The 54516-nt window shown below is 71.3% G+C and carries 67 protein-coding genes (1 of these 67 only partly in view); 33 read left to right on the plus strand and 34 right to left on the minus strand.

Features of this window, described 5'->3' with window-relative positions:
• A partial coding sequence (locus LX83_RS30225; RefSeq protein ID WP_253777533.1) for an IS110 family transposase occupies nt 1-334 on the plus strand: 334 nt, incomplete at its 5' end.
• A 33-nt stretch (nt 335-367) separates the two neighbouring features.
• Here LX83_RS30225 and LX83_RS38545 read toward each other — a convergent pair.
• On the minus strand, nt 368-916 hold the full coding sequence (locus LX83_RS38545) for a HEAT repeat domain-containing protein (protein WP_253777535.1): 549 nt from the start codon (nt 914-916) through the stop codon (nt 368-370).
• On the opposite strand from LX83_RS38545, the gene LX83_RS30235 reads away from it, so the two are divergent.
• Nucleotides 909-1283, plus strand: a complete 375-nt coding sequence (locus tag LX83_RS30235; protein WP_253777537.1) for an acyl-CoA-like ligand-binding transcription factor — start codon at nt 909-911, stop codon at nt 1281-1283. The genes LX83_RS38545 and LX83_RS30235 overlap by 8 nt on opposite strands.
• Nucleotides 1284-1340: 57 nt before the next feature.
• Here the strand turns inward: LX83_RS30235 and LX83_RS30240 are convergent, their stop codons facing one another.
• The 8 genes from LX83_RS30240 to LX83_RS30275 form a co-directional block, all read right to left on the minus strand.
• The gene (locus LX83_RS30240) at nt 1341-1904 is read right to left on the minus strand and encodes a DinB family protein (protein ID WP_253777539.1); all 564 of its coding nucleotides are present in this window, start codon (nt 1902-1904) and stop codon (nt 1341-1343) included.
• 67 nt (nt 1905-1971) lie between these two features.
• Entirely contained in the window at nt 1972-2418 is a 447-nt protein-coding gene (locus LX83_RS30245; RefSeq protein ID WP_253777541.1) for an SRPBCC family protein, read from the minus strand.
• 10 nt (nt 2419-2428) lie between these two features.
• A complete protein-coding gene (locus LX83_RS30250; protein ID WP_253777543.1) occupies nt 2429-3778 on the minus strand; it encodes a carotenoid oxygenase family protein in 1350 nt (449 codons plus the stop codon).
• Between the two features lie 266 nt (nt 3779-4044).
• The gene (locus LX83_RS30255) at nt 4045-6159 is read right to left on the minus strand and encodes a xanthine dehydrogenase family protein molybdopterin-binding subunit (protein ID WP_253777544.1); all 2115 of its coding nucleotides are present in this window, start codon (nt 6157-6159) and stop codon (nt 4045-4047) included.
• A complete protein-coding gene (locus LX83_RS38550) occupies nt 6156-7151 on the minus strand; it encodes an FAD binding domain-containing protein (protein WP_253777545.1) in 996 nt (331 codons plus the stop codon). Before LX83_RS38550 ends, LX83_RS30255 begins: the two co-directional genes overlap by 4 nt.
• The gene (locus LX83_RS30265; protein ID WP_253777546.1) at nt 7148-7732 is read right to left on the minus strand and encodes a (2Fe-2S)-binding protein; all 585 of its coding nucleotides are present in this window, start codon (nt 7730-7732) and stop codon (nt 7148-7150) included. The genes LX83_RS38550 and LX83_RS30265 overlap by 4 nt, the downstream gene beginning before the upstream one ends.
• A gap of 289 nt (nt 7733-8021) precedes the next feature.
• Nucleotides 8022-8216, minus strand: coding sequence for a DUF397 domain-containing protein (locus tag LX83_RS30270; RefSeq protein ID WP_253777547.1), 195 nt, complete (start codon nt 8214-8216; stop codon nt 8022-8024).
• Between the two features lie 16 nt (nt 8217-8232).
• Nucleotides 8233-9093 carry a helix-turn-helix domain-containing protein gene (locus tag LX83_RS30275; RefSeq protein WP_253777548.1) on the minus strand — a complete coding sequence of 287 codons (861 nt, stop codon included), beginning with the start codon at nt 9091-9093 and terminating at the stop codon, nt 8233-8235.
• A 529-nt stretch (nt 9094-9622) separates the two neighbouring features.
• Between LX83_RS30275 and LX83_RS30280 the strand changes: the two genes are divergently transcribed.
• From LX83_RS30280 to LX83_RS30290, 3 genes are read left to right on the plus strand one after another with little or no spacing between them, the layout of a single operon-like run.
• Nucleotides 9623-9943 carry a hypothetical protein gene (locus LX83_RS30280; protein ID WP_253777549.1) on the plus strand — a complete coding sequence of 107 codons (321 nt, stop codon included), beginning with the start codon at nt 9623-9625 and terminating at the stop codon, nt 9941-9943.
• Nucleotides 9940-10353 (plus strand): hypothetical protein, encoded by a 414-nt coding sequence (locus LX83_RS30285; RefSeq protein WP_253777551.1) that lies wholly within the window; start codon nt 9940-9942, stop codon nt 10351-10353. Before LX83_RS30280 ends, LX83_RS30285 begins: the two co-directional genes overlap by 4 nt.
• On the plus strand, nt 10350-10526 hold the full coding sequence (locus tag LX83_RS30290; protein ID WP_253777553.1) for a hypothetical protein: 177 nt from the start codon (nt 10350-10352) through the stop codon (nt 10524-10526). The genes LX83_RS30285 and LX83_RS30290 overlap by 4 nt, the downstream gene beginning before the upstream one ends.
• Nucleotides 10527-10539: 13 nt before the next feature.
• On the opposite strand, the gene LX83_RS30295 is transcribed toward LX83_RS30290, so the two are convergent.
• Nucleotides 10540-11580 (minus strand): SDR family NAD(P)-dependent oxidoreductase, encoded by a 1041-nt coding sequence (locus LX83_RS30295; RefSeq protein WP_253777555.1) that lies wholly within the window; start codon nt 11578-11580, stop codon nt 10540-10542.
• Between the two features lie 90 nt (nt 11581-11670).
• On the opposite strand from LX83_RS30295, the gene LX83_RS30300 reads away from it, so the two are divergent.
• Nucleotides 11671-12054, plus strand: coding sequence for a MerR family transcriptional regulator (locus tag LX83_RS30300; protein WP_253777557.1), 384 nt, complete (start codon nt 11671-11673; stop codon nt 12052-12054).
• 18 nt (nt 12055-12072) lie between these two features.
• On the opposite strand, the gene LX83_RS30305 is transcribed toward LX83_RS30300, so the two are convergent.
• Together LX83_RS30305 and LX83_RS30310 are read right to left on the minus strand one after the other, a co-directional pair.
• Complete coding sequence (locus tag LX83_RS30305) at nt 12073-12792, minus strand: TetR/AcrR family transcriptional regulator (protein WP_253777559.1); 720 nt, start codon at nt 12790-12792, stop codon at nt 12073-12075.
• Nucleotides 12793-12848: 56 nt separating this feature from the next.
• Nucleotides 12849-14072, minus strand: a complete 1224-nt coding sequence (locus LX83_RS30310) for an FAD-dependent monooxygenase (protein ID WP_253777561.1) — start codon at nt 14070-14072, stop codon at nt 12849-12851.
• Between the two features lie 168 nt (nt 14073-14240).
• Between LX83_RS30310 and LX83_RS38555 the strand changes: the two genes are divergently transcribed.
• On the plus strand, nt 14241-15224 hold the full coding sequence (locus tag LX83_RS38555; protein ID WP_253777563.1) for a Gfo/Idh/MocA family protein: 984 nt from the start codon (nt 14241-14243) through the stop codon (nt 15222-15224).
• A 174-nt stretch (nt 15225-15398) separates the two neighbouring features.
• Here LX83_RS38555 and LX83_RS30320 read toward each other — a convergent pair whose 3' ends face one another.
• Nucleotides 15399-15698: a hypothetical protein gene (locus LX83_RS30320; RefSeq protein WP_253777566.1), complete on the minus strand. Its 300-nt coding sequence runs from the start codon at nt 15696-15698 to the stop codon at nt 15399-15401.
• A gap of 204 nt (nt 15699-15902) precedes the next feature.
• Entirely contained in the window at nt 15903-16880 is a 978-nt protein-coding gene (locus tag LX83_RS30325) for a helix-turn-helix domain-containing protein (RefSeq protein ID WP_253777569.1), read from the minus strand.
• A 70-nt stretch (nt 16881-16950) separates the two neighbouring features.
• On the opposite strand from LX83_RS30325, the gene LX83_RS30330 reads away from it, so the two are divergent.
• The gene (locus tag LX83_RS30330) at nt 16951-18192 is read left to right on the plus strand and encodes an MFS transporter (RefSeq protein WP_253777572.1); all 1242 of its coding nucleotides are present in this window, start codon (nt 16951-16953) and stop codon (nt 18190-18192) included.
• A gap of 15 nt (nt 18193-18207) precedes the next feature.
• On the opposite strand, the gene LX83_RS30335 is transcribed toward LX83_RS30330, so the two are convergent.
• From LX83_RS30335 to LX83_RS30360, 6 genes are all read right to left on the minus strand, one after another.
• Nucleotides 18208-18852 (minus strand): response regulator transcription factor, encoded by a 645-nt coding sequence (locus LX83_RS30335; RefSeq protein ID WP_253777575.1) that lies wholly within the window; start codon nt 18850-18852, stop codon nt 18208-18210.
• Between the two features lie 12 nt (nt 18853-18864).
• Nucleotides 18865-20115: a sensor histidine kinase gene (locus LX83_RS30340; protein ID WP_253777577.1), complete on the minus strand. Its 1251-nt coding sequence runs from the start codon at nt 20113-20115 to the stop codon at nt 18865-18867.
• Between the two features lie 9 nt (nt 20116-20124).
• Nucleotides 20125-22665, minus strand: a complete 2541-nt coding sequence (locus tag LX83_RS30345; RefSeq protein ID WP_253777599.1) for an FtsX-like permease family protein — start codon at nt 22663-22665, stop codon at nt 20125-20127.
• On the minus strand, nt 22662-23411 hold the full coding sequence (locus LX83_RS30350) for an ABC transporter ATP-binding protein (RefSeq protein ID WP_253777601.1): 750 nt from the start codon (nt 23409-23411) through the stop codon (nt 22662-22664). The genes LX83_RS30345 and LX83_RS30350 overlap by 4 nt, the downstream gene beginning before the upstream one ends.
• 139 nt (nt 23412-23550) lie before the next feature.
• A complete protein-coding gene (locus tag LX83_RS30355; protein WP_253777603.1) occupies nt 23551-24561 on the minus strand; it encodes a hypothetical protein in 1011 nt (336 codons plus the stop codon).
• 73 nt (nt 24562-24634) lie between these two features.
• Entirely contained in the window at nt 24635-25117 is a 483-nt protein-coding gene (locus LX83_RS30360; protein ID WP_253777605.1) for a MarR family winged helix-turn-helix transcriptional regulator, read from the minus strand.
• 100 nt (nt 25118-25217) lie between these two features.
• Between LX83_RS30360 and LX83_RS30365 the strand changes: the two genes are divergently transcribed.
• Together LX83_RS30365 and LX83_RS30370 are read left to right on the plus strand one after the other, a co-directional pair.
• Nucleotides 25218-27104: a DEAD/DEAH box helicase gene (locus LX83_RS30365; protein ID WP_253777607.1), complete on the plus strand. Its 1887-nt coding sequence runs from the start codon at nt 25218-25220 to the stop codon at nt 27102-27104.
• Complete coding sequence (locus tag LX83_RS30370) at nt 27104-27664, plus strand: SWIM zinc finger family protein (RefSeq protein WP_253777609.1); 561 nt, start codon at nt 27104-27106, stop codon at nt 27662-27664. Before LX83_RS30365 ends, LX83_RS30370 begins: the two co-directional genes overlap by 1 nt.
• Nucleotides 27665-28621: 957 nt before the next feature.
• Here LX83_RS30370 and LX83_RS30375 read toward each other — a convergent pair.
• Nucleotides 28622-29170: a hypothetical protein gene (locus LX83_RS30375; RefSeq protein ID WP_253777611.1), complete on the minus strand. Its 549-nt coding sequence runs from the start codon at nt 29168-29170 to the stop codon at nt 28622-28624.
• Between the two features lie 340 nt (nt 29171-29510).
• Here LX83_RS30375 and LX83_RS30380 point away from each other — a divergent pair, with 340 nt between their 5' ends.
• A complete protein-coding gene (locus LX83_RS30380) occupies nt 29511-30623 on the plus strand; it encodes a hypothetical protein (RefSeq protein WP_253777613.1) in 1113 nt (370 codons plus the stop codon).
• Between the two features lie 105 nt (nt 30624-30728).
• Here the strand turns inward: LX83_RS30380 and LX83_RS30385 are convergent, their stop codons facing one another.
• From LX83_RS30385 to LX83_RS30395, 3 genes are all read right to left on the minus strand, one after another.
• Entirely contained in the window at nt 30729-31307 is a 579-nt protein-coding gene (locus LX83_RS30385; RefSeq protein WP_253777615.1) for a TetR/AcrR family transcriptional regulator, read from the minus strand.
• Between the two features lie 23 nt (nt 31308-31330).
• A complete protein-coding gene (locus tag LX83_RS30390; RefSeq protein WP_253777617.1) occupies nt 31331-32530 on the minus strand; it encodes an MFS transporter in 1200 nt (399 codons plus the stop codon).
• 194 nt (nt 32531-32724) lie between these two features.
• A complete protein-coding gene (locus tag LX83_RS30395; RefSeq protein ID WP_253777619.1) occupies nt 32725-33093 on the minus strand; it encodes a MerR family transcriptional regulator in 369 nt (122 codons plus the stop codon).
• A 65-nt stretch (nt 33094-33158) separates the two neighbouring features.
• Here LX83_RS30395 and LX83_RS30400 point away from each other — a divergent pair, with 65 nt between their 5' ends.
• Nucleotides 33159-34376: an MFS transporter gene (locus tag LX83_RS30400; protein ID WP_253777621.1), complete on the plus strand. Its 1218-nt coding sequence runs from the start codon at nt 33159-33161 to the stop codon at nt 34374-34376.
• A gap of 153 nt (nt 34377-34529) precedes the next feature.
• On the plus strand, nt 34530-34973 hold the full coding sequence (locus LX83_RS30405; RefSeq protein WP_253777622.1) for a hypothetical protein: 444 nt from the start codon (nt 34530-34532) through the stop codon (nt 34971-34973).
• A gap of 449 nt (nt 34974-35422) precedes the next feature.
• On the opposite strand, the gene LX83_RS30410 is transcribed toward LX83_RS30405, so the two are convergent.
• Nucleotides 35423-36448 carry an NADP-dependent oxidoreductase gene (locus LX83_RS30410; RefSeq protein WP_253777623.1) on the minus strand — a complete coding sequence of 342 codons (1026 nt, stop codon included), beginning with the start codon at nt 36446-36448 and terminating at the stop codon, nt 35423-35425.
• 208 nt (nt 36449-36656) lie between these two features.
• Here LX83_RS30410 and LX83_RS30415 point away from each other — a divergent pair, with 208 nt between their 5' ends.
• Complete coding sequence (locus tag LX83_RS30415) at nt 36657-37124, plus strand: hypothetical protein (protein ID WP_253777624.1); 468 nt, start codon at nt 36657-36659, stop codon at nt 37122-37124.
• Between the two features lie 622 nt (nt 37125-37746).
• Here LX83_RS30415 and LX83_RS30420 read toward each other — a convergent pair.
• Nucleotides 37747-37926, minus strand: a complete 180-nt coding sequence (locus tag LX83_RS30420; protein WP_253777977.1) for a DUF397 domain-containing protein — start codon at nt 37924-37926, stop codon at nt 37747-37749.
• A 5-nt stretch (nt 37927-37931) separates the two neighbouring features.
• Nucleotides 37932-38780, minus strand: coding sequence for a helix-turn-helix domain-containing protein (locus LX83_RS30425; RefSeq protein WP_253777625.1), 849 nt, complete (start codon nt 38778-38780; stop codon nt 37932-37934).
• A 402-nt stretch (nt 38781-39182) separates the two neighbouring features.
• Here LX83_RS30425 and LX83_RS30430 point away from each other — a divergent pair, with 402 nt between their 5' ends.
• The 8 genes from LX83_RS30430 to LX83_RS30460 all read left to right on the plus strand — a co-directional run bounded on the left by LX83_RS30430 (nt 39183) and on the right by LX83_RS30460 (nt 41688).
• A complete protein-coding gene (locus LX83_RS30430; protein WP_253777626.1) occupies nt 39183-39437 on the plus strand; it encodes a hypothetical protein in 255 nt (84 codons plus the stop codon).
• A complete protein-coding gene (locus LX83_RS30435; protein WP_253777627.1) occupies nt 39434-39661 on the plus strand; it encodes a hypothetical protein in 228 nt (75 codons plus the stop codon). The genes LX83_RS30430 and LX83_RS30435 overlap by 4 nt, the downstream gene beginning before the upstream one ends.
• Complete coding sequence (locus LX83_RS30440; RefSeq protein ID WP_253777628.1) at nt 39658-40113, plus strand: hypothetical protein; 456 nt, start codon at nt 39658-39660, stop codon at nt 40111-40113. Before LX83_RS30435 ends, LX83_RS30440 begins: the two co-directional genes overlap by 4 nt.
• 36 nt (nt 40114-40149) lie before the next feature.
• Nucleotides 40150-40350, plus strand: coding sequence for a hypothetical protein (locus LX83_RS30445; protein WP_253777629.1), 201 nt, complete (start codon nt 40150-40152; stop codon nt 40348-40350).
• Entirely contained in the window at nt 40347-40574 is a 228-nt protein-coding gene (locus LX83_RS30450; RefSeq protein WP_253777631.1) for a hypothetical protein, read from the plus strand. Before LX83_RS30445 ends, LX83_RS30450 begins: the two co-directional genes overlap by 4 nt.
• Entirely contained in the window at nt 40562-40762 is a 201-nt protein-coding gene (locus tag LX83_RS30455; RefSeq protein ID WP_253777633.1) for a hypothetical protein, read from the plus strand. Before LX83_RS30450 ends, LX83_RS30455 begins: the two co-directional genes overlap by 13 nt.
• Complete coding sequence (locus LX83_RS38135; RefSeq protein WP_301329178.1) at nt 40756-40890, plus strand: hypothetical protein; 135 nt, start codon at nt 40756-40758, stop codon at nt 40888-40890. The genes LX83_RS30455 and LX83_RS38135 overlap by 7 nt, the downstream gene beginning before the upstream one ends.
• A gap of 87 nt (nt 40891-40977) precedes the next feature.
• Nucleotides 40978-41688 (plus strand): PP2C family protein-serine/threonine phosphatase, encoded by a 711-nt coding sequence (locus tag LX83_RS30460; protein ID WP_253777635.1) that lies wholly within the window; start codon nt 40978-40980, stop codon nt 41686-41688.
• A 636-nt stretch (nt 41689-42324) separates the two neighbouring features.
• On the opposite strand, the gene LX83_RS30465 is transcribed toward LX83_RS30460, so the two are convergent.
• Nucleotides 42325-43251, minus strand: a complete 927-nt coding sequence (locus tag LX83_RS30465) for an NADP-dependent oxidoreductase (RefSeq protein ID WP_253777636.1) — start codon at nt 43249-43251, stop codon at nt 42325-42327.
• 74 nt (nt 43252-43325) lie between these two features.
• On the opposite strand from LX83_RS30465, the gene LX83_RS30470 reads away from it, so the two are divergent.
• On the plus strand, nt 43326-43709 hold the full coding sequence (locus LX83_RS30470) for a winged helix-turn-helix transcriptional regulator (RefSeq protein ID WP_253777638.1): 384 nt from the start codon (nt 43326-43328) through the stop codon (nt 43707-43709).
• A 48-nt stretch (nt 43710-43757) separates the two neighbouring features.
• On the opposite strand, the gene LX83_RS30475 is transcribed toward LX83_RS30470, so the two are convergent.
• Entirely contained in the window at nt 43758-44477 is a 720-nt protein-coding gene (locus LX83_RS30475) for an SDR family oxidoreductase (protein ID WP_253777640.1), read from the minus strand.
• 98 nt (nt 44478-44575) lie between these two features.
• Between LX83_RS30475 and LX83_RS30480 the strand changes: the two genes are divergently transcribed.
• Complete coding sequence (locus tag LX83_RS30480; RefSeq protein ID WP_253777642.1) at nt 44576-45172, plus strand: TetR family transcriptional regulator; 597 nt, start codon at nt 44576-44578, stop codon at nt 45170-45172.
• Between the two features lie 174 nt (nt 45173-45346).
• Nucleotides 45347-45901 (plus strand): hypothetical protein, encoded by a 555-nt coding sequence (locus tag LX83_RS30485; RefSeq protein ID WP_253777644.1) that lies wholly within the window; start codon nt 45347-45349, stop codon nt 45899-45901.
• Between the two features lie 45 nt (nt 45902-45946).
• Here the strand turns inward: LX83_RS30485 and LX83_RS30490 are convergent, their stop codons facing one another.
• On the minus strand, nt 45947-46297 hold the full coding sequence (locus tag LX83_RS30490) for an AtaL-like protein (RefSeq protein ID WP_407649697.1): 351 nt from the start codon (nt 46295-46297) through the stop codon (nt 45947-45949).
• Between the two features lie 113 nt (nt 46298-46410).
• Here LX83_RS30490 and LX83_RS30495 point away from each other — a divergent pair, with 113 nt between their 5' ends.
• On the plus strand, nt 46411-46782 hold the full coding sequence (locus tag LX83_RS30495) for a MarR family winged helix-turn-helix transcriptional regulator (RefSeq protein WP_407649702.1): 372 nt from the start codon (nt 46411-46413) through the stop codon (nt 46780-46782).
• 57 nt (nt 46783-46839) lie between these two features.
• Here the strand turns inward: LX83_RS30495 and LX83_RS30500 are convergent, their stop codons facing one another.
• Complete coding sequence (locus LX83_RS30500) at nt 46840-47781, minus strand: NADP-dependent oxidoreductase (RefSeq protein ID WP_253777979.1); 942 nt, start codon at nt 47779-47781, stop codon at nt 46840-46842.
• Between the two features lie 173 nt (nt 47782-47954).
• On the opposite strand from LX83_RS30500, the gene LX83_RS30505 reads away from it, so the two are divergent.
• Nucleotides 47955-48311: a winged helix-turn-helix transcriptional regulator gene (locus LX83_RS30505; RefSeq protein ID WP_253777650.1), complete on the plus strand. Its 357-nt coding sequence runs from the start codon at nt 47955-47957 to the stop codon at nt 48309-48311.
• A gap of 218 nt (nt 48312-48529) precedes the next feature.
• On the plus strand, nt 48530-50137 hold the full coding sequence (locus LX83_RS30510; RefSeq protein ID WP_253777652.1) for a CocE/NonD family hydrolase: 1608 nt from the start codon (nt 48530-48532) through the stop codon (nt 50135-50137).
• 38 nt (nt 50138-50175) lie between these two features.
• On the opposite strand, the gene LX83_RS30515 is transcribed toward LX83_RS30510, so the two are convergent.
• On the minus strand, nt 50176-50580 hold the full coding sequence (locus LX83_RS30515) for a hypothetical protein (RefSeq protein ID WP_253777653.1): 405 nt from the start codon (nt 50578-50580) through the stop codon (nt 50176-50178).
• A 128-nt stretch (nt 50581-50708) separates the two neighbouring features.
• On the opposite strand from LX83_RS30515, the gene LX83_RS30520 reads away from it, so the two are divergent.
• The 3 genes from LX83_RS30520 (at nt 50709) to rpmB (ending at nt 52422) form a co-directional block, all read left to right on the plus strand.
• Complete coding sequence (locus LX83_RS30520; protein ID WP_253777655.1) at nt 50709-50858, plus strand: hypothetical protein; 150 nt, start codon at nt 50709-50711, stop codon at nt 50856-50858.
• Nucleotides 50859-50936: 78 nt separating this feature from the next.
• Nucleotides 50937-52004: an SAM-dependent methyltransferase gene (locus tag LX83_RS30525; protein WP_253777657.1), complete on the plus strand. Its 1068-nt coding sequence runs from the start codon at nt 50937-50939 to the stop codon at nt 52002-52004.
• Nucleotides 52005-52191: 187 nt separating this feature from the next.
• Entirely contained in the window at nt 52192-52422 is a 231-nt protein-coding gene (rpmB, locus tag LX83_RS30530; RefSeq protein ID WP_253777659.1) for a 50S ribosomal protein L28, read from the plus strand.
• 268 nt (nt 52423-52690) lie between these two features.
• Here the strand turns inward: rpmB and LX83_RS30535 are convergent, their stop codons facing one another.
• Complete coding sequence (locus tag LX83_RS30535) at nt 52691-52924, minus strand: hypothetical protein (protein ID WP_253777661.1); 234 nt, start codon at nt 52922-52924, stop codon at nt 52691-52693.
• A 14-nt stretch (nt 52925-52938) separates the two neighbouring features.
• On the opposite strand from LX83_RS30535, the gene LX83_RS38140 reads away from it, so the two are divergent.
• On the plus strand, nt 52939-53073 hold the full coding sequence (locus LX83_RS38140; protein WP_301329179.1) for a hypothetical protein: 135 nt from the start codon (nt 52939-52941) through the stop codon (nt 53071-53073).
• Between the two features lie 127 nt (nt 53074-53200).
• Here LX83_RS38140 and LX83_RS30540 read toward each other — a convergent pair whose 3' ends face one another.
• Nucleotides 53201-54211 (minus strand): AraC family transcriptional regulator, encoded by a 1011-nt coding sequence (locus LX83_RS30540; protein WP_253777663.1) that lies wholly within the window; start codon nt 54209-54211, stop codon nt 53201-53203.
• Here LX83_RS30540 and LX83_RS30545 point away from each other — a divergent pair.
• Nucleotides 54198-54516 carry the start of an NAD(P)H-binding protein gene (locus LX83_RS30545; RefSeq protein ID WP_308204078.1) on the plus strand. It continues 488 nt past the right edge of the window, so 319 of the gene's 807 nt are visible here — the first part of the coding sequence; it begins with the start codon at nt 54198-54200; its stop codon lies off the right edge, out of view. The two genes, LX83_RS30540 and LX83_RS30545, sit on opposite strands and share 14 nt — an antisense overlap.

Below are 54516 nucleotides of genomic sequence, written 5' to 3' on the forward strand. Positions count from 1 at the left end.
CGTCGGCGAGCACCCCGACCGGCTACACTCCCAGGCCGCGTTCGCCTGCCTGACCGGAGTCGCCCCCGTGGACGCCAGCAGCGGCAAACACGAGCACCACCGACTCTCCCGCGCCGGCGACCGCCAAGCCAACGCCGCGCTCTACCGCGTGGTCATCGTCCGCCTGGCCCACCACCAACCCACCCGTGCTTATCTGGCCGCACGCCTGCGACCAGGCACCAAGATGACCAAGAAACACCTCATCCGCTGCCTCAAACGCTACCTGGCACGAGAGATCTATCCCCGCCTCATGGCCGACCTCGCCGCCCTTCACGACCCCCAACCCACGACTTGACAGCTATAGGAGCATCTCGCGGGGTTTGCAAAGTCAACTCGCGTGTTTGTGCAGGCCGTCGAGCAGGACGCTGGCGTTGTGCCGCACGTGGTCCACGGGATCGTGCTCACCCAGTTCCCGCACCAGCTCAACAAGCTCGGGCCAGGGCAGGTACCCGGTGGCCACCACTACGGCCTGGCGCACACCGGGATCACCGTCATGTCGGGCAATGGTCCGAAAGGCGTCGACCAGTGACGGATCAGGCGCACCCGAAGCTGACAGGGCCGCGGCGTAGAGCGCCCTGAGCCGGTCGTTGCGATCCGTTGCCGTTCGAAGCTCTGCGAGCGCCTCTCCCGAAGACCACAGCTCGCACATCGACTCGACCTGTTGACGCACTGGCCGCACCTCGTCCCCGTGCAGCGTGACGTAGCTCAGCCCCACCACGCCGTCCTCGACGTAGCGGATCTCCACCGAGCCGTTCTCCGCCAGCCACACGTCCACATATGGATCCTCGCCGATCCGCCCGACGTCGACGAGGTCCCAGTCGAAGTCCCACGTGACCTGGCTGAGCACCGTCCGGTCCATCGGCCGTTGCTTGAACACGAGCCGTTCCCTGAACTGCGCCATCGTGCTCCCCCTGCTGTGCCGAGTCGTTGACCAGGCCCCGAACGCACATTATCCGGTCACGGCCGTCGCACCCGACCCCGACCCGGAGTTCCGCCGCACGGCCGAACTCGTGGTCGCCACGCCCGCGCTGCGCGCCTACGCCAGGGCGCTGTGGACCGACTGCGAGGCCGCGCTCACCCGGGTGATCGCCGAGGAGACCGGCCGGGACGCGGACGACCTCTCGCTGCGCCTGCTGGCCCGCTACGTGTTGGAGATCCCGGACCTGGCTGGCACGCCACCCGACCCGCGCGCCGCCATGGACACCGCCTTCGCGCACCTGCGGCACGGCTGGCCCGGGCTGTGAGCGCCCAGGCCGAGGCCGGGGCGGCTGCGCGGCGCCACCCCGTGAGCGGCCCCGCCGTCACACCCCGGTGCGGCCGTCGATGCGCTCGCGCAGCAGGTCGGCGTGGCCGTTGTGCCTGGCGTAGTCGGCCAGCACGTGCAGCATGACCCAGCGCAGCGAGATCGGCCCGCCGGTGGCGAACCCGGTGGCTGTGTCGTCCAGGGAGGTCGCCTCGGCCACGATCTCCCTGGACCGCTGGCACTCGGCCCGCCACACGGCCACCTCCTCGGCGAAGTCGCCGTCGAGCCGGTCGAAGTCCTGGTCCGGGTCGTCGTCGGAGTAGTACAGCATCGGCACCTGCTCGCCGGCGAACTGCATGCGGAACCACCACCGCTCCACCCCGGACAGGTGCCGCACCAGCCCGCGCAGGCTGAGCGCGGAGGGCGGCACGGCCCGGTCGGACAACTGCTCGGCGGTCAGCCCGGCGCACTTGAGTTCCAGTGTCCGTCGGTGCCAGTCGAGGAAGGCGGCCAGTGTCTCGCGCTCGCCGGCCACCCGGGGTGCGGCCACGCGCGGGTCGGCCGCGCCGATGTCGCTGCCCCACACGGCGGGGTAGCTGGTGGGGGTGGGTGAGCTGGTCATGGTCGCTCCCGCGGTGCCGGAACTGGTCGACGCGCACAGGCTGCCACCCACCCCTGACAGTTTCCGCTCATCCGGCCTCGGCCGCGGCCCCGAGGTGGCGCAGCCAGCAGCGCAGCGACTCGTCCAGGGCCGCCCGCAGGGCCGGGACGTCGGCCCGAGTCGGGTCGAGGTCCCAGGATTCCGCGGTGCGCACCAGCACGGCGTCCCCGTCAGCGGCGAACGTCCAGACGTGGACGCCGGTGATGCCCGAGGCCGGCCCGCCCCACACGGTCCGCCGCTGGTCCCGCACGTCGTAGACGGTCGAGATGATGTCCATGCCGTGGGTGAGCCACCGGAAGCTGGTGCCCGGCGTGAACGGCCCGGCGATGCTGGCCCGCTGGATCTCCGGCTGCCAGGCCGGCCAGTTGGCCACGTCGGTGTGCAGCCGCCAGATCCTCGCGAGTGGCGCGTTGATCCGCAGGGCGTGCCTGGACACGATCGGGGCGGTCGGGTCGATGTCGAGTGGCGTGGGCACGGGGACCTCCTCAGGACTGGTCGGTGTCGGGGATCCAGGAGCCGTGGATACCCGCGGGCACCCGCCGGGGCAGCTCCACCACGGCCACCGGGTCGCGGCGGATGTCCTCGGCGTCCAGCACGAGCAGTTGGGACGCGTCGGCCGCCAGGTCGCTGACGATGGTGAGCAGGTAGCCGTCGTCCTCCCGGGTCGCGCCGGCCGAGGGCACGAACACGGCCTCGCCGGCCAGCCGCGCCGGGCCGGTGCGCGCGAGCTGCTGGGCGCCGGTCTGGTTGTCGTACTTGACGACCGCGTACTCGTCGAGCCCGCCGCCGGGGAAGGCCACGGCGTAGCTGTAGCGGTTGGGCCGACCGGTGCGTTCGTCGTTGATGGTGGGAAACTCGGTCACCAGCCCGTCCAGGGTCTGCTCGCTGACCCGCCCGCTGGTCGGGTCGAGCACCCACCGGTGGTGGACCGAGCCGACCAGCGCGTGCGCCGGGTGGCCGGGCGCGCCGACCCACCACTTCCACGACGTGGCCCAGGCGGCCCGGTCGTAGCGCGGCCCGTCGACCACGATCCGGCCGGCGGCGTCCTCGTGCGCGTTGGTCACGTGCAGCAGCGCGCCCGGCGCCACCTCGAACCAGGTGACCGCGGCGGCGCCGTGGCGGGGCATCACGCCGATGCGCGGCCGGTAGTCGTCGCTCCACCGGTAGGGGATGCCCGAGGTCTCCGCCGGGTTGAACACCACCGGCAGGTCCAGCCACACCACGTGGTTCTCGGTGATGGCGAAGTCGTGCATGAGCGAGGGGCCGGCGCCGTCGACCACGTCGGCGCGGACGATCTCGCCCCGGGCGGTGGCCACGTAGTAGACCAGGTGCGGCGGGAACGGCGAGTAGCTGAAGAAGTGCAGCTCGCCGGTGACCGGGTCCTCCTTGGGGTGCGCGGTCATCGCGGTGGTCAGCTTGCCGTTGAAGTCGAACGGGCCGACGGTGTCCAGTTCGCGGGTGATCTCGAAGGGCAGGTTGGCCTCCTGCAGCGCGAGGATGTGCCCGGCGTGCTCGATGACGTGCGTGCCAGCCACGCTGGCGGTGAGGTCGGCGGTGCCGTCCGGGTGGTGGCCGGGCGCGCCGTCCAGCGCCGGGGTGCGCACCCACCGGTTGCGGTACCACTCGGCGCGGCCCTGGTGCAGCCGCACGCCGTGGATCATGCCGCTGCCCTTGAACCAGTGCGTGGGCGTGTTGCCCGGCTTGGGGTTGTGGCCGTTGCGGAAGTACCGGCCGGACAACTCGGGCGGCAGGCTGCCGTGCACGGTCAGACCGGTGGCGGTGGTCTCGTCCGGCACGGGTGCGTAGTGGCCGCTGAGGTAGGGCTTGGTGGGCACGGGGACGCTCCTCCGGTCGTGGTGGGTGGATCAGCGGTCGACCAGTTCAATGAGTGGTTGACCACTCACTTAACTGACCCAAAAAAAGGCCTCGGCGCGGCAGTGCCCGCGACAGGCTCGCCAGGTACGCACTTCGAGTACAGCAACCGGACCACAGCTGCCCCACGCGGAAGCGGCACTTCACCGCGTCGCTCCCGCGTGATGGCGAGCTATCGTCCGGTCATGTGAGTAATAAATCACTCACACATCCCGCTGTCAACCGGTGGCTACCCCACCGGCTCGCCCCGCAACCCCGGGCGCAGGCGCTCCAGGGTGATCGGCAGGTCGCGCACGCGGTGGCCGGTGGCGTGGAACACCGCGTTGGCGATCGCCGCGGCCGTGCCGGTGTTGCTGAGTTCACCGATGCCCTTGACGCCCACCGGGTTCAGCTCGTCGTCGTGCTCCTCGATCCAGTGCGCGCGCAGGTCGGCCACGTCCGCGTTGGCCGCGATGTGGTAGCCGGCGAAGTCGTGGTTGGCGAAGTCGCCGAACACCGGGTCCAGCACACCGTCCTCGTGCAACGCCATGGACAGCCCGAAGATCATGCCGCCGAGCAGCTGCGAGCGCGCGGTCCTCGGGTTGAGGATGCGCCCCGCCGCGAACACCCCGTACAGCCGGGGCACCCGCAGTTCCCCGGTGTGGACGTGCACCCGGACCTCGGCGAACTGCGCGCCGTAGGAGTGCCGCGAGTACGCGCTCAGCTCGGCCAGGTCGGCCGTGGTGTCCACGGTGACCTCAAGGCCCTCGGCCGGCACCACACCGCCGTGCTGGTCCAACCGCTCGCGCAGCGCGCGCACCGCCTTGACCACGGCCCAGCCCCACGACGCCGTGCCCGCCGAGCCACCGGCGAACGGCGCCATGCCGTAGTCGCTGTGCGCCACCCGCAGCGTGACCTGGTCCAGCTCCACGCCGAGTTCGTCGGCGGCGACCTGGGCCAGCACCGTGCGCGCGCCCGTGCCGATGTCCACCGCGGTCACCCGCACCTCGAACCCACCGTCCACAGTGGCCAGTGCGGTGGCCGTGGACGGCGCCATGTGCACGGGGAACGTGGACACGGCCATGCCCGTGCCCACCAGCCAGTCACCCTGCCGGCCGGAGCGCGGCGCGGGGTCGCGGCCCGCCCAACCGAACCGCTCCGCGCCCTCGCGCAGGCACTCGACCAGTCCCCGGCTGCTGAACGGCCGCCCGGTGCTCGGGTCGACGTCGGTGTCGTTGCGCACCCGCAGCTCCACCGGGTCGATGCCCAGTTGGTGGGCCAGTTCGTCCATCGCGGACTCCAGCGCGAACAGCCCTGGGGCGATGCCCGGCGCGCGCATCGGGCCCGGCGTGGGCACGTCCAGCCGGACGGCCCGGTGGCCGGTGCGCAGGTTCGGCGTGGCGTACAGGCTCCGGCTCACCGCGGCGGCGGCCTCGACGAAGTCGGCGTGCCGCGAGGTGTGCGAGATGGCCTGGTGGTCGATGGCGACCAGCCGGCCGGACGGGTCGGCGGCCAGCCGGACCCGCTGCACGGTCGGTCCCCGGTGGCCGGCCAGGGAGAACATCTGCTGCCGGGTGGCCATCACCTTCACCGGCCGGTCAACGGCCTTGGCGGCCATGGCGGCCAGCACCGGCACCGACCGGACGAACGCCTTGGCACCGAACCCGCCGCCGATGTAGTCGGCGACGATCCGCACCGCGCCGGCCGGCAGCCCGAACAGCGCGCTGATCGTGCCGGCCGTGATGGCCGGGCCCTGGTCGGAGTTGTAGAGGGTCAGCTCCCGCTCGCCGTCCCACACCGCCGTGCACGCGTAGGGCTCCATCGAGCTGGTGTGCTGGGGCGGGGTGGTGTAGGTGGCGTCCAGCACGTGCGGCGCGGCCAGCAGTGCCGCGTCCACGTCGCCCTTGTCGCTGGCCGGCGGGTTGCCCACGGCCGTGGTCGGGGTGAACAGCTCGTCGCTGTCCGGGTCGATCAGCACCTCGTGCGGCTCGACGGTGTAGTCGACGCGCACCAGGGAGCTGGCGTACCTGGCCACCTCCAGCGAGGTGGCCACCACGGCGGCCACGACCTGCCCCCGGTAGTCCACCCGGGAGTGCTGGAGGATCAGCATCTCGGGGTCGTCGGCCGGTTGCAGTTCGGGCGCGGCGCCCGGCCGCAGCACGGCCAGCACCCCGGGCACGGCCAGCGCGGCGCTGTCGTCCACCGCGCGCACCGCACCACGGGCCACTGTGGACAGCACGGGCCAGGCGTAGGCGGGGTTCTGCAGGGGCCACTCGGTCGAGTAGGTGGCCGCACCGGTGACCTTGGCGTACCCGTCGGCCCGCTGCACCGACGCGCCGGTCGCCCGGGACGTGGTCATGGTCATCGCGGTAACCCTCCCAGGTCGGCGATGGTGGCCGTGATCAGATCAATGGCGAGGTCGACCTTGAACGCGTTGTCCGGCAGGGGCCGGGCGGCGGCGAACTCGGCCTGGGCCGCCGCGCGCAGCACCGCCGGCTCGGGGCGCTGACCGCGCAGGGCCGCCTCGGCCACGCGGGCCCGCCACGGCATCGGGGCCACGCCGCCGAGGGCGATGCGCACGTCGGCCAGGGTGCCGTCAGCCGCCCGCACCACCACGGCCGCGACCGACACCACGGCGAACGCGAACGAGGCCCGGTCGCGCACCTTGTGGTAGCGCATCCGCGCGCCGGCCGGTGCCGGCGGCAGCTCGACGCCGGTGACCAGGTCGCCTCTGTCCACAATGGTCTCGCGCTCCGGGGTGTCCCCCGGTGCCAGGTAGAACTCGGACAGCGGCACGCCGACCTGCTCGCCGTCGGCCCGGCGCAGGTGCACCACGGCGTCCAGCGCGGCCAGTGCCACGGCCATGTCCGAGGGGTGGGTGGCCACGCACTTGTCCGACGTGCCGATCACGCCGAGGTCGCGGTGCTGGCCGGTGATCGCGGCGCAGCCGCTGCCCGGCTCCCGCTTGTTGCACGGCTTGCTGACGTCCTGGAAGTAGGCGCACCGGGTGCGCTGCAACAGGTTGCCGCCGGTGGTGGCCATCGACCGCAGCTGTCCGGACGCGCCGGCCAGCAGGGCCTCGGCCAGCACCGGGAACCGTTGCCGGACACCGAGGTCACCGGCCAGGTCGGCGTTGCGCACGCCCGCGCCGATCAGCACGCCGCCGTCGGCGCGGTGCTCGATGCGGTCCGAGGTGAACCCGCTGACGTCGACCAGCGAACCCGGTTGCAGCACCCCGAGTTTCATCAGGTCGACCAGGTTGGTGCCGCCGGCGAGGACCACGGCGTCCGGCTGGGCCAGCAGCAGTTCGGCGGCGTCGGCCGGGTCGGCCGGCCGCTGGTAGGTGAACGGCTTCACCGGCCGCTCCTGGGTGTCGGGGCGGCCGGCTCGGCCGGCAGCTGCTCGGCGGCGTCCAGCACGGCCTGCACGATGCCCACGTAGGCGCCGCACCGGCACAGGTTGCCGCTCATCCGCTCGCGCACCTCGGCCGCGTCCAGCGCCTTGGCGCTGCCGACCTGGGCGACGTCCGCGGTGGCGTGGCTGGGCCAGCCCCGCTCGGCCTCGGCGAGCATGCCGATCGCCGAGCAGATCTGGCCGGGCGTGCAGTAGCCGCACTGCAACGCGTCGCGGTCCAGGAACGCCTGCTGCACCGGGTGCAGCTCGCCGGGCGCGCCGTCGGCCAGATCGGCGACGCCCTCGATGGTGACCACCGGGCGGTCGGCAACGGCCACGGCCAGTTGCAGACAGCTGGCCACCCGCCGGCCGTCCACCAGCACCGTGCACGCGCCGCACTGGCCGTGGTCACAGCCCTTCTTCGCCCCGGTCAGCCCCAGGTGCTCCCGCAGGGCGTCCAACAGTGTGGTCCGGTTGTCGAGGAACACCCGCCGTTCCTCGCCGTTGACCCGCAGCACCACTTCGCTGGCGTGCTCATCGGGCATTGTCAGCGCCAACTCCTCAAGATGGGGGGCGGCCGGAGAACCACGGCCGCACATCAAACGCGAACACGATTCATTCACAGCCACCCTGCCACGATCAAGGCCAATTCGGCCAGGCTCCGCGGGCTGCTCTTGATGGCGGCGCCCGTTCTGCCTAATGGCGCGGATATGGAGTGCGCTCCAGGTGCAACTCCACGTGCCGGCCCGCCGAATGGCCCCGAAGACGCCGATGCCCCGCCCCGAGGTGTCCGGGGCGGGGCACAGGGCAACCAGCGGTCAGCCCGTCAACCGATCAGCCGTCGAGCCGGCCGGCCTTGACGGCGTGGAGGAAGCGGGCCAGCTCGCCCTGCCCGAAGGCCAACACGGGGCCAGCGGGGTTCTTCGAGTCGCGCACGGCAAAGGCCACAGCGGACCAGCCCAGCGCGACGCATTCCCCGTTCCCCTCGGAATACGACGATGTCTTGAAGCGGAAGCGGTTCTCGCTCATCGGTCTGTCCTTCTGCTCACTCGTATTCCTGAGCGGCGCTCAGGATCATCCGTCGGGAGTCCTCCGGACCAAGGGCAGCCGCTGAGAGGTAGCTCCAGAGGCTGTCGTAGTCCTGGACGGATGGCATGTCGTCCAGGTAGTCGCTGTTGTGGAGGGTCTCGACGTACACCAGGTCCAGCGGATCCCGCTGCGACGGCGCCGGCGCCGGAATCCGCATGATCTTGAAGCCGAACGTCGTTCCGGGGACGCGGAACGGCAGGATCTGGATGACGATGTTGGGCCGGAGTGCCATTTCGGCCAGGTGAAGCATCTGCTCGTGCATCACCCGGTTCGTGCCGTAGTGGCGGCGCAGGCAGGACTCGGACAGCACGAAGTGGGCTTCTGCCGGGGAATCGCCGAACAGGGTCTGCTGTCGGTCGATTCGGGTCTGCACCACCCGGTCGATGTCCTCCGGGGCGACCTTCGCGGGTCCGGGTCGGAGCAACATCACGCGCGTGTAGTTGGGGGTCTGGAGCAGACCGGGAACGAGTTCCATGCCATAGCTGCGGTGCCGGCTGGCGTCCTGTTCGAACTCGATGTACGGCCGCAGTCCCAAGGGGATGGTGGAGCGGTGGCCCGCCCAGTGCCCGCGCCGCCTGCTGGTCCGTGCCAGATCAAGCACCTCGGCAACCTGAGCTTCGTCCGTGACCTGGTACAGCCGCAGCAGCTTCTCCGCCTCCGCGACGGTCAGCCCGTTCTGACCCTTCTCCAGCCTGGTGATCTTGGAGACCGCGCGGCCCAGTGTCTTCGCGGCCTGTTGGGGTGTCACGTCGGTCTGCTCGCGGAACTCGCGCATGGCTATCCCGAGGAACTTCAGTCGGACGGTCTGCGTCGACATCAACCCCAACCCTTCTGCCACCTGGAGCGATAGGAAATCACCCAAATGGACCAGCCATCAATATGAAATTGCGGTCTATGGTTAGCCCTGCGCCTAAGTCGCAATTTCAGTCTAGGGGGCAACGGTGATCAACCTCCGAGCACGGTGGGCCAGCCGCTCACGCCACGCCTCGGCGCGCCAGACACCTCGCCCCCGCCTGGCCTTACGTCCCCGCCGGGGTACATCAGCACGCTGACGACTCCCGCGCGATCCGCTGCGTCACGAGTCGTCCCAGAGCCAGGTTCGCAGCCGATGGCATGCGTGGCTGGCTGCGAAGTTGGGGGTTCCCAAGGGAATCCTGCGGTCTCGCCGGCGCATGTGGTCTGTCCGGCGTCGGCGAGACCGCCCCACATGTCTCTGTCGCCCCGACCCGCATCGGGGCGGTTCCCCGGGTGACGCCTGACCTCGTCACCCATGTCGGGCGGCGGGACGGTTGAGACGGCTTCGGCTCCCGTCTCGCTGCCCGGCCCCAACAGAAGTGGTGGTGGACGTGACGACCGGACTGCTCGTGTTCCTCGCGCTGGGCCTGGCCGCCTTCCTCTCCCTCGGCGGCCTGTGGCTCCACCTGATCACGGCGTTCCCGCTCGACGACCACGCCCACCCCACCCACCAGCAGCCGTGGCGGACGGTGACCCCGACCCCGCCCGCCACGGCCCCCAGCTCGGCCGCCCACCCGCCCTCGACCAGCACCCCGGGCGGCCGATGGGTGGTGGCGTGGCCGGGACTTCGCACTCCCGACGGTCACGCCACCACCCCCACCATTCCCATCACCGTCCACATCGGACACCCTGACCACAGGGAGGCGGCGTGACCAGCACGCTGACATACGGCCACTCACCCTTCGCCACCCCACAGGTGCACGCCTGGCTCGCCGACCCCGACAAGCCCGACTTCTCCCGCGCCCTGTGCGGAATCCGCCTCGCCGACACGCTCATCACCACCTACGCCCGCCCCACCCGGGACAACGCCACCTGGTGCGGCGCCTGCTGCCTGCTCACCGAACACGCCCCCGACGACCACCCCACCCACGTGATGCGACGGTCCGCAGTGGACGGTGGCAACCACGTCATCCCGGCCGACGCCCTCGGCGGCGACCGCACCTACCGCGCGCTGTGCGGGCAGTACCTGACCGACGCCGTGGCCACACCCGCCTCGGCGTGGCCGTGTGACGACTGCCTGGACGCGGCCACCGCACTGCTCCGCCAGGAGGTGCCGGGATGACCATGTTCCGGATGGTCACGTTCTGGCTGGTGGGCGTGATCCTGTGCACCCTGCTGGCCAACGTCCTCGCCACCGGTTCGATCACGCGGCCGGCGAGTCGGATGACCGCGCCGACGGCGGGTGCGCCGACAGTGTCCACGCTGCCAGTCAGTTCGCCACTGCCGGCGCCCTGAACGGGCTGTCCGGTCAGGGGCGTGGCGCCGCGTGGTACTGGCGGATGCGCCAGGTGCCCTCGATCCGCTGGGCGACAACGGACAAGCGGATCGAGCGGGGCTCCCCGGTCGCAGGGGTGAAGGTCACGTCGGCGAACCCGCCCACCAGTCCCTCGGCCAGCCGGTTCGCGCGCAGCACCTCCATCGCGGCTCGGGGTTGGTCGGTGACGGCGGCGTAGTACCCGACCGTCTCGGTGGGACCGACGCGCAGCGCTGGGTCGATGCCCTGGAAGAGCGCGTCCTCGGTGAACAGCGCGGCGAGGTCGTGCCACCGCTGCTCGTCGAACGCGCTCTGCCAGGCACCCAGCAGTCCGATCAGGACACCGTGCGCCCAGTCGTGGGCGTCCCCACTCCGGCGGTGCGCGTGTTCACTGTGGACGATCTCCCGGTCCCACTGGTGCCGTGGCTGGGTGTGCAGGTACCAGTAGTGCTCGGCGATGTCGTCCGGGTCGAAGTCGGTGCCCGGCGCGACCGGGCCGTCCACGGTCACGGACGCCACGTGCAGGCCGGCCGGCCCGTACTGCTTGTCCAGCAGCGCCACCAGGGCCCGCACCCCAGCCTTGCCGAGGGACAGGCTCACGTACTCCGGTTTCGGCTCGGGCATGCCGCCGGTGATGAGGAACGAGCCGCTGCCGCGCCGGGCCATCGCGGGGGCGACGTGCGCGGCGGTGTTGATCGCGCCGACCACGTTGACGGCCCAGGCGTCCTGGTGGGCGCGCACGGACAGCTCGCCGGCCAGGTCGGGCTGGATGATCGCGGCGTTGTACACCACGACGTCCGGCACGCCGAACTCCTCGCTGGCGGTGTCGAGGGCCGCACGCAGTGCTGTCGCGTCGGTGCTGTCCGCGGTCAGGCTGAGCACGCGCACCCCGGTGGGTGCGAGCGCGTCGGCCACCGCCGCCACCGTGTCGGCGGATCGGGCGACGAGGGTGACCGGCAGCCCCTCCCGCGCGAACCGACGGGCAACCGACCGACCGATACCCGGTCCCGCTCCGATGATCACCACGCCCGGCATGCCTGCTCCTTCGTCTGCTCCGGTGATGGACGAGCGGAGGTTAAGGTCTGACACCAGTTGGAAGGTCAACCTCGGACGAGAGGGGGTCACGTGCGGATCAGCGCGCTGGCTCGCCGGACCGGAGTGAGTGACCGGCTGCTGCGGTACTACGAGGCGCAGGGTCTGCTCCGGCCGACCCGGCTGCCCAACGGCTACCGCGAGTACGACGAGTCGCACATCGCCACGGTCGGCCACATCCGCACCCTGCTCGCGGCCGGCCTGCCCACCGCGGTCATCGCCCAGATCCTGCACTGCGTGCACGGCGACGGTGACCAGCTGTTCCCGGCGCCGTGCCCGGGTGTGCTCGCCCACCTGCGCCGCGAGCACACCCGGATCGACGCGGCCATCGCGCAGCTCCAGTCCTCCCGACAGGCACTCGACGGGCTGGTCGGCGGCGTGCCGGGGCAGTCGCCCGACAGGTCCCCGGCGGGATAGCTACCTGGCCCGGGTGGGTCAGCTCTCGCTCGCGGTGATCGAGGCGAGCGCGGCGTCCCGGGCCTCGGTCATCAGGCGCAGGCCCTCCTCGGCGGTGGCGCGCACCTCGGCCGGACTGGCCTGCTCCGGGCCGAGCAGCGCGGTCACCGCGGCGCCCATCACCCGGTCCGGCTCGTCGACCTTGGTGCTGGGCACGATCTGGTCGGTGGCGGTGGCGGTGATCGCCTGGAAGAACCCGGTCATCAGCAGGCGCAGCGCGTACGCCTGCTCGTGCAACGGCCAGTCGGTGCGGGCCAGTCGGTTCTGCCGCCAGGCCGGGAGCGCCCGGTTCATCAGCGCGCTCGGCCCCAGCGTGCCGAGCAGTTGCTGGCTGCGCGGGTGTTCCGCGAGCACCCCGAGCACGTCGGCGTCCTCGGTGAGCAGCGCGCGGACGAACGGGTGGCTCTCGGCGGTGCGGACCGTGCGGGGGATCAACCGGTGGGGCCGGACCAGGTCCGGATCGGAGGACAGCGCCGCGATCTCCTCGTCCACCGCGGCCAGGAAGTCCCTGGCGAACAGCCCGAAGAACAGGTCCTCCTTGGTGGCCCAGTACAGGTACACCGTGCCCTTGCCGACGTGCGCCTTCTCCGCGATCTCGGCCACGGTCACGCCCTTGACACCGCGCCGCAGCAGCAGGTCCCTGGCGACGGCCAGGATCCGGGCGGCCTTGTCCGAGTCCTGTTCGACCAGCGCCGCCATCGTCCACTCCCGTCCACGCCGTGCCGGCACCCGCGCTCGCGAGCACCCGACCCCCATCATGCTCGGGCGATGTCGGCTTCCTTCATCCGACTCGCCTTGCTGTTGACCTGCATCTGCTGCAGCAGCCGGGCGGGCAGCGGCCACTGCCGCAAGCGGGTGATCACCTTGCGCAGCAGGATCTGCGGGCGGGTGGCCGGGGTGAAGAACGTCCGCTGCTGGATTCCGTTCAGCTGGTAGAACTCCATGTAGGGCCGCAGCCGACGCTCCCATTCGGACAGTGCGCGCGCCAGGTCGTCCGGGTGGCGTTCCAGCACGGTGCCGAGCAGGTCCGCGCCGGCCAGTCCGGCGGACACCCCCATGCCCGCGTACAGCGTCACGCACCACGCCGAGTCGCCCACGAGCACCACCCGGCCGCGGTGCCAGGTGTCCATGCGCACCTGCTCGACCGAGTCGAACAGGGCCTCGTCGGCGGCTTCCAGCGCGTTGACCACCTCGGTGAGGGTGCGGCCCAGCGGCTGCGGGCCGAACGCCCGGCGCACCCGGGTGGCCGGCGGCTCGGTGAACTCCGCGTCCACGTCGTCGGTGCGGTAGGAGATCAGCGCGGTGGGGTCGTGGTCGGCGAACGGGAAGATCCACAGTGACCGGTCCGGCTCGACCAGCACGGCGCCGTCGCCCGGGGCCAGGTCGCTGAGCGAGCCGGGCAGTTCGAACGCGGCGATCATGTAGTTCAGCCGGTGCAGGTACCGCTCGTGCGGCCCGAACACCAGCGACCGCACCGTGGACCGGAGCCCGTCCGCGCCCACCACCAGGTCGAACCGCTCGGTGACCGCGGTGCCGTCCACGGTGTTGGTCAGCGTGACGTCCACGCCGTCGGCGTCCTGCTCGATGCGGGTCGGCACGGTGGAGTAGCGGACGTCCACGTCCGGGGGCAGCGCGCTGAACGCCGCCTGCTCCACGTCGCCGCGCAGCATCAGCCACGGCCGGCCGGGCAGGTCAAGGAAGCTCAGGCCGCGCCGCCGGTTGCCGGCGCGGTCGATGTCGAAGTTGACGCCGTTCCTGGGGGCGCGGTCGGCCATCCGGTCCAGCAGGCCCAGTCGTCTGGCGGCTGGCTTGCCCGCACCGAACAGGCCGACGAAGTAGCCGCCGGAGCGGCGGGTCGGCGCCTTCTCGATGACCACCGGGGTCCAGCCGGCCCGATGCAGTCGCAGTGCCGTTGCCGCGCCGCTGATGCCCAGTCCGACCACCAGCACCCGGCGGCCGCTGTTCGCTGTGTTGTTCACGCAACCAACGCTAGACCTCACTGACCAGATCGGTCATCCGGTCAGTTAGTAATCCGCGTCACAGTCCAGCGCCGCTCGGCGGGAGTGGTTTCCGCGCTCCGCCCGTTTGACCCGGGCCAGCCAAGGCACCCCTGGACCGACGCGGTCACCACGAGCAGGGGAGGCGAGGTGTCCTGTCGGATCGGGTTCGTCGGCGCCGGAGCGGTGGCCGAGCGGCACGCCCGGGTGCTGGCCGGGTTCCCGGACGTGCGACTGGTCGCGGTCACCGACCCGGACCAGGAGCGGCGGCGGTCCTTCGCGCGGCGGCACGGCGGCAGGGCGGTGCCGGACCTGGCCGCGCTGCTGGACACCGGGCTGGACGCGGCCTACGTGTGCGTGCCGGCGTTCGCGCACGGCCAGCCCGAGGAAAGCATCGCCTCGGCCGGGGTGAACCTGTTCGTGGAGAAGCCGCTCGGCCTGGACTGGGCTACCCCGCACCGGGTGGCCCGACTGCTCGACGGCACGGGCGTGCTGGCCGCGGTCGGCCACCACTGGCGCTACTCCGCGACGGTGCGGCGCGCCCAGCGGCTGTTGCGGGACCGGCCGGTGCGGCTGCTCACCGGCGCGTGGCTGGACCAGGTGCCGCCGTCCCGGTGGTGGGCGTTCCGCCGCCGCTTCGGCGGGCAGGTGGTCGAGCAGGCCGTGCACGTGCTCGACCTGGCGCGGCTGCTGTGCGGCGAGGTGACCGAGGTCTACGCCGTGACCGACCAGGTTCCGCCGCACGCGCCCAGCACCGACGCGGCCGGCGCCACCACCGCCGCGGTCCGCTTCGACAGCGGCGCGGTCGGCACCCTGGCCACCACGTGCGTGCTGGGCTGGCGGCACCGCGCCGGGGTGGAGGTGTGCGCGGACGGGCTCGCCCTGCTGGTCACCGAGGACGGCCTGGAGTGCTGCGAGCACGGCCGCACCCAGCACTGGTCGGTCGACCCGGCCGAGGCCAGGCGCGCGGCCGACCGGGCGTTCGTGGACGCGGTGCTCGGCCGCACCGACGAGTTGCTGACCAGCTACCCGGACGCGCTGCGCACCCACCGGCTGGCCTGCGCCATCGCCGGATCGGCCGCGCAGGGCCGGCCGATCCACTTCCCCGGGGCGGCACCTGGTTCCGGTGCCTGATCCGACCCGCGCGGCACGACGGCCGCGACATGCTTGGCGCGCAAGGGGTTCGCGGGCTGGACAGTCCACAGTGGCCTGTCGAGGGCCCCCGGGCCGGTGTACGGCACGGCCTTGGCTAGTGCTGCCCGAGCCAGGTGCCGACCAGACGGCTGACCTCGGCCGCCGCGTCCTCGTTCAGGTGCAGGTTGTCGGTGAGCAGCCGGAGGCCCCGCCCGGATGACCTGGTTGTAGCCGGCCAGGGCCTGGTTCGCGGCGGAGTTCGGGTCCTCGCCCTGGGGCTGGCTGGTCGTAGCCCGCCGGCCCGAACTGGTCCCGCAGCAGCCCCACCCAGTCCGCGCTCAGCGTGGCCTTGGTCGAGCTGGAGCCGGCCGCCACCACCACCTGCCGCGTTCCCCCGGCACGACCGCGTTCGACGAACTCGGCCGGCGAGTTCTCGGGCGAGCGCAGGAAAGCCGCGTACACCAGGGCCGCCACGCGCGGGCGGTGAGCCCGACCGGTCCACCACCGACGATCAGCACGTCGGTGGTGACGTCAGCTACCGGCATGGCGAACCCCTCCTGCTTCCCGTGCGGCGGTCGGGGCAGTCGGTCCGTCCCAACCGTACTGTCGCGCGGGGCTGTTCGCCGGGTGCCCCGGGCCAGCCGGGACCGGCCGGCCCGGGATCGTGACCGCGTGGTGCTAGGCCGATTCCCGGAACCTCGTGGGTGGCGCGGCGCGGAAGGCGTCCCGGTAGCCGCTGGGGGTGGTGCCGATGGTGCGGGTGAAGTGGCGTCGCAAGGTGGCGGCCGTGCCCATCCCGACGCGGGCGGCGATCTGCTCCAGCGAGGCGTCGGTGTCCTCCAGCAGCCGCTGCGCCTGGTGGATGCGTTCGAGGTGGAGCCAGCGCAGCGGGGTCGTGCCGGTGGCCGCGTGGAACAGCCGGGCCAGGTGCCGGGGGCTGACGTGGAACCGCTCGGCCAGGGCGGCCACGGTGATCGGCTGGTCGAGGTTGGCGCGCACCCAGTCGAGCAGCGCGCCCAGGCTGTGGCCTTCCGCCGCCGGGACGGGCGTCTCGATGTACTGGGCCTGACCACCCTGCCGGTGCGGGGGCGCGATCAGGCGCCGGGCGACCGCGTTGGCGGCCGCGGAACCGAGGTCGGTGCGCAGCATGTGCAGGCACAGGTCGAGTCCGGCGGCCTTGCCCGCCGAGGTGAGCGTCTGTCCGTTGTCGACGTAGAGCACGTCGGCCAGCACGTTGACGGCGGGGTACGCGCGCGCCAGGCGCTGGGCGTGCAACCAGTGGGTGGTGGCCCGGAGCCCGTCGAGCAGACCCGCCTCGGCGAGGGTGAACGCCCCGACGCAGATCGACGCGATCCGCGCGCCGTTGCGGTGCGCCTCCCGCAGCAGCGCGATCAGCGCTGGCGGGGCCGGCGCGTACGGGTCGTCCAGCGGCGGAACGATCACGGTGTCCAGCTCGACCAGGGCGTCGAGCGGGGCGACGCCGGAGCCGTTGACCTGGAGCCACCCGCCGCCCACGCGCGCGGTGGGGTCGGCGCACACCACGAACTCGTACCACGGGTCGTGGACCTCGGGTCGGGGCGTCCCGAACACCGCGCACGGAGTGCCGAGTTCGAACAACGAGGTGCCATCGACGACCGCCACACCCACCCGCTTCATGTCCCAAACTGTACGACGAATGTCGTTTCAGACGCTCGTGAGCGGACGCCGGCCCGGAAACGATGGGCCCGTGACGCAACCCACCAGCACGACAACACCGAGTTCCGCGACCACCCGGCGCATCACCCCGTCGGCCGGCCGGGCCTGGCTGATCGCCGCCTTCGCGATGGCGGCCGTCGGCTGGGGGGCCAACCAGTTCGCGCCACTGCTGTCGCTGTACGAGACCTCCCGCGGGGTCAGCACCGCCCAGGGGCAGGGCATGTTCGTGCTCTACGCCGTGGGCCTGGTGCCGGGGCTGCTGCTCGGCGGGCCGCTGTCCGACCGGCGCGGGCGGCGGCACATCATGCTCTGGGCGTTGGCGCTGTCGGTGGCGGCCAGCGTCGTGCTCGCCGTCGGCGCCTGGACCACCGTCGTGCTGTACGCGGGCCGGCTGATCGCCGGGGTGGCCAGTGGCGCGGCGTTCAGCTGCGGCACGTCCTGGCTGGGTGAACTCAGCGCGGGCAGCCCGGGCGACGCCGAGCGGGTTCCGCGCCGCGCCACGGTCGCGATGACCGCGGGGTTCGGGCTCGGCCCGCTGGCCGCCGGGCTGCTCGCCCAGTACGCGCCAGCACCGCTGGTGGCCGTGTACCTCCCGCACATCGTGCTGGCGGCGGTCGCGCTGGCGCTGGCCTGGCGGGCCCCGGCGCCAACACCGGCGGCCCCCGCCGCGAGGGCGAAGGGGCTCGGCACACCCAGTTGGCGGCACCGCCGGTTCCTGCTGCTCGTCCTGCCGGTGGCGCCGTGGGTGTTCCTCACCGGCGCGGTCGCGCTGGCCACGCTCCCGGGCAGCGTCGGCGCCCTGCTGGGCGATCACCTGATGCTGTTCACCGGGCTGGTGACGCCGTTGCCCGCGCTGGCCGGCGTGCTCGTCCAGCCGCTCGCCCGCCGCCTGCGCGACCGGTCCCGGCTGCTCAACGTCCTCTCGCTCGCCCTCGCGGTGGTCGGTCTGCTGGTCGGCGCGGCCGCGGTGCACTCCACGTCGATCGCGCTCGTCGTCGTCGGGGCGCTGGTGCTCGGCGCCGCCTACGGCGCGCTGATGGTCAGCGGCCTGACCGAGATCCAGCGGCTGGCCACGCCCCACCACCTCGGCCGCACGGTCGCGATCTTCCAGGCGGCGGCCTACGTCGGCTACCTCAGCCCGTTCTTCATCGCGCTGATCGCCCGCGCCGTCGCGCTGCCGCACATCCTCGTCGCGCTGGCGGTGCTGGCCGGGGCCACCGCGATCTGGGCGGCGGTGATCGACGGCCGGCTCGCCCACACGGTGACGCGCTGATCCGGCCCGGGTCGGTCAGTGGTTGAGGTAGGCCAGCACGGCCCGGACCCGGCGGTGGGTGTCGTCGGCGGGCGGCAGGTCGAGCTTGGTGAAGATGTTGGTGATGTGCTTCTCCACCGAGGGCGGCGCCAGCACCAGTTCGGCGCAGATGGCCGAATTGGACAGTCCCTGGGCGACCAGGGACAGCACCTCCCGCTCCCTGGGGGTGAGTGCGGTGATGCCGCGGTCGCGGTTGTTGCGGGCGAACAGCTGCCGGACCACCTCCGGGTCCATGGCGGTGCCACCGGCCGCGACCCGGTCGAGCGCGTCGAGGAACTCGTCCAGCGCGGTGACCCGGTCCTTGAGCAGGTAGCCGACCGCGCCCTGCCCGTCGGCCAGCAGTTCGGCGGCGTAGGTGCGCTCGACGTACTGGGAGAGGATCAGGATCGGTGTGCTCGGCCGGCGCTGGCGAATGGCCAGTGCGGCGCGCAACCCCTCGTCCCGGAACCCCGGCGGCAGCCGGACATCCACAATGGACAAGTCGGGCTCGTGGTGCTCGACGGCCCGCTCCAGCTCGACGGCGTTGTCCACGGCCGCGACCACGGTGTGCCCGGTGTCGGTGAGCACGCGCACCAGGCCCTCCCTGAGCAGCAGCAGGTCCTCGGCGATCACCACGCGCATGGGGCAAGGAAATCACACGGCGCCGGGCAGTTCGGCGCGCACGACCGTGGGGCCGCCGGGCGGGCTGGTGACCACCAGCGTGCCGTCCAGCGCCTCGACCCTGCGGCGCAACCCGGTCAGGCCGGACCCGGCCGGGTCGGCTCCGCCGTGTCCGTTGTCGCGCACGGTCAGTGCCAGCGGTCCACCCGGGTGCCGCACGAGTTCCACCACGCACTCGTCGGCCCCGCTGTGCTTGGCCGCGTTCGTCAGCGCCTCGGCGACCACGAAGTAGGCCGCCGCCTCCACCGCCGCGGGCAGCGCGCCCACGTCCCCGGCCCGCACGTCCACCGCCAGTGGCGCGTCCCCGGCGAGCGCGGCCAGTGCCGCGACCAGGCCGCGGTCGGTGAGGATGGGCGGGTAGATGCCCCGGACCAGCCGGCGCAGCTCGGTCAGCGCGCTGTCCAACTGCCGGCGGGCGGTGCGCACCCCCTCGTGCACCGGGTCGTCCCGCTGGCCGGCCGCGCGCAGCCGGCGTTCGGCCAGCGCGAGCGTCATGCCGGCGGCCACGATGTGCGCCTGCGCGCCGTCGTGCAGGTCCCGCTCGATCCGTTGCAGCTCGGCGGCCTGCGCGTCGACCACCCGGCGGCGGGTCACCGCGAGTGCCTCGGCGCGGTCGGCCAGGCGCTGCCTCGGCCCCGGGGCCAGCAGCTTCTCGGCGAGCCCGGCCTGGGCCGCGGCCAGCACCCGGGCCAGCCACCACGCCAGCGGCGCCAGTGCCACGCCCACCGCGCTGAGCGCGAACCGCCCGGGCACGCTGTGGAACAGCGGGTCCACCAGCGCGGGCAGGTGCGGGTTGGGCACCGCCCACAGCCACAGCGGGGCGAGCACCGCGCCGGTGGGCACGGCCGCGGCCACCACGCCCGCCACCCCGCAGCCCAGCCCGACCGGGAACAGCAGGGCCAGCCAGCTCAGGTCCCGCCAGGTGGCCGGCTGGCGGACCAGGTCCCGGCCGCGCGCCCACGGGTTGGTGCCGCGCGTGGGCACGTAGGGCGGGGCCACGCGCCGACCCAGCACCAGGGCGGCCCTGGCCCGCTCCAGCCCGGCGATCCGCCGGGTGCCCCAGGTCGCCACGAGGAACACCGGCGGGCCGAGGTAGGTCAGCGACAGCACGCCGCTGGCCAGCGTGGTGAACAGGGTCCATAGCAGCGCGGCCGGTCCGACCAGCAGCCCACTCACCAGGTAGGCCAGGGTGCGGACCGGCCGCTGGGCCGATCGAGTGTTCACCCGGTCAACCTAACCGTTCAGGTCGGGCAGGCCGCGGCGGCGAACCACCAGCCGGGCCGGCACCGCACCGGCGACCAGGCCCAGCACGCCCACGCCGGCGAGCATGCCCAGGTAGCGCAGCGGGTCGGCGAACAGCCGCCAGTGGCCGTCCTGGGCCACGCTGAACGCACCCACCACCGCCCCGCACACCACGCTCCCGAGCACCAGCGCGACCAGCACGGCGATCAGCGTCTCCGCGCCGAGCATCCGGTGCAGCTGCCTGGCGGTCGCGCCGGTCAGCCGCAGGTCGGCGAACTCGCGGCGGCGCGCGCTGGTGGCGATGGCGAAGGTGTTGACCACGGCGATCGCGGTGAAGCCCAGCGAGATCACCACCATCAGCTCCCAGGCCGCCTGCTGGTTCTGCTCGTCGCCGGCCGGCTCGGTCGCGGCCGTGGCCACCAGCTCGGGCGCCTCGGCGCGCAGGGTGTCCGCCAGTGCGGGGCCACCGCGCAGGTGCAGCGCGCCGACCAGGCCGGTGGCGTCGTGCGCGGCCACCAGGTCCGCGGGCAGCACCAGCTCACCGAAGCCGCGCCAGTGCTGGTAGACGGCCACCACGGTGAGCGCCTGCCGGGTGCCGTCGGCCAGCCAGACCTCCGGCCGGTCCCCCACCCGCCAGCCGCGCTGCTCGGCGAGGGGTGCGCTCACCGCCATGCCGCCGCCCGTGCCCACGCCGGCCAGCTCGCCGGCCACCACACCCAGGTCCAGCGCTGGCTCACCGGTGGCGCGCAGGCCCTGCGCCGGGTGGTCCTCGGGTTTGCCGGCCTCGTCCAGCACCACCCTGGTCGGCAGGGTGGCGGCGGCACCGGTCACCCCGGGCAGCGCGGCCACCCGGTCGGCCACGGCCAGCGGCAGGCCGGTCCCGTCCGCCGTGCCCACCCGCAGCGCGCTGGGCGCCGAGCGGGCCGCCTGCTGGTCCGCGGTGACCTGGGTGAGGATGTCGCTGTTGAGCAGCATGGTGGCGTTGATGGCGAACATCAGCGTCAACGGGATCGCCGCGCCCACCACCCGGTGGGTCTCGGCCCTGGCGGTCACCGCGGCCAGCCGGCTGGCCACCCCGGTCAGCGCGACCAGCCGGGACACCACCGCGACCAGGCCGCGCACCAGGACCGGGCCGAGCGCGGCGACCGCGCACAGCAGCAGCGCGCAGGACACGAACCCCATGCCCATGCCGTAGGGGCCGCCCAACGGCACCAGGCCCAGCACGGCCACGGCCCCGGCGGCCAGCACCGCCGCCGCCAGCACCCGGGGCAGCCAGCCGACGCCGGCCACGGTCACGGTTTCCCGCAGCGCCTGGGTCGGCGCGATCCGCACGGTCCGGCGGGCGGCCAGCCAGGTCGCGGCCTGGGTCACCAGCAGGCCGACGGCCACGGCCGCCAGCAGCACCACCGGGTTGAGCGCCACGGCGAACGCCGAGGGCACCGCCCCCAGGTCGCGGAACCGCGCGGCGACCAGGGTGGCCACCAGCACGCCCAGCGGCAGCCCCGGCACCGCCGCCACCAGCGTGACCAGGGCGATCTCCGTGCCCAGCAGCCGGCGCAGCTGGCCGGGGGTGGCGCCGATGGTGCGGAGCAGGGCCAGTTCGCGCAGCCGCTGCCGCACCGCGAGCGAGACCGTGCCGGTGAGCACGAACACCGCGGCGAACCCGGTGATGCCCAGGACGAACCCGAAGATCGACACCGCGCCGACGTAGTCGGGCACGGCCCCGGGCAGGTCGGCGGCGACGCGGTCGGCACCGGTGTGCACCGGGAACTCCCCCACCCGCGTGCGCAACGCCGTGACCAGGTCGGTTTCGCTCACCCCCGGTGCCGCGCGCACGCCGATCGCGGTGGGGCCGGTCAGCCCGGACAGGACGGCGACCTCGCTGTCGGCCACGAACACCGCGGCCTGGCCCGGCAGGGTGTCGGCGCCGTCCGGGGTGGCGGTGCCGTCCGGGGCGGCCACGCCGACCAGGCGCAGGTCCCGCACGCCGGTCCGGCTGGTCACCCGCACGGTCTCACCCAACTCCAGGCCGCTGGCCAACGCGGCGTCGAGCACCACCTGGCCGGGCTCGGGCGCGGTGCCGGTGCGCAGCGCGTACGGGGTCAGCGCGGCCGAGCCCCAGCCGTGGGCCACCACGGCCGCCCGCTCCGGCGCCCGCACCGCGCGCCCGCCGGCCGCGAGGTGCACGGGAAACGCCGTGTCCGGCAGGGCGGCGGCCACTCCCGGCGTGGCCGCGACCGTGCCGACCAGGTCGGCGGGCAGGGCGGACGCGCTGGTCAGCCGCTCGGTCTTGGTCTTCACCTTCACCTTGTCGCCCTTGTCGACCGCGCTGGTGAGCGTGACCGACCTGGCGCCGGCCACGACCGCGTCGGCCGAGGCGAACCGGTTCGCGCCGGGCCCCGCGGTGAGCACCGAGTGGAGCAGCAGCCCGCTGCCGGCGATGAGCGCGATCGCCAGGACCGCGGTGACGAAGGTGCCGACGAACACGACGACACGGCGGCGCACGGTCTGGGCGGCGAGGCGGATGGTCATCGGGTCAGCTCCATCATCCGGGCCGCCACCCGCTGGGCGGTCGGCTCGTGCAGTTCACCGGCCAGCCGGCCGTCGGCGAGGAAGAGCACGCGGTCGGCCCAGGCCGCCGCGGCCGGGTCGTGGGTGACCATGACGACGGTGGCGCCCAGGTCGGCCACGCACTGCCGGAGCAGCCGCAGCACCTCGCGACCGGTGGCCAGGTCCAGCGCGCCGGTCGGCTCGTCACCGAAGATCACTTCGGGCCGCGCGGCCAGTGCCCTGGCCAGGGCCACCCGCTGCTGCTGGCCACCGGACAGCTCACCCGGCCGGGCCTTCTCCCGCCCGGCCAGGCCGACCCGGGCCAGCACCTCCCCGGCCCACGCCCGGTCCGGCCGCGTGCCGGCCAGCTGCTGCGGCAGCAGCACGTTGTCCCACACCGACAGGGCGTCGACCAGGTTGAACGCCTGGAAGACGAACCCGACGTGGCGGCGGCGCACCGCGGTCAGCCGCGGTTCCCGCAGCGCACCGATGTCCTGCCCGGCCAGCAGCACCCGGCCGCTGGTCGGCCGGTCCAGCCCGGCCGCGCAGTGCAGCAGCGTTGACTTGCCCGAGCCGGACGGCCCCATCACCGCCGTGAACGTCCCCCGGGTGAACGCCACGCTCACCCCGTCCAGCGCCCGCACCCGCCCACCGTGCACCTTGGACACCTCGGCCAACGCGACCACGTCGCGTGGTGCCGTGCCTTGCTCATCCCGCAGCAGAACCATGCCGTTGATCTTTCGGTTCCGGCGGCCCACACCCCACCGGGCAGCCCTGGAAACCGGGGGTAGGGCTGTCCCTACCTGCCGGCGGAACCGCTGGTCAACGCCGTGGCGGGGGCGCGGCGGCCCCAGCGGCCGACCTGGCTCAGCGGTTCGGCGGGTTGTTCGGCGGGTTGTTCGGCGGGTTGAGCGGTTCCGCCACCGGTGCCACCCGGACGGCCCCGTCGGCCAGGCGCAGCGCGAGCGGCACGTTCACCGGCAGTTCCCGCCGCAGCTCGTCGGAGATGTAGTCCATGGTGGCGATGCGGTCGGCGTAGTCGAGGAAGCGGTGGCAACCCACCAGGGCCGGTCCGGTGCCGCCCACCGCGGCCAGCACCTCGGCCAGGGTCGGGCCGGTGCCGTCCTCGGGTTGGATCACCTCCACGGCGGGCAGGTGCCGGGTGGCCACCCGCTCCGGGAAGAACGCGCAGGCGAAGTGCCGGTACAGCACGTACTCGGAGGCACCCGTCCACTTCGACGGCTCGCGGTTGCCGAGGAACGCCCGCCAGAGCGGCATGCCGTGCGCGCGCTCGACCCTGCGGGCGAGATCGCCGAGCACCACCCGGTCGAACACCATGTGGTGCTGCATGCCGCTGAAGTGGTCGACCATCCGCCAGCCAGGCACCAGGCGGGCCGAGGAGGTCAGCGCCGAGTGCCTGGCCGGCGGCGCCGGGTCCGCGCTGTCCGACGTCCAGCGCAGCGGGTAGCCCGTGGCCAGCAGCGACCGGCCCGCACCGTCCACAAAAGACAGATCAGCGGTGAGCGCGATGTCGGCGTCCACCACGAGCACGTGCTCGGCACCGTCCACACCGGACAGAGCAAAGCAGTTGAGCTTCAGCAGTTGCTGGAAGTACCAGGACGCGTTGCCGTGCCGCGGGCCGGCGGCGCGCAGCACCGCGTCGATCTGCCCGAGGCTGGGCGTGACCGTGGTCTCGTCGACCCACCGGACCCGGTGGTCCGCCACCGCCACGGGCTCGCGCGAGACCACGTGCACGGCGCGCACGGGGTTGCGGCAGTGCCGCAGCACCGACTCCAGGCAGAGCGGGAAGTCGTCGAGGTCCTTCGGGGCGACCGGGATCACCACGTCCACCTCGGGCAGGTCCACATCGGTCCGCACGGCACACCTCACTTCGACGGCGACGAGCCGATCACGTCGTCGCCGTCATGGTCCAGCACCCGCGCGCGCTCGGTCAGGGTTTCGACCGGGCGCGCAGCCGGGTCACCTCGCCGGTGGTGCTGCGCTGGGCCGAGGCGAAGAAGCGCAGCAGGGCGCGCAGCTGGTCCTCGTCGAAGTCGGCCAGGTCGTCACGGGTGCGGCTGGTCAGGTCGGCGTAGTAGGCGGCGATGCGGCGCAGGCCGGCGGCGGTCGGCTCGATGAGCACGCGGCGCCGGTCGACCGGGTCCACGCTGCGCCGCACACACCCGGCCGCGTCGAGCCGGTCGATCATGCGGGAGACCGAGCCCGGGGTCAGGCCGATCCGGGTGGCCAGCACGCTGGCCGTGGTCGGGCCGTCCCGGTGCAGCAGGTGCAGGCACTGGAAGTCGGTGGGCACCACGCCCATGCGCTCGGCGATCAGGTCGTTGAGCTGGATGACGGCGTTGGCCCAGTCGGGCAGCGCGTCGATCACGGCGCTGACCAGCGCCTCCCGCTCCGCACCGCGCTTGTTCGGCATTTGACACCCCGGAATCCGGACCATACATTTGCGCCGCGCAACAGTTTCGTGACGCAAAGATCGCGCCAGATGCTACCAACCAGTCCGGGGGGAACCAGCATTGCCTGCCGCGCCCGTCATGCCGTGGCCCGACCGGCTCCAGGCCACCTTCGTCCCGGCCGAGCACGCCGTGGCCTTCTGGGGTCCGCTCGACCTGGTCCACGCGCACGACCTGCCCGAGGGACGGCCGGGCACCTGCCGGTTCGCGCTGCCCGCCGACGGCCGGGTGGAGCCGGTGGACGTGCCGGTGCGGCTGGTCGACCTGGACACCGCCGTGCCGGCGCTGCGCGCGCTGCCGGCCCGGTCCGCCGCGCTCGGCGCCTCGGTGCTGGCCTGGCGCGCCGCCGCCCGCCTGGCCGAGGACGGCGACCCCGGTGAGCTGGCCGCGCGCCTGCCACCGGCCGCGCACGCCGTGCTCAACGCCGAGGAGACCGCGATCATGTCGGCCCGCGCGGCGCTGACCCGGTTCCACCAGGCCGTGGCCACCGCCTCGGCACTGCGCGCCACCGGCCTGCGGGCCACGCCCCGGCCCTACCAGGTGCGCGGCATCGCCTGGCTGCGCGCGCTGGCCGCCGAGGGCGGCGGCGGGGTGCTCGCCGACGACATGGGCCTGGGCAAGACCCTCCAGGCGATCGGCCTGCTGGCCACCCGGCGCCACCCGGACCAGCGGCCCCACCTGGTGGTCTGCCCCACCTCGCTGGTGGGCAACTGGCTGCGGGAGATCCAGCGCTTCGCCCCGGACACCCCGGTCATCGGCTACCACGGGGCCCGCCGCGCCCTGCCCGAGCACGTCGCGGCCGGCACCGTGGTGGTCACCAGCTACAGCGTGCTCCGCACCGACCAGGCCCTGCGCCAGCAGCACTGGGACACCGCGGTCTTCGACGAGGCCCAGCAGCTGAAGAACCCGGACGCGCAGGTCAGCAGGGCCGCGGCCGGGCTGACCGCGCACGCGCGGATCGCCATGACCGGCACGCCCGTGGAGAACCGGCTCACCGAGCTGTGGTCGATCCTGCACGTGACCAACCCCGGCGTGCTGGGCAGCCGGGCCCGGTTCCGGCAGCGCTTCGCCGGGCCCATCGAGCAGCGCCGCTCCGCCACGGCCGCCGCCCGGCTCAACGCGCTCGTCGGGCCACACCTGTTGCGCCGCACCAAATCCGAGGTCGCCGCCGACCTGCCGGCCAAGCAGCACACCACGGTCGCCTGCACGCTCACCGCCGAACAGGCCCGGCTCTACACCGACGCCGTCGACCGCGCCTTCGCCACCGGCCTTGGCAGCGGCATCGCCCGCCGCGGCCGGGTGCTGGCGCTGTTGACCGCGCTCAAGCAGATCTGCAACCACCCCGCGCAGTACCTCGGCGAGAACGGCGAGAACGGCGAGAACGGCGAGCGCGAACTGGTCGGCCGGTCCGGCAAGTTCGACCGGGCCGTGGAGATGCTGGCCGAGATCGCCGACCAGGGTGACCGCGCCCTGGTGTTCACCCAGTACCGCGCCATGGGTGAGCTGCTGTGCCGGCAGCTCACCGACACCCTGGGCGGCGACCCCGTCCCGTTCCTGCACGGCGGGTTGAGCCTGGCCCGGCGCGACCGGCTGGTGCACGCGTTCCAGACCGACGACACCGCCCCACCCGTGCTGCTGCTGAGCCTGCGCGCCGCCGGCTTCGGGCTGAACCTGACCCGGGCCAGCCACGTGGTGCACTACGACCGCTGGTGGAACCCGGCTGTGGAGGAGCAGGCCACCGACCGGGCGCACCGGATCGGCCAGCAGCGCACGCTGACCGTGCACACCCTGGTCACCGGCGGCACCATCGAGGACCACATCGCCCGGCTGCACCAGACCAAACGGGCGCTGGCGGACGTGGTGTCCCGGGACGCCGAAGCCGCCCTGGCCGACCTGTCCGACGCGGACCTGCACAGCGTGCTGGAACTCAACCCCGGAGCGATCGCCTGATGCCCGACTTCGGTGCCACCGGCTGGGGCCGCGCCTGGGTGCGCGCGGTCGAGTCCACCGCCGTGACCACACCCAACCCGTTGCTGCCCAAGGCCCGCAGCCTCGCCCGCAACGACGCGGTGACCACAGTGGACATCGCCCCCGGCCGGCTGACCGCCGAGGTGGTCGACCGGGGCAGGCACCACCGCGTGACCATCGACATTCCACTGTGGACCGGTCAGGTCCGGCTGGTGGCCGACCGGCTGGTGGCCCGGTCACTGGCCGAGCACCGCGGCCTGGCCCCTGGCGATCTGCCCGACGCGCTCGCCGCCGACCTGGCCAGCCACGGCATCGACATCGCCGTGCCGACCGACGCGCAGACCGCGACCTGCACCTGCGCCAGCCGGCGCAGGCCCTGCTCACACGTGCTGGCCACGCACTACGCGCTGGCCCAGCGCGTTGACGAGCAGCCGGCCCTGGCCCTCACCCTGCGCGCACCCCGCCGCACCGGCCACCGCCAGGGCGACCCGGACTGGATCGACCTGCGCGAGGTGGACGCCGCCGCCTTCTACGGGGGCTAGGGCCTGCACCGAAGCGACTACGAGGCGTTGCGCGGGGGCTTGATGCCCAGGGCGTGTCATAGCCCGACATAGCGCGTGATGCGCCGACATGGCAGCACCCGTTGGCGTGGCCCGTAGCGCCGTACCGGGGCGGCCAGACTGTGCTAGTACGGGCCCCCGCCGCCGCAGTCGCACTTATTTCCGACATATTCCGGAGCCTGCGTACATACGTTCGCACAGAAGTTCTCGTCAAATGTTCGGCAATTATCCCACCATACGTCCAAAGTTTTGTCCGGCGCAATCTTGTAATTTGGCACCTTGTAAACTTCGTGCTGCTTCCCCTGGTTCTTGCCGCTCGTACAAAGTTCACCTCGTGGCGGTGGACTACAGCCTCGCGTCCACGGACAGGGCGGGTCCGTTGACGCCACCGCGCTCGCGGCAGGTGTAGACGCTCCACACGTCAGCGCGGCAAGGAACACCAGGGTGAACCCGGTGATGATCTTTTTCGGCATAAAAACTCCACTCAGGTGTCTACTACTGAAGGTCACTTGAAGAAACGCGAAACGGGGAACTCTCCCACCCGTCACGGGGAACTCCCCCACCCCCACGATGGCAACCCGCCGGGGCTCTGTCATCAGCCGAAGACCAAACTCACCCGAGTGAGGTATTTATGCTGGGCAATCTAATGTCCGCGCGCCCGGGCCACCAACAGCTCCGGCTACAATTCGAGGTCGCGGCGCGTGACCCTGTGCCACTGCTGTTCACCGAACTCCTGGAGCCGATACGGTGGCGTGCGAGGACCTCCTGGGCTTGGGCGCACGTCACAATCACGCCGAACCCGGAGGTCCTCTCTCATTCCTTGTTCCGAGGTCGTCCGACTACGTGTCGACCTGTTCGAAGGCAGCCGGCCGCCCCCGCACCGCCCTGGCCAACTGCCACCCGTGATTCCAGTGCACCAGCACCAGAGGAAACAAGTCCTCACATGAAGCAGAGGAGGGTTTGATTGAAGTCGACACATCGATAGGCGAACCACCAGTAACAGGCGTTCCCCGACACCTGAAGACAGCGTTTTTGTCCATAAAGACCGATGGTGACGTCCGCCTTCGCGATCCCAACATTCGGCTGCAGTCGAACGTAGTAGTTTTCCGGCGACAACGAGTACGTGGTCTCCCACACGACGCGGCCAGTAACCTTCAGAGCGAGTGTCAGACTGATCGTCCAAGTTCCGTCACTCTGCGGACTGTAGGTCCCCTTCACCCCCACCGTGACCGAATCGACCACGGTCAGGTCCCAAGGTCCCACAATCTGGTCGATAACGCCGGACTCCGACGTGTCCGAGCCCTCGACCACCGTCACCCACTTCGGGTCCTTGTGAAAATTTTCGATGGAATCGGAGTACAGCTTCTTGAATGCTCCGGCATCGATTTTGTCCTGGTCATCCGACTTGTACTTGTTGGCCAGATCCGCGAGTCGAGTCCAAACCCGAGCTGGGACCCCCTCAAGGGCATCATCCGGCTTCGTGGCCATATTCCGTACCTCCGATGCACGTTGGACCTGCATAGTTTTTCCAAGAGTGCGATGATTTTCTTGGAAACGCATAAGGTGAAGTCGGAGCACAGTTGCAGATGACTGCTCACTCCGGGTCTTATTGAGCATCGCGGGACGATTGCCCGCAGCCTGGACCAGCAGGACACCACGGAAATAACCCATTCGGGTTACCTGGGAGGACAAATATTGACCACAGGACAGGCGGGATTGTGCCCGATGGTGTTGTGATTGAACAGCGGACTGCCCGGCCCAGCGGAGGCTGAGCGGTACGGGGTCATCCATCCCTCAGCAAATAGTTGAGACAAAAAGGAACACCAGCATGTTTGACAAGGACAACGATCCACACTACGCCGAGATGTCTTCCAACAATCCGCCCGGAACGCCAGATCCCGTAGCAGCGGCCCATTACGTCCTGAGTGGAATCATCCGGGAGGCGGTGGCATCCCGGAACGCCGGGGAAAGCGTATCCAGCGTCAGCGGTCAACTACAAGCCGTTGGCATCGGCCTGGTCGACTACTCCCGCGGGCCAAATCCGGACAATCTCCTCGTGGACGTGAAGACTCGCGAATCAATCAGTGAGGAAGCGATCCGTTCATTGCTGTCCGAGCAGCTCGGTGAGGCGACCGCGAACCGCGTACCGATGCGCGTCACTGTTTCCGGAGTGATCCACCCGGAAGCCAGATCGGCCGCGAGCCTGGTACAGGATCCCAACGCATATCTTCACCGAGAAAAGACGGACCCCCCTCTTGGCGGCATCTCAATCAGTCGCCTGGACGACACCTCGGGCACCTTGGGCTGCATGTCAACCCGCAATGATTCACCGGGGAAACTTTTTCTCCTCAGCTGTAACCATGTGATCGCGAAAGACAATCTGGCCAAGCGGGGCGATCCGATCATCCAACCCGGAACGAGCGACCGCGGCGGACCAGCTGATGCTGTCGCCAAATTCCACTCCTGTCAGCCAATAGATTTCTTCGGAGAGGAAAACACCGTCGACTGCGCCATTGCCGAGATGACGGTCACCGCGGACAAGAGGTTTCTGTACACGGATTCAAATCAGTGCACTCGGGTTGGTTTCGGGCCGAAGGTCGTGACAGCGATCTCCGAATGCCTGGGCGTCACCGTGGGAAAGTCCGGTCGCACCACCGGCGTGACCAAGGGGACGGTCACCACGACGAACGCCACCCTGAAGGCCGGTACGGCGGTGTTCGTCCAGCAAATCGGTATCCAAGGAGATGGCGGCGAGAACTTCACCGAACCCGGCGACTCCGGTTCCGTTGTATGGCTGTGGCCCCCCGGCAAAGCGGGCGTCGGACAGAGTTACGACCTCGTCGGGCTCCACTTCACCGCCGACGAAGAAAAGCCCAAGACTTCTTACAGCAATCTGATGTACCTCGTGCTTGATTCCCTCGAAATCAATGTTGCCACCTGACAGCGGCCCAGCAGGCCACCAGGTGCACTCAGCCACGGCTCACCCGCAGGCTCGCGGCCGGTGTTCCGAAGCCCTCCCGGCCGGGGCCGGACCGGCCGTGGCCGGTCACAGCTTGGCCAGCATGGTGTCCACCACGTTCATCAGGGCCGCGCGGTCGGGCTGCACACGGGCGAGCACGCGCAGGCCGTAGTAGCTGCTCAGCACGTGGTGGGTGAGGGCGACGGCGTCCTGGTCGCGGGTGATCTCCCCGCTGCGCTGGCCCTCGGCCAGGGCGGCGCGCAGGGCCCGTTCCACAGTGGTGAAGTGGCGCCGCACCTCCTGGGCCACCTCGGGGTCGGTGTTGGCCATCTCGATCGAGGCGTTGATGATGAGGCAGCCCGAGGAGGGCGGGTTCGCGAGGTCGATGTCGATCGCCTGCACCATCAGGTTCCGCACCCGGTCCTTGACCGGGCCCGGCTGCTCCAGCAACTCAGTCTGCACGGCGGTGTTGGTCTCGTAGTAGCGGCGCAGCGCGCGCAGGTACAGCTGGCGCTTGTCACCGAAGGCGTTGGACAGGCTCGACAAGCCCATGCCGGTCGTCTCAGCCAGGTCACGGGTGGAGGTCGCCTCGTAGCCCCGCTGCCAGAACATGTTCATGACCGCGGTGAGGACGCGCGTCTCGTCGAACTTCCTGGGCCTCCCCATGACGCCAACCTAATCGTTTTGAATCAGTTGGGCAAAAACCCGCTCGCGGGCTCGACCTCCGGGGCGGCCCGACGGTCGCGCTGCACGTGGCGCCGGTCGGTGACCCGCGCGACGAGCAGGGTGGCCAGCGCGCCGAGCGCGAGCAGGGCGCCCACCCACATCGGGGCGCGGTAGCCGGCGGCGTCCACGCCGATGCCGGCGAGCCAGGTGCCGATGGTGATGCCGGCGCAGATCGTCGCGGTGTTCATGGTGTTGATCAGCGCACCGCTGTTGGACAGGCTCATCACCCGCGAGGCCATCGCCGGGTTGAGCGGGAGCCCGGTGAAGCCCAGCAGGAACAGGGCGATGAGAGAGAGCACCTGGTTGGTCGCGACCAGCGCGTACAGCCCCAGCAACACGGCGATGGCCACACCGCCCAGCCACAGGGTGCGCAGGGTGTGCGCGTCGGCCAGCCGCCCGAGCACGACGTTGCCGATGACGGTGCCCACCCCGTAGAGCACGAACAGCAGCGGGACAACGCTCTCGGCGAAGCCGCCCAGCCTGGTCAGCACCGGGGACAGGTAGGCGAAGGTGGCGAACACGCCGCCGATCAGCAGGGCGTTGGTGGCGAACGCGCCCCAGAGCCGACCGCTGCGGAAGACCGACAGCTCCGAGCGGACGTCCAGCCCTTCGGGAGCCGGGGCGCGCCCGACGGTGAACAGCACCAGCACCAGGCACAGCGCGACCAGGATGTCCACCGCCCAGAAGGCGGCCCGCCACCCCATGAGCTGGTCGATGAAGGTGGCCAGGGGCAGGCCGAAGACGTTGGCCACCATGAAGCCGCCGAAGACGATGGCCAGCGCGCGGCCGATCTTGTCCGGTGGGACGAGGTTGGCGCAGACCGACGCGGCGAGCCCGAAGAAGGCCGCGGTGGCCAGGGCCGTGATGATCCGGGCGAGCACCATGATCCCGTAGTCGGTGGTGAGCGCGCCGATGGTCTGTCCCACCAGGAACAGCACCATCATCGCGACCATCGCCAGCTTGCGGGGCACCCGCCTGAGCGCGAGCGTCAGCACCGGGCCACCGAAGACCATGCCGAGCGCGAAGACGGTGACCAGGTTGCCCGCGGCGGTGATCGAGACGCCGAGTCCGTCCGAAAGGGACGGAAGCAGGCCGGCGACCATGACCTCCGTCGTGTTCAGACAGAAGACCGCCAGACCGAGGATGAAGACCGCGAGAGGCATCAGCGGACCGCCTTCCGGTCGCACGTTGTTGACAGCACGGCAGAACCCTCCGAGTCGGCCAGCTGAGCCAGCCAGTTTTGGTTCACGTGATCTAAAAACCGTGCGCCAGTGTGTCAGGTCGGTGGCGCCGTGTCGAGCCGGCGCCATGTCGGGTCGGCGCCGTGTCGAGCCGGCGCCATGTCGAGTCGGGTTGGTCAGCGGCGCAGGCGGGGCCGGGCCTGGGCCAGGTAGGCGTCGATGGCCTCGCGGTCCGCGGTGAGCGCGTCGATGCGCCGCTGGATCTGCTCGCGTTCCCGCTCCAGCTTGTCCAGCGTCTCCGGCGCGACCACGCGCATGTGGATGCTGCCCGGGCTGTTCAGGCAGGGCAGGATCGCGCGGATGATCCGGGTGGGGATACCCGAGGCGAGCAGGCCGCGGATCTTCTCCACCCGGTCGACGCTGCCCTCCGGGTAGACGCGGTAGCCGTGCGCGTCCCGATCCGGGCGCAGCAGTTCCTGTTCCTCGTAGTAGCGCAGCAGCCGGACGGACACACCGGTGCGCCGGGCCAGCTCGCCGATCCGCATGTGGGCCACCTCACCACCGTCCGCGCTTCCCCCTCACACTAATGTGAGACTCCCACGATAACCGCATGTCCACGCAGGCTCAGCCAACCCACGACACCGCGACGCCACGCCCCCGACTGCCCCTGGGCGCCCTGCTGGCCTTCGCCACGGTCGCCTTCACCGGCTGCGTGACCGAGACGCTGCCGGCCGGGCTGCTGGTCTGGATGAGCGCCGACCTGGACGTGTCCCCGGCGCAGGCCGGGCAGCTGGTCACGGTGTACGCGATCAGCACCGCGCTCACCTCGGTGCCGCTGACCGCGCTCACCCGGCGCCTGCCCCGGCGCGCCCTGCTGGTGTCGCTGATCGTGGGATTCGCCGTGGTCAGCGCGGTGACGGCGGTCTCGTCGAACTACCCGCTGACCCTGGTCGCCCGGATCGTGGCCGGCGCGGTGTCCGGGGTGATGTGGGCGATGATCCCCGGCTACGCCATGCGGCTCGTGCCGGCGGCCAGCGCGGGCCGCGCCCTGGCCGTGGCCATGGTCGGCACCCCGGTCGGGTTCGCCGTGGGTGTGCCGGCCGGCACGTTCCTCGGTGACCTGGTGGGCTGGCGCGCCGCCTTCGGTGTGCTGGTCGCGATCACCGTGGCCCTGGTCGGCTGGGTGCTGTGGCGGGTGCCCGCGCTACCCGGTGAGCAGCCCGCCCAGCGCACGGCCGGCGGCCGACTCCTCGCGATCCCGGGCTTCGCCGCCGTGCTGGCCACCACGTTCGGCTACGTGCTCGGCCACAACATCCTGTACACCTACCTCGGCCCGGTGCTCGCCGCGCACGGCCGGCTGGGCCTGCTGGGCACCGCGCTGCTGGTGTTCGGCGTGACCTCGGTGCTGGGCATCTGGCTGGTGGGCGCGGTGATCGACACCCGGTTGCGGCCGCTGGTGCTCGGCTGCACCGCGGGCTTCGCCCTGGCCGGCACGCTGATCGCGCTCGCCGGCGGCAACCCGGTGCTGCTGTGCGCGGCCACCGCCCTGTGGGGCCTGGCCTTCGGCGGCGCGCCCACCCTGTTCCCGGCCGCCGCGGCCCGCGTCGCCGGCCGCACCACCGATCTGGCCCAGTCGCTGACGATCACGGTGTGGAACATCGCCATCGCGGCCGGCGCGGCCATCGGCGGAACCATCCTCAGTGGACAGTGGTGGCCCAGCGGCGCGACCGCGCTGCCCTGGGTCGCGGTGGCACTGGCGGCACTGGCCTTCGCCCTGGCCACCCTCGCCCGCCGCGCGTTCGCCCCTGCCGCAACCGGTGACCGGTGACCAGCGCGGTTGCGGGTCCGTCCCGCGGATCAGTCGAGCGGGTCGGCCAAGCGCACCAGGGCCTTGCCGACCTTCGCCCCGGAGAACAGCGTGCCGTAGGCGATCAGCGCGTGCTCCAGACCGTCGGTGACCTCGAACACTAGACTCGGGCGTGTGCGCAGGTTGATCTTCGTGGTGGTGTTGCTCGGGCTGGTGTCGGCGGGCTGCTCCCAGTCAGTGCCGACGGTGGCCCCAGCGGGGTACTCGCTGCCCAAGGGGGCCGAACACGTGGTCGAACCGTGGGACGACCCCAACGACGACACAGTCGTGCTGCCGGTGGGCGGTCTGGTGAAGCTGGTCGACAACACTGACCAGCGTGCCCTGGACGCAGAGATCTGGTCGGTGCTCCGGCTGGCCGAGGTGAACGGCAAGACCTCGATCTACCAGGCGGTCGCGCCGGGCAAAGTGCCCTTGGTGATCGCCCCGCACGGCTACCCGTGCCCGCCGCGCGCGGCGCGCTGCAACACGGACACCGAGGGGCCGTTGAAGCTCCTGGTGGTCGTTACCCCGGCCAAGCGAAGCTCCGCTATGGCTCCGATTGCACCTTCGGGGAGCTAGTGCCTCGTCATGCAAGGTTGATCAGGTAATCGGGTTTTCGGATGGGTGAGTTGATCGCGAAATGGGTTTTGGGTCTGGCTCGGGTGTTGCGCCAGCGGACCCGCACCCCTCTCTTCGTTCACAGTCTGGCTGCTGCCACTCCGAGCATGGTGATGGAATCGCGATCTCGCCCGTTGTTCTTCGTTCATGCCCGGATGACAACGCCAGCGACTACTTCCCCGATGACGGCAACCACCTCATCGCCCAACGGGACATGCACGGAACTGCTTTCCGCCTGGTTCATCGAGCAGCCGGGCTCCGAAGTGGCCCAGCGGCGCGACCGCGCTGCCCTGGGTCGCGGTGGCACTGGCGGCACTGGCCTTCGCCCTGGCCACCCTCGCCCGCCGCGCGTTCGCCCCTGCCGCAACCGGTGACCGGTGACCAGCGCGGTTGCGGGTCCGTCCCGCGGATCAGTCGAGCGGGTCGGCCAAGCGCACCAGGGCCTTGCCGACCTTCGCCCCGGAGAACAGCGTGCCGTAGGCGATCAGCGTGTGCTCCAGACCGTCGGTGACCTCGAACCGCATCCGCAGCTTGCCCGCCTCGTACCAGGGCCGCAGCACCCGGTTCACCTCCGGGCCGCGGTGGTAGAAGTCCGGCGAGAAGAACCCGGTGAACCGCAACCGCTTCATCAGGATCTGATCGAACCGCTCCGGGCCGGGCACCCGGCCCTCCCGGCCGTAGTTGTGCAGCAGCCCGCACACCGCGACCCGACCGAACAGCGCCATGTTCCCCAGTGCCGCGTCCAGAATGGGCCCGCCCACGTTGTCGAAGTAGACGTCGATCCCCTGTGGACAGAGCGCGCGCAGCTGCTCGGCCACGTCACCGTCGCGGTGGTTGACGGCCGCGTCGAACCCGAGTTCCCCGGTCAGCCAGGCGGCCTTCTCGGCCGAGCCGGTGATCCCGATGACCCGGCAGCCGACCTGCGCGGCGATCTGCCCGGCCAGCGCACCGGTCACCCCGGACGCCGCCGACACCACGAACGTCTCCCCCGCCCTGGCCTCGCCGTACTCGACCACCCCGAGGTAGGCGGTCCACCCGTTCGCGCCGAACACGGCCAGGTGCTGGCGCGGATCGTCCAGCCGCCGACTGACCCGCTCCACGTACACCTCGTCCGGCCGGCTCACCGAGAAGTCCGCCCACTGGCCGTAGGCGCGCACCAGATCACCGGCGCGGTAGTCGGGATGCCGCGAGTCCACCACCGTGCCGAGCACCGTGCTGATCACCGGCGAGCCCAGCGGCGTGGGCGGCGAGTAGGAGTCCTCGCGGGCGCTCATCCACATCCGCGTGCCCGCGTCCAGCGACAGGTAGGCGTTGCGGATCAGCACGTCCCCGTCAACCAGGTCGGGCACGCCCTCGGCCACCAACTCGACAGCCGCCGCGTAGTCGTTCCCAACCGGCCGCCGCACCAGCTTCCACACGCGGTTCTGCTCGCCCACCCCAGTCCCCTTCTCCTGGCCCGCGCCGCTGATCACAACGGCACGCGGAGACTAAACCGACCACAGTGGACGAAGGTGGCCCGTGCGGCCCACCTCACACCCTTCTTTTCCTTGCCCCACAACGGATATCGGTCTGATATCGACTGGGTGAACCGATCAGCACGCCCAGGTTGCGCACCTGCCCACGACGGCGGCCTAGGGTGGTGTTGTGACGGACGTGATGCTGGAGTTCGCGGCGACCGGGCGAGTCGGCAAGGTGCGGCTGGGCATGTCGCTGTCTGAGGCGGAAGAGATCCTCGGACCAGGTAGGCCACACCCGGCGATCCGGATGCTCGGCCCAGAGGCGTCCAGCTACCCCTACTTCTGGGACCACCTGTCATTGTTCGCGGCAGGCGGACGCGTGTGGCAGGTCTCGCTGAATCCAGCTACGGCAGTCGAGCGGGCTGCCTTCCTGGAGCTGCTGCGCCAGTCCAACGTCCCGTTCGAGCCCTGCCCGGGACAGACGTTCGACACCCAAACCGCGATCCGCACCAAAGCGGGTACGGGAGTCAGATTCAATCAGCTCAAGGCTTTCATGGACGTCACAACGCCCGGCTGCTACCTGGTCGGAGCGTCAATTTATGACGAGGTCCCACGGACGACGACCAGAATTGACTCCGGATCCATCGGGGACTGAGACACACTGCAGTTGTCGGCTTCCAGCCCTGGCGATGTAGGTGACACGGTCCATGCGGCCGGCGGCAAACAGGGTAGGGTCCGGCCTTCCTGCGAGTCTGGGGCCTTCCCCAGGAAACGAGCGCGCATGGCAGCACGCCTGATCGAAGTCCGCCGAACCATTCGTGCCCGTCTTGCCCATCCGGCTTCACTGCGGACCGCGCGCCTCGGTACGGAACCCCAAGCGTCGGCCGCCACGCCGGGAGGTTCCGAAGCGGAACCTGGCGTGTCCCGCCAGCTTCTGGGAGCATGCCACTTGCCGCCAGCGCGATCAGCGGGTTGCCCTGACCGCCTAGGGCGGCCACCATCTCATCGCCCCGCGAGGGATCGCATCTTCGGGATTGCGTCCCCGTCGAAACTCGCGCACTGGAGGCCACCACCTCATCGCTTCACAAGGGATCGCAACTGATAGTTAATCGGAAGAGCATCCCACAGCTTGCAGAGCGGCCACCACCTCATCGCCCCGAAAGGGACCACGCAGTCACGGAACTGTCATCGGCTTCGGTACCAGCGGGCCGAGCAGGTCCGAGAACAACGATGCCCCGCCCAGACGAATCCTGAGCGGGGCATCTGCTTGCCGACGATCAGCCGTCGAGGCGGCCGGCCTTCACTGCTGTCAGGAACCTGGTCAGCTCGGGCTGCTCGAAGGTCAGGACCGGACCGGCGGGGTTCTTCGAGTCACGGACGGCGGTCATGGTGTGCGCCAGTTCGACGCAGCTTGTTTGATTCCCGCTGTGACTGCTTTTGCGCCAGCGACGCTGCATCGTCGTCACTTGTCTCTCCAATCGTGCATCACATCGGCGATGAACTCCACCGACTCGTCAGGTTCCAATGCCATTTCCCGGATGGCAGCCGCGGCTGCACCGAAGTCGGCGACGTCTCGCTCGTTCTGCAAGAACAGGGCTGCACGGTGGTGTTCGAGGTGCACGATCGGCTTGCCCTTGGCAAACTCGAACAGAATGAACGGCCCTTCAAGTAGGGGATTGAAGCCAGCTTCAGAGCGAACGACTTGCAGGGTGACGCTGGGCTGTTCCGCCAGGTCGATCATTAGCTGAAGCTGATCGGCCATGATTTCTGGGCTGCCAACCAGGTTTCGGAGGGCGGGCTCACCGACGAGCGCCAGCAGCGGAACGAACTTTCGTCGGGTCAAGATGTCCCGCCGGCCCAGCCTCACAGCGACGCGGGCCTCTACCTCGCCGCGCGCCACCTTCGAGCCAACCATCACCGATCGCGCGTAGTCGGCGCTCTGCAACAGCCCTGGGACAAGCAGTGGAGACACATCGGTGATGCGCTTTGCGGTGCGTTCGAATTCAATCAGTGCCGACAGCTTTTCGTGAAGACCTGGAGCACCTGCGGTAACCCAGTTCGGGTCTGCCGCTTCCCTCGCCATCTCCATCAGGCGCTCTCGCTCAGCCAAGGGCACGCCGAGCGCCATCAACAGCGTCCCGACGTCCTCCACACGTGGCAGTCGGTCACCGCTTTCCCATCTCGATACGACGCTGTGGTCCTGACCCAACCTCCGAGCCAGCTCGCGGACACCCACGCCCGCTGCCTCACGCGCCTCTCGCAGCTCGGCGCCAAGAGCGCGAGCTCGGGGCGTTTTGGTGGTGCGCGCCATGCACCACACCCTATGTGGTGCAACGGTCAAAACAGATGTCGCCCATTCGGGGAATTGCAGGGTGGTGACACTCACCGCGATAGTGGTGCGCACACCAGCTATCGAGACCCAGATCACACGCTGAGCCGTCTGGCCGCCGGGTTGGACATCGGCATCGAGTGCTGCCTGCCCGACTAGCGATGGGTCGAGCAGTGCCGAGCGATCCACACCCACGAGGCAGCCAAGACTGCTCGGCGCGGGGACAGGTCCGACCGGACCTTCTTCCCAACAGTTATGCGCCCCAACACCTTGGGGCGAATCCGGGGTGGCGGAGGCGCAGCCGTCACCCACCGGGCAGCGGGGCGGTTGAGACGGCTTCGGCTCTCGTCCCGCTGCCCGACCCAACCAAAGGTGGTGGTGGACGTGACCGCACTGCTCGTGTTCCTCACGCTCGGCCTGACGGCCCTCGCAGTCCTCGGCGGCCTGTGGCTCCACCTGATCACCACATTCCCGCTGGACGACCACCTCACTCGTCAACACCCGCGCCACGTCACGGCGCGGCCCGATGCTCCGGCCAAGCCCACCGCCCCGGGCTCCGGTCGGGTACTGGCGATGGCCGGACTGCCCCACGGCCACGCCGCACGACATCACGTCCACAGTGGACAGGAGGCAGCATGAGATCGGCACGATGCCGGCGCGGCTACCCGGACTACGCGCGGGCGGCAGCGGCCCTGACCCGGTACCTGGAGACATGGCGGGGCAGGCTGCGCCGGTGGTGGCTGGTGCGGCGCGGGCGTGACCTCCGGGTGGTGGCCTGCCCCGACAGCGACGACGGCAGCCACGTGCACTTCCACATCCACCCGTGTCTGCCGGAAGCGGCGGTCTGGGGGCGGCAGCGATGACTGATGAGCCGAGCACCCCCACCTGGCAGTGGCGCACGTCCCTCATCGACCGCGCCATGCACGCCATCCCCGCGGACCGGCTCGACCCAAACATCGTGTACAGCACGGTGTGCGGTTCTGGCCTGTCGGAAGCGGTGATGACCGACCGGCCAGCCGAGGTCTGCCAGCGCTGCTCCGCCGTTGCTGGTGCGCCACCACGTCCCCCGATCGCCGAGGGGCACGTGGCGTGGTGGAGTGGACCGTCCACCGGCCACCCCCACGACATGAGTCACGCGTTCGCCGCCGAGGTGGTCAACGACCCCGCGCGCACGTCGTACCAGGCGTTGGGCTGCGACTACACGGTGCTCGCCAGGCTGGTCACGCCGTTCCCCATCCGCCCACTGTGCCGGGCCTGCGTCAGCACCGCCGCCGAACGGGGACTGATTCCGGACCAGGGGGCGTGGCGGTGGTAGGGCACGGAGTTCACCGACCGGTTGGCGGTGGCCGCGGTGGCGCGTGACGTCCTGGTGCTGCTGCGCGTGGTGGTCGTCCTGCTGCTGCTCACCGCGCTCGCCGCGACCTGCACCAATGCCAACTCGCAGCTTCGGACCAGCCACCAGCGACCGCGCCCCAGCACGGCCGGCGTCGTGCCGGTGCGGACGCTGCCGATGACCGAGCCGTGGCCGGTGGCCACCCGGGGGGATCGATGACGAAGATCGCGGACTACGTGTGGCGGCGGTGGGACGAGGACAACCTGCCGCACGCGGTGGCCCCCGAGCACGCCACCGGCGACGGGCACGGGCTGATCGAGGCGGTGTGCGGTGCCGCCCTCGGAGTGGACGACTCCGTCGAAGCCACATCCTGCGGCCAGACCTGCGTCAGTTGCTGGGTTTTCGTCGCCACGCAGGCCGAGGACGCGCAATGGCGGCTGTGAACAGGGTGGACGGCGGCCGGCACCGACGTGACTCGCTGGGCCGCGACGGGGTGACCGTGTCCCGCCTGCTCGCGCGTCTTCGGGCCGAGGGGCGCCGGCTGCGGCTCGACTGGCCGGCCGAGTTCGCGGCCGAGGACTACGACCAGTGCACCACCATCGTTCTCCCGCTGCGGGGCGCCACGTGTTGAGGAAACACCTGCGCTACCTGCGGCGGTGGTATCGCAGTCACCAGGACTACGACGACCCGATCTGGTGGTTCTTCACCGGACTGCTCCTCTGGCTGAGCGGCCTGTGGTTGGTCTTCTTCTACCGGTAGCCGGTTCCGGTGAACCAGCGCGAAGACCACCCGACCGAGTGGCGGCCAACCCCATCATGGCCGCGACCCGAGGAAGGATGCGCCGGCATGAGCAACGAGACAACCGTCGTCATCGGCACGGCCACGGAAAAGGGCCCGCGCCGCGCGCTCAACTGCGACGCGTTCGCCCACCACGTGTTCCACGACCGGCTCGCCGTGGCCGTGGTCGACGGATCGGGCACCAGTGCGGCGATCGCCGAGGTCGCCCAGCTGACCGCCACCGTTGCCGCCCGGGTGGCCGCCCGGCGCACCCCGGTGCACGGGATCGTCACCGCGTCCGAGGTGTGCGCCGATCCGTCCGTCATGTGTCCCGATCCGTCCGGAACCATCGTGGTCGCCACCGCCGAGCCGGGCGGTGTGTGGCGGGTCGCGTGGGCCGGTGACAGCTCCGCCTACGCCTATCGGAACGACGAGGCGTGGCGGCTCACCAAACCCCACACCAAGGGGCAACGGATGCGCGACGAGGGCGAGCCCGAGGAAGAAGCGCGCAAGCACGACCACCAGGTGACGAACGACGTGTCCAGAGTGGACAGGTACGGCGTTGGCAGCGTGGTCGCGCGATGCCCGCTGCTCGTCCTCGCGTCGGACGGCCTGTTGCGCGTGGACGATGACGAGATGGCCGACATCCTCCGCGCACACCCCGCCCCGCAGGACGCGGCCGACGCGTTGCTGAAGGCCGCCCGAGCCCGCACCGCTGACGACATCACCGTGTTGGTGGTGCCGCACCCCGAGGCGAACGGCAAGGAGGTGACCCCATGAGCAGCCGCGAGAACGACCCGAAGAACCCACCGGCCGACGAGACGCCGACGGACAAGATCCCGGTCGTCGAGGAGAAGAAGCCGGGCAGGAAGTAACCGGCCCGGAGTGAGGCGCCCTCGTGCTGCCCGTGCTGAGCGGTGCGGGGGCGTCGTCCAGCCGTCGAGGCGGGCAGCTGAGGAGTACCGCCGAGGCCCGAGTCGGGTTCGGAACCCCAAGCGTCGGGCGAAACGCCGAGAGGTTCCGAAGCGGGGCTTGGCGTGTCGTCCCACCTTCTGGGAACATGCCACTCGGCTCCTGGGCGAACAGCACGATGTCCCTGATCACCCAGGGCGGCCACCACCTCATCGCCCCGCAAGGGATCGCAACACCGCGTCCACGCTCGCGCCCGGGGCCGTGGTGGTGCGGCCACCACCTCATCGCCCCGCAAGGGATCGCAACGTCGAGGGGTTGTAGATCGTCCACGTCTCGGGGGCGGCCACCAGCTCATCGGCCCGCAAGGGGACATGCGCACGACTGCCCTCGGCCTGGTCCATCAGGTAGCCGAGCGCCACGGGGACGACGAATGCCCCGCCCAGACTGAACGCGGTCTGCGGGGCCTCGCTCGGGCGAGGGCGAGGGCGAGGCCCCGCGGCGGGGTCAGACGGTGAGGACGAGTTTGCCCTGGAGGTGACCGGCGTCGAGCAGGCGGTGCGCGTCGGCGACCTGGTCGAACGGGAACGTCTGCTGCACGTGGACCCGGAGTTTGCCCTGCTCGACGAGTTCGACGAGTCGGCGCAGCGCGACCGGGTCGGGGTCGACCCCGATGCCGCTGAAGCGCATGCCGGCCGCCTCGAACCTGGCGACGAGGTCCGCATCCTCCTCGGCGACCGCCGTCACCAGGTGTCCTCCTGGGCGGAGCACGTCGAGTGACCGCTCGGCGGGGTCGCCGCCGAGCGTGTCGAGCACGACGTCGATGTCGCGGACCGCTTCGGTGAAGTCGACCCTGGTGTAGTCGATCACCTCGTCGGCGCCCAATCCCTCGACGAACTCCCGTTTGCTCGCGCTTGCGGTCGTGATCACGTGCGCGCCCAGTGCTTTCGCGATCTGGATCGCGACGTGGCCGACCCCACCGCCGCCGCCGTGGACCAGGACGCGGTCGCCCTCGGTCACGCCGGCGAGGTCGACCAGGCCCTGCCACGCCGTCAGCCCGACGACCGGCAGTGCCGCGGCCTCGACGTGCGAGAGCGACGCCGGTTTGCGCGCCAGGTGCAGTGCCGGTGCGGACACGAATTCGGCGTAGGCGTTGGCCGCCCGGGGGAACAGCGGCATGCCGAACACTTCGTCACCGGGCCGAAACCGCCATGTCGGGGCCGATTCGACCACGCCGCTGATGTCCCAGCCGAGGATGAACGGCGGCTGGCCGATCAGTGGGAACTCGCCGGCGCGCAGTCGCGCCTCCAGCGGGTTCAGCCCGATCGCCTTGACGCGGACGAGGACCTCGGTCGGCAGGGGTTGGGGCACGGGCGCGTCCACGATGGTGAGCACCTCGGGACCGCCGGTCCGCTGCTGGGTGATGACTCGCATGACTCTCCTGGCTTTGGTGGGCAAGCAAATCCAGGCTAGGTTTCCGATGGGAACCCGCAGGTACCTTTGGCACCATGAGCGGTTTCGGTCGTCCCGATGGCGTCTTCCTCGCCGACTGCCCGGCGCGCATGGCGGTCGAGTTGATCGCCGACAAGTGGACGGTGGTCGTGCTCTACGGCCTGAGCAGGGGCCCGGTCCGCCACGGTGAGCTGGTCGAGCTGATCGGCGGCATCTCCCGCAAGGTGCTCACCCAGACGCTTCGCCGGCTGGAGTCGCACGGGCTCGTCCGCCGCCAGGCGTATGCGGAGGCGCCGCCCCGCGTCGAGTACGAGCTCACGCCGCTCGGGGCGACGCTGATCGATCCGATCCACGTCCTGACCGAGTGGGCGCGGGCGAACGGTGACGCGGTCCTCGACGCGCTCGACGCCAGTTCCGAGCCGGTCGCCCAGCACGGCTGACGTCGGCACCGCGCCACAGCCGCGACACCGGCGGACCAGGATCGGTGATCAGGTCAGGAGCAGGCCTCCGTCCACGGTGAGCACGGTGCCGGTGACGAAACCGTTCTCCATCAGGTACACGTTCGTCGCGGCGATCTGCGCTGCCTCGCCGACTGCCTTGAGCAGCGTGCGCTCGGCGAACGCGGCGGCCATCGCGTCGCGGTGCGGCTGCGGGACGCCGTCCCACATCGGCGTGTGGATCGGGCCCGGCCGAACCGCGTTGACGCGGACCGGGGCGAGATCGACGGCCAGGCCGCGGGCCAAGCCCTCGATGGCGGCGGCGCCGCCGGCCGCGAGCGCCGCGCCAGGAGCGGGGCGAACGCCGATGATCCCGGACGTCAGCACGATCGAACCGCTCGGCCTGAGGCGCGGTGCCGCGTGCTTGACGGCGGCGACCGCGCCCCAGAAGCCGACGTCGAACAGGTGCCGGGCCTGGTCGAGCGGCAGGTCCCGCAACGGCCGCTGGTCCAGGCCGGCACCGGCGGTGAACACGAGGTGGTCCAGCGTGCCGACGCGGTCGAACAGGGCGGCGACGTCCGCTTCGTCGCGGGCGTCGGTGACGAACCCGTCGCAGGTGTCCGGCAGTTCGGCCAGGGCCGCGTCCAGTCGCTGCCTGGTGCTCGACGCGATCGTGACGGACGCGCCCGCTGCCGCTGCCGCGTGGGCGGTCGCCAGCCCCATGCCCGAACTGCCGCCGATGATGACGACGCGCTGGTCAGCCAGAGACATGTTCGATCCTCCAGAAGTGGAAGCCCAGTGATGACTCAGTGAGACATCAGTACCGTAGCAGTGATGTCCCATTGCGTCATCACTGCTACGATCGCGGCATGCCGCGCTGGGATCCGAGAGCCGAGGAGCGGCTTCGCGCTGCCGCACTGGAGCTGTTCGTCGAGCACGGATACGAGAACGCCACCGTCGCGCAGATCACCGAGCGGGCCGGCCTGACCCGCCGCACGTTCTCCCGCTACTTCACCGACAAGCGCGACGTGCTGTTCGCCGGATCGGAGCAGCTCCCCGGCATCGTCGCCGACGCCGTCCGGCGCGCCGACCCCGCGCTCCCGCCCTTCCAGGCACTGCTCGCCGCCGTGGTCGACACCGGCGGGCTGTTCGCCGACCTGGTTCCGCACGCCGCACAACGCCGCGCGATCATCGCGTCCAGCCCCGAACTGCAGGAACGGGAGCGAACCAAGCTGGCAGCCGTCACCGAGGCGCTGACCGGAGCACTGCGGGAACGCGGTGCCACCGCGTCGACGGCGAAACTGCTCGCGCAGGTCGGCGTCGCCATCTTCCAAACCGCGTTCGAGCGGTGGATCGACCAGCCCGAACGCACGGACATCGCAGCGCTGGTGCACGAGGCCGCGACCGAACTCGCCACCAGCCTGGCCCCCGTCGCCGGACTCGCCACGCCGCCCGAGCAGCCCTAGTACGACCACCGCGCATTGGGCGTTGTGTCCAGAATGGACAGGTTGGCGCGCCGCCGGCCGGGGCGGTCAGGTGCGGGTGGGAAAGATCGCGCTCGCTGCGCAACCTTGTTGGCGCTGGGCCGTCTGTTCATGTGTAAGTGATCACAAGCGGACGGACACAAGGGAGTGGGCACGATGAGCAGGGGGACACGGGCCAAGATCCTCGCCGGCGGTGCGTTGGTGCTGGGGCTGCTGATCGGCGGATGTGGTGCGCAGCAAGGACAATCGACCGGTGGGGCCACCGGTGCGAGCGGCCAGCCAACGTCCGGTAGCGCGACGACGCAGGCCGCGGTGATGCACTCGCAGCCGGCGCAGACGCCGTCGTGCACCGACCAGATGGACTACTCGGGCGACCCGCGCTCCAACGCCGAGATCAACTCCATCGGCGCGGAGACCGGCACCTGTCCGCCGGTGCAGAAGTCAACGCAGGCAAAGGCTCCCCAGGGCACGGGGGTGTCGTGCACCGACCAGATGGACTACTCGGGCGACCCGCGGTCCAACGCCGAAATCAACTCCATTGGTGAGCAGACCGGCAGCTGCCCGTCCGTTGAGAAGTCGACGCCGGTGCCCGACTCGCCGTCCACGGTGCCCTGCACCGACCAGTACGACTACGCCGGTGACCCGCGCTCCAACGCCGAAATCAACTCGATCGGCCAGGAGACCGGCGCCTGCCCGATGCCGCAGAACTGACGCACCACGTCCTTCCCGGGGCTGGGCGCGTGACCGCCAGGACCATTACTGTCGCATGTGGACGGTGACACGGGCGCGGGGCGCCAGCCTGGTGACCGACGGCACCGCGCACCGCACGGCCAGCACGGCGGGTGTCAGCGGGCCGCGTCGGCCGTCACCAACTGCTCGCGGGTGAGCGCGAGGGTTGTGCGCGATGTCGTTGTGGATCAGCCACGTGCCGCGCTCGTCGTCGCGGGCGAAGCTCACCCGCGTCTGCGGCTGGAAGGTGACCGCTTCGCGCACGCGCTCGCCGTTGAGCACGACCTCCCGCACCAGCGCGTTGTCGGACCGTTCGACGACCGTGCACTCGGACATCGCCGGGACGTACGGCACGGCGTTCTCCGCCTTGTGGCACAACCCCTCCCACAGCTGGGCGCGGTTCAGTCGAGCCGGACACCGCGAGTGGCGGGCCGGTCAGCCATGCGGTCTTCCGGGTCGCGCGGCTGCACCGCACCCTCGCCGGACAACTCCTGCGCCGGGTCGGCCTGCACGCCGGCCAGGAGTTGCTGATGACGCACCTGTGGGACAACGGCCCACAGCCCCAGGGCGAACTCAACCGCCTGCTCGGTCTTGACGCGTCCACCGTGACCAGGATGGTCCAGCGGCTGGAGAACGCCGGTTTCGTGCGCAGGCGACGCTCGGCGTCCGACCGCCGCGCCGTGCTCGTCGAACCCACCCCGGCCGGCCTGGCACTGCGGGATCAGGTCGCGGACACCTGGCGGGAACTGGAGGAGACCACGCTGGCCGGGCTCGATGGTGCCGACCGGCAGGCGGTGGCACGGCTGCTGGAGCGGATCGAAGCCAACCTGAGCGGGCCCGACGGCGACCAGCCCGGGGCCTGACGGGTGTCGCTGGGCCGCACCGGCGATGCCCAGCGACACCGGCCCTGTCGCCTCGGGTCAGGCGACTTCGAGCACGATCTTGCCGCGGGTGTGGCCGGCGCTTCCGATCTTGTGCGCCTGCCCCGCCTGCGCCAGCGGCCAGGTGCCATCGACTTCGACGCGAACCCTGCCCCGCTCGATCAGTTCGCTGAGCTGGTCGAGTGCGTGGTGGTCGGGTTCGACCAGGACCCAGGTCAGGCGCACGCCGGCGGCGGCCGCCGCTTGCTCGGCCTCCGGCGCCGGGGGCGTCGGTGTGGTGATCAACAGGCCGCCGGGACGCAGGGTCGGCAGGACGCGGTTGGTGTGCTCGCCACCGAGGAGATCGAGTACCACGTCGGCGTCGCGCACCACGTCCGCCACGTCCGTGGTGGTGTAGTCGACGACTTCGTCCACGCCCAGTTCACGCAGGAAACCATGCTTTCCGGCGCTCGCCGTGCCGATGACGTGAGCTCCGCGAGCTTTGGCGATCTGCACGGCGAGATGACCGACCCCGCCGGCGGCGGCGAGGATCAGGACCCGCTGCCCCGCGGCGATCTCGGCGGTGTCCACCAGCGCCTGCCAGGCCGTCAACCCCGCGAGTGGCACCGCCGCCGCCCGCACGTGATCGATGGCGGCGGGTTTGCGGACGAGGTGACGCGCCGGCGCGGAGACGTACTCGGCGTAGGCGTTCGCACGGCCGGGGAACCGGGGCATGCCGTACACCTCGTCACCCACCGCGAACCGGGTCACCCCCGGACCGACCTCCTCGACCACGCCCGACACGTCCCACCCGGGGACCAGCGGTCCGTCGCCCAGCAGCCCGGCGATTCCCCCACCCGCGCGGGTCTTCCAGTCCACCGGGTTCACTCCCGCGGCACGCACCCGGACCAGCACCTCGCCGGGCAACACGCCGGGAACGTCGACCTCGACGATTTCCAACTCCTGGTCAGGTCCGTACTTCTCCTGCCGTGCGACACGCATCGTGTGCTTCATCAACGATTCCCCTTCACCCAGATCCGACGTGGAGCGACCGCCGCGGTCGGTCGACCCCAACCGGTCCGAAGCTACCCAGACGGCGCTAGTTACCCGCAATGACTAGTACTATCCATTCGGAAGTATGCAGTTCAGGACCGTAGGAGCTGATTGCCATGGTGATGTCCTGCCCAACGGACCAGCACGAGAAGCACGACATCTACTCCGCCCAGTGCCCGTGCCGCGACGTGCTCGACCTCCTGGCCAACAAGTGGACGACGCTGATCATCGGCGCGCTCGAAGAACAACCCCACCGGTTCGGCGCACTGCAGCGCAGACTCCAGGGTGTAAGCCCGAAGGTGCTCACCCAGACACTGCGCAAGCTGGAGGACTTCGGTTTCGTCGACCGCACCATCTACCCGGAAGTGCCCCTGCACGTCGAGTACACCCTCACCGACCTCGGTCGAGGCGTCGCCGAACCGCTGGGAGCGCTGCGCAACTGGATCGAGGTCAACCTCGACGAGATCCGCACGCCGTAGGCCGAGCGGCCAGCCGGGCAAGGGCGGACTCGCACCAGCGAGGCCGTCGAGCTCGCCGCCCGTCACCTTGTTCGTTCGTTGACAGCTGTTCATCATCGTGGTTGTGCCGTTCGAACCGCCGACTCCGCCCGAGGCCGAGGCCGAGGCGACCGGATCACACGCGCCGTGGTCGCCCCGAGTCCTGTCCGCTCTGGACTGTCCACACTGGAGGCCACACCGTGAACCTGGTCAGCCACCTCCTCCAACGGCAGCTGCGGCTGCCGCCACCGTCCACTCGCGACCTTGTGGTGCGGCGGGACCTGCGGGTGCCCATGCCGGACGGGGTCGTGCTGCTGGCGGACCGGTGGGCGCCCCGGCACGGCGGCGACGGCCTGCCCACCGCGCTGATCCGCACCCCCTACGGCCGGCGCGGGCTGTTCGGCACGATCCTGGCCCGCCCGCTGGCCGAGCGCGGCTACCAGGTGCTGATCCAGAGCACCCGGGGCGGGTTCGGCTCCGGCGGGACGTTCGACCCCATGCGGCAGGAACGCCAGGACGGTCTGGCCACACTGGACTGGGTGATCGCGCAGCCGTGGTTCGGTGACGCCCTGGTGCTGGTCGGCGGGAGTTATCTGGGCTACGTGCAGTGGGCGGTGGCCGACCGGCTGCCCCCGCAGGTCAAGGCGATGATCACGCAGGCGACCGAGTCGGCGCTGTCCCTGGAGTTCCTGCGCGCGGACGGCTTCGGCCTGGCCGCGTCGGTCCAGTGGGGTGTGCTGATCGCCAACCAGGAACGCCGCTTGGCGCTGCTCCGCCAGCTGTTACAGGCGCGCCGGACCAACCGCGCGCTGCGCACGCTTCCGTTGGCGCGGGCCGACATCGTCGCGCTCGGCCACCGCTCCCAGTACATCCAGAACGTGCTCACGCACAACGCGGACGACCCGTTCTGGGCCGCCGCCGACCACCGGCGGCGGGTGGCCGAGACGCGCGTGCCGGTCAGCTCGATCGGCGGCTGGTACGACCTCTTCCTGCCCGGCCAACTGCGCGACTTCCAGGCACTGCAACGGGCTGGCCGGCCCGCCCGGCTGATCGTCGGCCCGTGGACGCACGCCCAGTTCCACAACGTCGGCATGCAGGAAGCCCTCGGGTTCGGCCTGGCGCACGCCCGGGGCCAGCAACCACCGCCGCGCCCGCCGGTGCGGCTGTACGTGATGGGTCAGGACGCCTGGCGCGACTTCGACTCCTGGCCGCCCCGCGGCTACCCGCCCCAGCGCTTCCACCTCCAGCCGGGCGGCGCGCTGTCCCCGGAGCCGCCGGCCGAGTCCGCGCCCGACCGGTACCGCTACGACCCGGCCGACCCCACGCCCTCGGTCGGCGGCATCGCCCTGCGGGGCGGCGGTCGGGTGGACAACACCGCGCTGGAGGCGCGGCCGGACGTGCTCACCTACACCACCGCCGTGCTCGACCGGGACGTCGAGGTGATCGGCGAGGTCAGCGCGGAGATCTGGGTCCGGTCCAGCCTGGCCAACGCCGACGTGTTCGTCCGCCTCTGCGACGTCCACCCGGGCGGCCGGTCCTACAACGTGTGTGACGGCCTGACCAGCCTCACCAGCGCCGACCAGCTCGGCAGCGCCAGGGTGCGGCTGTGGCCGACCGCGCACCGGTTCCGCCGCGGCCACCGCATCCGGGTCCAGGTCTCCAGCGGCGCCTTCCCCCGCTACGCCCGCAACCCCGGCACCGGCGAACCGCACGCCACCGCCACCCGGCTGCGCGCGGCGGACCAGGCGGTGCACCACGACCCCGCACACCCCTCGGCGGTGATCCTGCCGGTGCGCGCGGAAACCTGACCGCCGCGCCGGTCAGCCGGCTGTGTAGAACGCGCCGGTCAGCCGGCTGTGTAGAAGTAGTCGTCGCTCACCACGCGGCCGGTGTCGTCCCGGTAGAGCCGGAACACGTGGAACAGGCTGGGCCGCCGCGCGATCGAGTCCACCGCGTACTGGAAGCGCTCCTGGGTGCCGACCCAGTGCGCCACCACGTGCTCCAGCGGGTCGCCGAACCGCTCGGCGGTGTTGAACTCGAATGTGCGCGCCCCGGTGTCCACGCGCAACCCGGTCATGGCGATCAGCGCCTTGGGCGTGGTGGTGATGATGCTGTTGTCCGCCAAGGCCTGCTGGTCGACCGACACCGCCGGGTGTACCGGGTCGTGCCGCTGGGCGGTCGCGGGCAGCGCGCCCGCCAGGACCACCGCCGACGCCGCCAGCACCGCCAGCACCGCACCGATCCCTCGCATGGCTCTCCTCGCGTCGTGAGGCGTTGGGCCGGCGGACCACCGACCCCGCACGCCCGGTGAATTCTGGCGCTTTGTCTTGTTTATCCGATTTTATCGGGACCTGATCGCCGGCGGGCACGACTGTTCGGGTGAAGATCAGGCGCGTGGTCGTGGCGGGAGCCGTGCCCGGCAACACCAGCCCCGTGGCCTTTCTGTCCATTGAGGACGGGGTCGAGGCCGGCGACGACGTCCCGCTGGCGGCGCGCGGCCTGCTGGCCTGCCCGCACGCCCTCTGGTGAGGCGCGGCCCGGCCGCCGGCCCACCCCGCGCGGCCGTAGAATCCGAGGTCGGTGGGCCGAGACCGTCTGAAGGAGCCGATGACCGAGCACCCGATGATCGAGCGCGGTGACGCGGTGGACGGCGGAGAACCGGTCCTGTTCTCGACGTCACAGGAGTACTTCGCGGCCGGCCGGGACGAGCTGACCGGCCTCTACGAGCCCGGGACCGTGCGGGTGCGCCGGCTCGGCCCCGACCTCGGCCAGCTCGCCGGACCCGGCGTGCGGCTGCGGCAGGTGGCCGAGCAGTGCCGAACCCGGCCGCTGGTCTTCGTCAAGCACCTCACCGCCGAGGTCGCGCTGCTGCCGCTGGACGTGGCCGCCGACCTGGACGCCGTGCTGGACGCGGTGCACCGGGTCACCGACGGGCTGGGGCCCGGCGCGCTGGCCGTCCAGGCGTGGACCAGCGGGCAGAACCCGCTCCCGCACAGCACCGCCGACCTCACCCAGCGCGTCATGGCGGCCCTGGCCGAGGCGGGCCGGCCGGTCGGCCGTGCCGGCCAGCCGAACACGCTGTCACTGTGCGTCACCAAGAGCGGCCTGCTGCTCGGGCTCGCGGCCACCGCGGACCAGCTGTCCGACTGGCCGGGCGGCCGCAGCCGGCTGGCCAGGAGCGACGACCAGCTCTCCCGTGCCGAGTTCAAGCTGGAAGAGGCGTTCCAGGCGTTCGACATCGTGCCGCCGAAGCAGGGCACCGCGCTCGACCTGGGCGCCAGCCCGGGCGGCTGGACCCGGATCCTGCGCAAGCACGGGGTCAGGGTGTGCGCGGTCGACCCCGGTGACCTCGACCCCCGGCTGCGCGCCGACCGCGGCGTGCGGCACGTGCGCACCACGGCCGGTGAGTTCCTGCGCACCGAGCGGGGCCACTTCGACATGGTGGTCAACGACATGAAGATGGACCCGGAGCGGTCCTGCCAGGTCGTGCTGGACATGGCGGAGCGGCTGCGGCCGGGCGCGGTGGCCGTGGTCACCCTGAAGCTGGGCACCCACCGACCGCTGCCGGTGGTGCGCCGGTGCCTGCGCCTGCTGGGCACCCGGTACCGGGTGCGCGCCGCGCGCCAGTTGCACCACAACCGGCACGAGGTGACCGTGGTGGCCGAGCGGCGCTGACCCCACCGGTCGCACCGCCACCACCGCCCCCGCCCGCCCCACCGGCACCCGCCGGCACCGGCGGCCCTGGTGGGGTGTGCCGGCGCGCCGGGCACGACCGGTTACCATGGAAGCTCAGCAGTGGGCCCCTTGTCCGTGACGAGGCCGGCTTCTGCGCCTCGGACGTGTAGTGATACGGAGAGTTCTGATGTCCAAGCGTTGTGACGTGTGCGGCAAGGAGCCCAGTTTCGGCAGGCAGGTCGCACGCCTCGGTGTCCGCGCTCAGAAGCGGCGGATCAAGGGGCGCTCGGCCCGCATGTACTACCCGAACATCCAGTCGGTCAAGACGATCATCGGCGGCACCGCGGTGCGGCTGAAGGCGTGCACCTCCTGCCTGCGGAAGGGCAAGGTCACCCGCCGGTCGCAGACCGCCGCCTGACCGACAACTCTTCAGGGCCCCGCTACGAACGCCGGATGTGGGAACGCGCCACATCCGGCGTTTGGCGTGCCCGGCACAGCTCGCGGCTGGACGGCTACATCGCCGGGCGTCAGGCGGCGACCGCCCACCACGCCGAGGGGCTGGCCGCGAGGGGCTGGCCGACCTGACCGGCCCGGGTGGCCTGGTCCGGCCGTCGGTGACGGCCGACGACGAGCACGTGTACTACCGGGCAACTGACCGCGGTGTTCGCCGAACGGTTTTCTTCCGGTCAGCGCGTGCTGTCCGACAACGCGCGCACCATGCGTTCGAGCCCGTCCAGCAGGCCCACCTCGGCGCGCCAGCCGGTGACCCGGTGGAAGGCCGAGGGGTCGACGACCATGCCGGGCCGGAAGAGCACCAGGTAGGCGACCACCCGGCTGGTGACGACGTTCGCGGCCATCGCGAAGCTGTCGAGCACCCACCGCCGGTGGTCGGCGAAACCGGCGCTGCCGGGCGCGGACAAGGCCCATGACGGTGGTGAGCACGGACAGGCTCGCCCAGACCATGATGCCGAGCGTGCCGACGACCGCCAGCGGACCGACCAGCGCCAGCGCGAACGACAGCAGCGCGGTCGGGATCACGCCGACGAACACGGACACCCGGCCGCTGTAGCGGTGCACCACCGGGTGTCCGCGGCGCAGCCACGGCCGCAGCTGCAGGCACGTCGTGACGAAGGCACCGAGCACCGCGATGAGCGGGATCAGCCACGGGCGGCGCCACCACCGCACCGGTGCGCCGACTACACCGGCGAGCAGTCCGCCGCGACGCAGTCCGGCACCGCGCTGGTGGCCGCGACGCGGTCGGTCCCGGTGCGGCCGGTCGCGGCACGGATCCCGGCGCTGACCCCGGCGCCGACCCCGGCACGGATCCCGGCACGGATCCCGGCACGGTCGCTGGCCGCGCGGTTGGTCCTGCGGTACTCGCTGGGGCTCACCGCGTGGAACCGTTTGAACGCCGCGCTGAACCCGAACGCGTCCGCGTACCCGACCTGGCGCGCCACCGCCGCGACCGTCGCGGTGGACTCGGTCAACAGGTCGGCGAACAGCGTCATCCGCCAGTCGGTCAGGTAGGTCAGCGGTGGCACGCCCACCAGCCTGGTGAACCGGTTGGCCAGGGTGGTGCGGGCCACCCCCGCCTCGGCGGCCAGCGCGGCCCGCGTCCACGCCCGCTCCGGCGCGGCGTGCATCGCCCGCAGCACCGGACCGACCACCTCGTCGCTCAACGCCCGAAACCACCCGGGCGAGACCGCCTCGGGCTGGTCGAACCACCCCCGCAGCGCGCACACCAGCAGCCAGTCCAGCAGCCGGTCCAGCACCACCTGCCGGCCCGGCTGCGGCGCGGCGGCCTGCCAGTCCAGGAAGTCGCGCAGCGAGCCGCAGCCACCCCCGCACTCGTCGCCGTCGGGCAGCACCGCCACGGGTGGCAGCACCCCGAGCAGCCGCCGGGACACCTCGCCCCACACGTGGTAGGCGCCCACCAACAGCACGGTGCGCTCGACCAGCCGGGCGCCCGGCGGCTCGGCCGACCTGGGGCGGTCGGCGAGGGTGAACGGTCCCGGTCCCCGCACGATCGCGGTCTCCCCGACCCGCACCAGCCGCGACCCGCCGTCCTCCTCGGTCGACAGCCACGCCGCACCGCGCAGCGGCACGCACAGCGTCAGGGCCGCCCCGTCGGTGAACCGCAGCGTCCACGGCGGCGACAGCTCCTGCCTGACGACACACGCGAACGAGATCCTGGTGCTCGGTGGCACCGGCAAGACCGGGCACCGGCTGGTGCGCTCGCTGCGGGCGGCGGGCCACACCGTCCGCGCCGCCTCCCGCTCCGGCGAGGTCCGGTTCGACTGGTCCGATCAGGACACCTGGCGGTCCGCACTGGACGGTGCGACAGCGCTCTACCTGGTGGCCCCGTGGGAACCGGAACTGGCCGAGGTCTTCGTCGACCAGGCCACGGCCGCGGGCGTCCGCCGGATCGTGGCCCTGTCCGGCCGCGCCATCGACCGGTTCCCCGCGGAGTTCTTCCAGGGCATGCGGGCCGCCGAGCAGGCGGTGCGACAGT

The organism is Goodfellowiella coeruleoviolacea, assembly GCF_024171785.1.
Lineage (GTDB): Bacteria > Actinomycetota > Actinomycetes > Mycobacteriales > Pseudonocardiaceae > Goodfellowiella > Goodfellowiella coeruleoviolacea.

Bases quoted from the DNA above. Each gene is read 5' to 3' on its own strand.
- LX83_RS30485 (WP_253777644.1), top strand. From the start codon at position 45,347: ATGAGCAGGGGGACACGGGCCAAGATCCTCGCCGGCGGTGCGTTGGTG.
- LX83_RS30385 (WP_253777615.1), bottom strand. From the start codon at position 31,307: ATGGGGAGGCCCAGGAAGTTCGACGAGACGCGCGTCCTCACCGCGGTC.
- LX83_RS30505 (WP_253777650.1), top strand. From the start codon at position 47,955: ATGTCCTGCCCAACGGACCAGCACGAGAAGCACGACATCTACTCCGCC.
- LX83_RS30435 (WP_253777627.1), top strand. From the start codon at position 39,434: ATGAGATCGGCACGATGCCGGCGCGGCTACCCGGACTACGCGCGGGCG.
- LX83_RS30525 (WP_253777657.1), top strand. From the start codon at position 50,937: ATGACCGAGCACCCGATGATCGAGCGCGGTGACGCGGTGGACGGCGGA.
- LX83_RS30325 (WP_253777569.1), bottom strand. From the start codon at position 16,880: ATGAAGCGGGTGGGTGTGGCGGTCGTCGATGGCACCTCGTTGTTCGAA.
- LX83_RS30450 (WP_253777631.1), top strand. From the start codon at position 40,347: ATGACGAAGATCGCGGACTACGTGTGGCGGCGGTGGGACGAGGACAAC.
- LX83_RS30295 (WP_253777555.1), bottom strand. From the start codon at position 11,580: ATGCCGGGCGTGGTGATCATCGGAGCGGGACCGGGTATCGGTCGGTCG.
- LX83_RS30275 (WP_253777548.1), bottom strand. From the start codon at position 9,093: ATGTCGACGCAGACCGTCCGACTGAAGTTCCTCGGGATAGCCATGCGC.
- LX83_RS30500 (WP_253777979.1), bottom strand. From the start codon at position 47,781: ATGCGTGTCGCACGGCAGGAGAAGTACGGACCTGACCAGGAGTTGGAA.
- LX83_RS30440 (WP_253777628.1), top strand. From the start codon at position 39,658: ATGACTGATGAGCCGAGCACCCCCACCTGGCAGTGGCGCACGTCCCTC.
- LX83_RS30375 (WP_253777611.1), bottom strand. From the start codon at position 29,170: ATGGCCACGAAGCCGGATGATGCCCTTGAGGGGGTCCCAGCTCGGGTT.
- rpmB (WP_253777659.1), top strand. From the start codon at position 52,192: ATGTCCAAGCGTTGTGACGTGTGCGGCAAGGAGCCCAGTTTCGGCAGG.
- LX83_RS30335 (WP_253777575.1), bottom strand. From the start codon at position 18,852: ATGCGCGTGGTGATCGCCGAGGACCTGCTGCTGCTCAGGGAGGGCCTG.
- LX83_RS30395 (WP_253777619.1), bottom strand. From the start codon at position 33,093: ATGCGGATCGGCGAGCTGGCCCGGCGCACCGGTGTGTCCGTCCGGCTG.
- LX83_RS30370 (WP_253777609.1), top strand. From the start codon at position 27,104: ATGCCCGACTTCGGTGCCACCGGCTGGGGCCGCGCCTGGGTGCGCGCG.
- LX83_RS30470 (WP_253777638.1), top strand. From the start codon at position 43,326: ATGAGCGGTTTCGGTCGTCCCGATGGCGTCTTCCTCGCCGACTGCCCG.
- LX83_RS30425 (WP_253777625.1), bottom strand. From the start codon at position 38,780: ATGGCGCGCACCACCAAAACGCCCCGAGCTCGCGCTCTTGGCGCCGAG.
- LX83_RS30400 (WP_253777621.1), top strand. From the start codon at position 33,159: ATGTCCACGCAGGCTCAGCCAACCCACGACACCGCGACGCCACGCCCC.
- LX83_RS30290 (WP_253777553.1), top strand. From the start codon at position 10,350: ATGACCATGTTCCGGATGGTCACGTTCTGGCTGGTGGGCGTGATCCTG.
- LX83_RS30390 (WP_253777617.1), bottom strand. From the start codon at position 32,530: ATGCCTCTCGCGGTCTTCATCCTCGGTCTGGCGGTCTTCTGTCTGAAC.
- LX83_RS30420 (WP_253777977.1), bottom strand. From the start codon at position 37,926: ATGCAGCGTCGCTGGCGCAAAAGCAGTCACAGCGGGAATCAAACAAGC.
- LX83_RS30350 (WP_253777601.1), bottom strand. From the start codon at position 23,411: ATGGTTCTGCTGCGGGATGAGCAAGGCACGGCACCACGCGACGTGGTC.
- LX83_RS30475 (WP_253777640.1), bottom strand. From the start codon at position 44,477: ATGTCTCTGGCTGACCAGCGCGTCGTCATCATCGGCGGCAGTTCGGGC.
- LX83_RS30515 (WP_253777653.1), bottom strand. From the start codon at position 50,580: ATGCGAGGGATCGGTGCGGTGCTGGCGGTGCTGGCGGCGTCGGCGGTG.
- LX83_RS30305 (WP_253777559.1), bottom strand. From the start codon at position 12,792: ATGGCGGCGCTGGTCGAACAGGACTCGGACAAGGCCGCCCGGATCCTG.
- LX83_RS30360 (WP_253777605.1), bottom strand. From the start codon at position 25,117: ATGCCGAACAAGCGCGGTGCGGAGCGGGAGGCGCTGGTCAGCGCCGTG.
- LX83_RS30265 (WP_253777546.1), bottom strand. From the start codon at position 7,732: ATGCCCGATGAGCACGCCAGCGAAGTGGTGCTGCGGGTCAACGGCGAG.
- LX83_RS30255 (WP_253777544.1), bottom strand. From the start codon at position 6,159: ATGACCATGACCACGTCCCGGGCGACCGGCGCGTCGGTGCAGCGGGCC.
- LX83_RS30240 (WP_253777539.1), bottom strand. From the start codon at position 1,904: ATGACCAGCTCACCCACCCCCACCAGCTACCCCGCCGTGTGGGGCAGC.
- LX83_RS30380 (WP_253777613.1), top strand. From the start codon at position 29,511: ATGTTTGACAAGGACAACGATCCACACTACGCCGAGATGTCTTCCAAC.
- LX83_RS30345 (WP_253777599.1), bottom strand. From the start codon at position 22,665: ATGACCATCCGCCTCGCCGCCCAGACCGTGCGCCGCCGTGTCGTCGTG.
- LX83_RS30270 (WP_253777547.1), bottom strand. From the start codon at position 8,216: ATGAGCGAGAACCGCTTCCGCTTCAAGACATCGTCGTATTCCGAGGGG.
- LX83_RS30480 (WP_253777642.1), top strand. From the start codon at position 44,576: ATGCCGCGCTGGGATCCGAGAGCCGAGGAGCGGCTTCGCGCTGCCGCA.
- LX83_RS30455 (WP_253777633.1), top strand. From the start codon at position 40,562: ATGGCGGCTGTGAACAGGGTGGACGGCGGCCGGCACCGACGTGACTCG.
- LX83_RS30460 (WP_253777635.1), top strand. From the start codon at position 40,978: ATGAGCAACGAGACAACCGTCGTCATCGGCACGGCCACGGAAAAGGGC.
- LX83_RS30465 (WP_253777636.1), bottom strand. From the start codon at position 43,251: ATGCGAGTCATCACCCAGCAGCGGACCGGCGGTCCCGAGGTGCTCACC.